Genomic DNA, 55,389 nt, shown 5'->3' on the forward strand with positions numbered 1-55,389 from the left:
CGCGAGTGTCGTTGGCCTTACTTATCTTTACGGGCAAAACTATCCAAAGGGACAAAAAAGCGAAACCTCTACGAGAAGGAGTCCTCCATGAGTGCTAGATTGGTCCTTCTGCTTGCTGCCGTTGGTCTCGTGCCAATTGCGTTATCGTATGGTCTGATGCCAGGCAGTTCGATCCCAGTTTTGCTGGGCTTCCCGGTAGAAGGAACGAATCAGACGCATGTCTTCCGAGCGATTATGGGTCTTTATCTGGCAAACGCTTTGTTTTGGTTGGCAGCCGCTTCAAAACCAGAATTACAACGCCCCGCGCTGTGGGTTCTTTTTTTGTTTATGTCAGGACTGGCCGTTGGACGCATACTAAGCATCCTTATCGATGGAGTTCCGAACGGGATACTTCTCTTTTATCTTGCAGCCGAGATAGCTTTTGCAGCTCTGGCGGCGGTTTCTCTTAAAAAAGTACGGTGAAATAGGAAGTAGTAAAATGGTGAGGTTTGGCTTTGTTTTCTCGATGATTGCAACTCTATCAGTTTCGACATCCGCTTTTGCACAATCTTCATCTGCCCAGACTGCGGTGGACGAAAACTTCTTAGGGATTGAGACTGCCGTTGCCGAAGCGGGAGCTACTCCAATCGCATCGATAGATCACGCGCGCCTGGCCAAAGCCGAAGGCGTAGAAATGCCAGCATCTCGCGTACTCATTTTCTCTGTTCCAGAGATAAACACGCCCATTCTGAAAGGGAACGTGCGAGCAGGACTGGACCTTCCTTTTCGCGTACTTTCCTTCGCTCAGGATGGTGGCCCACAGATCTCTTACACAGACTCGCAATTTCTCAAAGTCCGGCATGGACTCACGGACGCTTCTTCGTTGCGTGCGTTTCAGAGCAAGATGCTCGAAGTTCTAAACGACTTGGAAGCAACACCAGCGCCGACCAACGGGTTGTTTGCCGACTACGGGATCATCGAGCTGCGATCTCAGCTCAGCGTACCAGAGGCAGTCGAACGTCTCAGGACAGCCGTGATGGGGCAGGACGATACTGTCTGGTTTGGAGAAATCGATTTTGCGACCGAAGCTTCCCAACTGGGGGTGGCGCTACCGGATACGGTTCTCTTGCTGTTCGGCGGACCAGCACCCGGTGGCGTGGCAATGGCGGGCTTTCCAGCAATTGGTTTGGATGCCTTTTGCCAAAAACTACTGGTTTATGCGAATGAAGAGGGCGGCTCCGTAGTGATTTTCAATGACATCGCTGCCTTGGCGGAGTTGCACTACGGTTCTTCAGCCGAACCTCATCACGGATTGAACAAACGGCTGACCGAGACATTTCGCAAGGCAATTGAGTAGCCGCTGTTAGGAAAACGCAAAAAACTTTTGCCGATTGGCCATCTTTTCGTCGTCCGCTTTGGGTTGATTTCAGCGGTTCTCAACGCAACAGGCCTACCACGCTTTGGGCCGTTCGTTAGACTTTGCAAAGGCCGCTTTCTGCGCATCGCAGACCTTCGCGAGAATCCAAGGTTCCTTAGGGAGGCCCTTTGCGGCATTGAGCAATGCAAAGGGCCATAACCGCGACGACTAAGCCATAAACTGATTGAATTCGTCGCTAATGCAGACAAACGCGCAGCGCAAAACTATGGGCGAACTACGTAAACTTATGGGGTGCGCGAAGTGTTATGCGCAAACCTACAACCGTCTAGAAGTCCAAATTTTCCACGCTCAGCGCATTTTGCTGGATGAACTCGCGTCGCGGTTCAACCACGTCTCCCATCAGCTTGGTGAACAGGTCATCCGCTTCGACCATATCATCCACGCGCACTTGCAACAGGGTCCGCGCATCCGGGTCGAGTGTGGTCTCCCACAGCTGATCTGGGTTCATTTCTCCTAGCCCCTTGTAGCGTTGCAGTGACAGACCCTTTTCACCCTCTTCCAGAATGGCGCGCAGCAGATCAAGCGGGCCGTGTATGGACTGCATGCGGTCGCGGCGAACCAATGTTGCAGGGGTGTTGTAGATCTCTTGCAGGCTCTGCGTGAAGCTGCCGGTTTTGCGCGCCTCGCCCGAGCGCAGCATCGGGCCGTCCAGCGTACGAACCTCTTCAACACCGCGCAGGATACGGGCCAGTCGGATGCCGTGGTCCTGCGTAATCCGTCCTTGCCAACCGCGCTCGTATTCCAGCGCGATCAGGTCGAGACGGGCGGCAACCTTGTCGGCTACGCCTTGCAGATCGGCATCCACCGCGCCTGGAACAAAGGCACCTGCAACGGCGGCCTGCTCCAGAATGTGGCGTGGGTAGTGGGTTGGGAAGGCGTCCAGAACACGTTTCAGTTGACGCGCTTCGTCGACGACGCGGGTCAGGTCCTGACCGATGATTTCCTCGCCCGAGCCCAGTTTCAGCACGGCCCCTTCGACGCCCTGATTGATCAGGTAGTCATCCAGCGCGGCTTGGTCTTTGAGGTAAACCTCTGATTTACCGCGCGAAACCTTATAGAGTGGCGGCTGTGCGATATAGAGGTATCCACCTTCGATCAGTTCCGGCATCTGCCGGTAGAAGAAAGTCAGCAATAGAGTTCGGATATGCGCGCCGTCCACGTCGGCATCGGTCATGATGACGATCTTGTGGTAGCGCAGTTTCTCGATGTTGAACTCATCGCGGCCAATGCCGGTGCCCAGCGCCATCACCAAGTTACCGATTTCCTGGCTCGACAGCATCCGGTCAAATCGCGCCCGTTCGACGTTCAGGATCTTACCACGCAGGGGTAGTACGGCCTGAGTCAGCCGGTCCCGACCCGTCTGGGCGGAACCACCGGCCGAGTCACCCTCGACGAGGAAGACTTCGGTCTTGGACGGGTCTTTCTCGGAACAGTCTTTCAGCTTACCGGCCAAATAGTTTACATCCATCGCCGTCTTGCGGCGGGTCAGCTCACGCGCCTTGCGAGCGGCCTCACGGGCCAGCGCGGCCTCGATGATCTTGCCTACGATGCCTTTGGCCTCATTCGGGTTTTCCTCGAACCACTCGGCCAGCTTTTCGTTCATCAGACCTTCGACTGCAGGGCGGACTTCGGACGAGACCAGCTTGTCCTTGGTCTGGGATGAAAATTTCGGGTCCGGCACTTTGACCGACAGAACGCAAGTCAGACCTTCACGCGCGTCATCGCCGGTAAAGCTGACCTTTTCCTTCTTCGCGATCCCGCTGGATTGCGCATAGTTGTTGATGGTCCGGGTCAATGCACCCCGGAAACCGGCCACGTGTGTACCACCATCCCGCTGCGGGATGTTGTTGGTGAAGGGCAGAACCGTCTCGTGATAGCTGTCATTCCACCACATCGCGATTTCGACACCGATGTCGTCCCGCTCGCCCTTAATATAGATTGGTTCGGGCATCGCCGGAGACTTGGACCGGTCGAGGTATTTCACGAACTCCTTGACGCCGCCTTCATAGAACAGCTCGGTCTCAAGTCGTTCAGCGGGGCGTTCGTCGATCAGGATGATCCGCACACCCGAATTCAGGAAAGCCAGCTCACGCAGACGCTTTTCCAGCGTCTCGAACGAGTATTCGAGGTTCGAAAACGTGTCGGTCGACGCAAGGAACCTGACTTCGGTCCCGGTGCGATCACCGCAGTCGCCTACGACTTTCAGATGCTCCGCCGTCTCACCGCCTTCAAAGCGCGCCACATGTTCTTTACCCGAACGCCAGATGCGCAGTTCCAGCCAATCCGACAGCGCGTTCACCACGGACACGCCCACGCCGTGTAGACCACCGGACACTTTGTACGAGTTGCTGTCAAACTTACCGCCGGCGTGCAGCTGAGTCATGATGACCTCGGCCGCCGAGACCCCCTCTTCGGGGTGGATATCCACCGGAATCCCGCGTCCGTTGTCACTGACCGAGACGCTGGAATCGGCGTGAATTTTGACGGTCACATGGTCCGCATGTCCGGCCAGAGCCTCATCAATTCCGTTGTCCACGACCTCATACACCATGTGGTGCAGGCCCGAGCCATCGTCTGTATCCCCGATATACATACCGGGGCGCTTGCGAACTGCCTCTAACCCTTTGAGAACTTTGATGGAATCTGCACCATATTCCTGGGGTGCCTGTGCGTCTTCGGACATGCCGTGAGTACCTATATTATTTTGGTAACTTATACGTTTTCTGGGGGGGAATGTCACGCGCTGCCCCAACATTTTGTGTCAGAGAGGCATGTTTTTGGTCCTTTCGGCAGCGGGCTGCCGAAACCTTACAAACGGTCGATATCTGCGGCGATATCTGCAGCTATCTCGTGGGCGTCGACATCGCTGCGTTCTGCCGACAAACGCAGCCCCAAAAGGTCGGATTGGTACCGTGTCGCCAGCCTGTTCGGATCGTGGTCCGGACCGATATCCCCTGCCTCCTGGGCTTGACGGAAAAGATCCGCAAAACACGCCTTCATCTCGGCCATATGCCCACCTGCCTGTTCAGCCAAGTCGTGGTCCTTGGCCTGCAATTCGGCATAGGTTTTGGCCAGCATGCAGGATTTGGCCGGTGCTCCGCTGGCCTCAATCACCAATCGCGGCTGTGTCTTCAAGGCCTCCAGCGGACCCAGTCGATCCGCCAAGGCGCGCAGCCGCGCAACGCCTTCTTGCGCGTAACGCTCTAGCGCCAAGCCATACAGTGCATCCTTGGATCCAAACGCGGCGTAGAAACTGCCGGGCTTCAGCTTCAGCTCGCGTTCCAGGTCTTTCAACGACGTCCCCGCCCAGCCTTGGCGCCAGAAGATATCCCTAGCCCGGGCGATCAGGGCGTCACGGTCATATTCAGGTCTGCGTGGCATCATCTTCACCAATTCTTGAACGATTGCTCAAATATATACTTGAGCGACCGCTCAAGAAAGACTATTTCTGCCCTATCGCGCCAGAAAAGGAGTTTTCACATGGCCAACTTCCCGTCTCATGACCTCGATTCCGCGCCCGAAGGGTCCAAACCGCTGCTGGAAAAGTCGCAAGCCGCTTTTGGCCGCCTGCCCGGCCTGCACAAGGTAATGGCCGAAAGCCCCCAGCATCTGGAAGGGTATCAGGTATTGCACGGCCTGTTCATGCAGACCGATTTCGACAATGACGAGAAAACCGTTGTCTGGCAGACCATCAACGTCGAAAACGAATGCCACTACTGCGTTCCCGCACACACCGGCATCGCCAAGATGATGAAGGTCTCGGACGAGATTACCGAGGCACTGCGCAACGAAACCCCGCTGCCGTCGGCCAAGCTTGAGGCCCTGCGCACCTTTACCCTGCAAGTGATGGAAACCCGCGGCAACCCGACCGAAGAACAACTGCAAGCCTTCTTTGACGCTGGCTATTCGCACCGCGCAGTTCTGGATGTGGTGTTGGGTCTGGCCCAGAAGACCATGTCGAACTACGTCAACCACATGGCCAAAACGCCGGTCGACGAAGTGATGCGCGGCTTCCTTTGGGAGCGTAAGGTCAACGAACCTGCCTAAACGACCACCGAGCCCTCATCGCCTTCTGTCACGATCAGCGTTTGGGCACGGTCCCCCAATTCCGCAAACAGCTCAGGCCCGGTGCCCGTCATCCAGGCCTGAGCGCCCAGCGCGCAGATTTCGTCATAGAGCGCAGCGCGCCGACCCGCGTCCAGATGCGCGGCCACCTCATCCAACAAAACGATCGGCGGCGCACCGACCATCCCTGCCAGCGCCCGTGCATTCGACAGAATCAGAGAAACCAACAGGGCTTTCTGCTCACCTGTCGAACAGTCCTTGGCCGGAACGCCTTTGGCCGCAAAAACACCGTACAGATCTGACCGATGCGGCCCCACCAATGTGCGTCCCGCCGCCAGATCGCGGAAGCGGCTTTCATTCAAAGCCTCGCGCAGATCCTCCGCACTTGCAGGCATCGCGCCTTCGGTTTGAATCAACTCTAACTCAGCGGAAGGGAACGCGGTTTCTGCCTGATCTTGCGCCGCACGGAGATGGTCTAGCGCCGCAAGCCGCGCCGCATGGATACGATACCCGGTCTCAGCCATCTGCCCCTCGAGCGCGGCATACCAATGGGCATCGCGCACCTGTTCCTTCAACAGACGATTCCGCTCGCGCATGGATTTTTCGTAAGTCAGGGACGCCTCGGCGTGGGTCGGGTCAAAACTCAGCGCGATCCGGTCCAGAAACCGCCGCCGCCCTTCTGCCCCTTCGATCCACAGACGATCCATCGAGGGGATCAGCCAAACTACGCGGGCCAGCTTGCCCAGATCGATCTGGCTAGAGGCTTTGCCGTCAATCCGCACTTGCCGCGCAGCGCCGCCTTCGGACCAGGTTTCGATCTCGTAGTTTTGGCCCTGCACCTGTAGCAGACCGGACAGCTTCCAGCCCAGCGCCTCTGGCCGCCGCGTCATCTCGGCCGCACTGGCGCGGCGCATCCCACGACCAGGGGAAAACAATGACACCGCTTCCAGGATGTTGGTCTTGCCCGCCCCGTTCGGCCCATGAATCGCAACCGGCCGACCGTCCAGAGACAGCCGCGCCAACTTGTGAGACCGAAAATGCGAGACCGTAAGCTCGGTCAGGGCCAAGGTCATGACCCCTCCGTTTTGTTAAGGATCACCCCGCAGGGTCGATCAGACGCGCATCGGCATGACAACATAGACCGCGCTTTGGTCATTGCCTTCGCGCATCAGGGTCGGATCGCCTGCCGAGTTGAACAGGAACACAGCGTTCTCACGATCTACTTGGCTGGCGATCTCAAGCAGGTATTTTGCGTTGAACCCGATTTCAAGCCGCTCGTCCCCGTAGGCCACAGCCAGCTCTTCTTCGGCGGCACCGCTGTCGGGCGCGTTCACCGAAAGAACCAGTTTGTCTGCATCCAGTTGCAGTTTAACCGCACGCGAACGCTCCGAGGATACGGTCGCCACACGGTCGACAGCCTGCGCAAACTCGGCCGCGTCCACTTCTAGCTGGCGCGTGTTGCCCTGCGGAATCACGCGGGTGTAGTCCGGGAAGGTTCCGTCGATCACTTTTGAGGTCAGAGTAATGTCAGGCGTCGCAAAGCGAACCTTGGTTTCGCTGACCGAAACGGCGATATCCATCTCGTCATCGTCCAGCAGCTTGCGCAGCTCGCCCACGGTTTTGCGCGGTACGATCACGCCCGGCATGTCGGCTGCCCCATCCGGCAGATCCGCGTCGATCCGCGCCAGTCGGTGACCATCAGTTGCCACGCAGCGCAACACCTTGCCGCCCTCGGCCCCGTCAGCCACATGCATATAAACACCGTTCAGGTAGTACCGCGTCTCTTCGGTCGAGATCGCAAATTTCGATTTATCAAACAACCGACGCAGCAACGCAGCAGACGCCGTAAAGTTCGATTGGTATTCCGAGGACGCCATCACCGGGAAATCTTCTTTCGGCAGCGTCGCCAGCGAGAAATTCGACCGGCCGGCCTCGACCGTCAGACGGCCCGCGGCGCTGTCAGCGGTCAAGGTGACCAACGCGCCATCGGGCAGTTTGCGCACAATTTCATGCAGGGTGGTCGCCGCAACCGTCGTCGCACCGGCCTTTTCAACCTGCGCGGGCGCTTTGTCGACAACCTCGATATCCAGATCGGTTGCCCGGAACATGGCCTGGTCGCCTTCGGCCTCGATCAAGACATTGGCAAGTATGGGAATGGTGTTGCGACGTTCGACAACAGATTGGGCCTGGGAAACGGCCTTGAGAAGGGTGCCGCGTTCGATGCTGATCTTCATACCCTCAATTCCTCTGACTTGCGTGCCGAAATGGGCGGGACTGGCACGTTAGCGGTTCCGCCCTGAGGCACAAGGATTTTTTACGGATTTCTCGGTTGGATTGCCCAATGCGTCAAGGGGCGCGTGGCCCGGCGGGCACAGTTCCTGTTCAACCGTGGATTATAGCGCACAAGAAAACGCCCCGGGCGTGAGGGTCCGGGGCGTTTCCTGAGTTATGGTAACAGACCTCAGGCTTCCAAGGCGCGGCGCAGCATTTCGACGTCTTCGGCGATCTGGCCGTCTGTCGTTTTCAGCTCTTCGATGCGCTTGACGCCATGCATGACCGTGGTGTGGTCACGTCCGCCAAACCGGCGGCCAATCTCGGGCAGGGACCGACTGGTCAGTTGCTTGCACAGATACATCGCCACCTGACGCGGGCGGGCATAAGACCGCAGACGCTTGGGGCCAATGATGTCGCTGAGGCGGATGTTGTAATAGTCCGAGACCTTGCGCTGAATTTCTTCGACGGTGATCTTGCGCTCGGATGCGCGCAGCACGTCGGCCAGACAATCCTGCGTCAGCTCCATGTCGATCTCGCGACCAACCAGAGAGGCAAAAGCGAACAAACGAGTCAGAGCGCCTTCCAGCACACGGACGTTGGTCGAGATACGATGGGCGAGAAATTCCAGAACGCCATCGGCGATGGTCAGGTCAGGATAGGTCGAGCTATATTGCTGAACCTTGTTCTGCAGGATGCCCAGACGCAGTTCATAGTCGGTCGGGTGCAGGTCGACGACCAGACCACATTGCAGGCGCGACTTTACCCGATCTTCCAGATCCTTGATCTCACCGGGCGCGCGGTCGGCGGAAATGATGATCTGCTTGTTCTGATCTACCAGAGCATTGAACGTGTGGAAGAACTCTTCCTGGGTTGAATCTTTGCCTGCGATGAACTGCACGTCATCCACCATCAGCACGTCGACCGAACGGAACAGATGTTTAAAGTCCATCATCCGACGTTCGCGCAGGGCCTGTACGAAACGGTACATGAACTGCTCCGCCGAAAGGTACAGCACGTTCAGCTCGGGACGCTTGGTTTTCAGTTCCCAGGCGATGGCATGCATCAGGTGTGTTTTACCAAGACCCACACCACCATACAGGACCAACGGATTGAACGTCACCGGACCGCCTTCCGAAACCCGGCGCGCGGCGGCATGGGCCAGTTCGTTTGGTTTGCCGACAACAAAGCTGTCAAAGGTGAAACGGGAATCCAGCGGCGCGGCCTGCAGCGATTCCAGAGCATCATTCCCAGCCTCAACCTGTGGCGCAGCGGGTGTTTCCGTTACAACAGCCGGTTCGGCCTGCGCCTCGACTGTTGGGCGGGCCGGTGAGTTTGCAGCCACGCGAAAAGCCAGCCGCTGAACAGATTCCCCTGCGGTGTTCATCTCATACAAGATGAGATCCGCAAAGTTCTGGCTTACATAGTTGCCCATGAAATTGGTGGGAACGGAGAACACTGCTACGCCGTCCTGCAACTCTTGGAATTCAAGAGGCTCAATCCAGGTGGTGTAGTTGTTCTTTCCGATCGCCTTGAGCAACTTGTTACGTAGTAGTCCCCATTTCTCTTGTGTCATTAAGCGCCTCACGCATCCCATTCTTTATTGGCCTGTCGGCCTTATTACTAAGTTCCGGTCGCCCGGTTTGAGCAATCGCACGCATAGGGATACCCATCGCCAAACCCCAAAAGTTTGGCGGGTGTTGTTCAGAAAGTCCGCACTACCCAGTTCGCCAGCGTTCCACCACAGAAACGCCCTGAAACAGGGTTGCGCATCGCAATCTCATTTTCGACAGGGCTTTGTTCCTTGGTCCCCCAAGGCCCACAGCAGATCAGCAAACAAGTTGCCAACATTCGTTCCGGACCATCCTGATGCCCGTCAGTTAGGTCGCTGGAACAGCCTGTCCCCCCAAGCGAGTGAATCGCTGACTTAGTGGTAACAAGAGGCCAAGGCGTCCGGCAACGAAACTCTGATGTTGACTCGGGTCTTTGGCCGAAAGAATCTCTCAGATTTGTGAAGGCGCGGCATTCCGGCAACAGCAAAAAAAAAGCGCCACTATTTGTGACGCTTTTTAAACAATCAGAAGCGCAATAGTTGACCCGGGGTCAACCTTAGGGCTTAGCCCAGCGCTTTGACGCGCGCCGACAGGCGCGACATTTTACGCGATGCGGTGTTCTTGTGGAACACGCCTTTGGTTACGCCGCGCATCAGTTCAGGCTGAGCTGCGCGCAGAGCTGCGGTTGCAGCGTCTTTGTCACCGGATGCGATCGCTTCTTCCACTTTACGCAGGTAGGTGCGGATGCGCGAACGACGTGCTTTGTTGATTGCGAAACGCTTCTCGTTCTGACGAGCGCGTTTTTTTGCTTGGGGCGAATTTGCCATCTGTGTCTCTGACCTTTGGTTCGGTACGTTATCAAGGGTTGCGCGCCACGGATTAACCGCACCGGATCAGAAATCACGAGTGTGAGTCGGGCCAAGCGGGCCGCACGCGCATGTATAGCGGCGCTTACTATCCAAGTTGTCCCGGTTTGCCAAGCCGATTCTTTCAATGCGCATGGCAGGTATGAAAAAGGCGGGCCAAGACCCGCCTGTTCAACCCGGTTAAGGTACCGCTTACTTGTCGCGGAACTGTGCGGCGCGCTTTTCGAGGAACGCAGCCATACCCTCTTTTTGATCTTCGGTCGCGAACATCGAGTGGAAGACGCGACGTTCAAACAACATCCCCTCGCTCAACGGCAACTCATAGCTGCGGTTCACGGCCTCTTTTGCCGCCATCGTGCTCAACTGAGATTTTTCAGCGATCTTCTGGGCCGCGCCCATCGTCTCTTCCATCAGTTTCTTGGCGGGAACAACGCGGCTGACAAGGCCCGAGCGCTCGGCTTCTTCAGCGTCCATGAAACGACCCGTCAGGTTCATGTCCATGGATTTGGACTTACCGACAAACCGCGTCAGACGCTGGCTGCCGCCCAATCCCGCAATCACACCAAGGTTGATCTCGGGCTGTCCGAACTTGGCGGTATCGGCGGCGATGATGAAGTCGCACAGCATCGCCAACTCGCATCCACCGCCCAGCGCATAGCCCGCAACGGCCGCGATGATCGGTTTGCGGATCGCGCAGACACGGTCGTTCAAGGCACCAAAGAGGTTTGAGCTGTACACATCAACAAAGCTCATCTCGGACATCTCCTTGATGTCCGCACCAGCCGCAAAGGCCTTTTCCGATCCTGTGATGACGATGCAGCGCACCTTGTCATTGGTATCCGCGTCTTCCAACGCGGTGCACAATTCCTGGGCCAGCTGTGAATTCAGCGCATTCAGCGCGTCGGGTCTGTCGAGCTTGATAAGTGCGACGTGGTCTTCGATTTCGACGATGATCGTCTCAAAAGCCATGAGGTGTAAGCTTCCGGTTGTTCCGTTCAGGTACGATTCCTTATCACGCGCATTCGCTGGATCAAGTTATCTTTGGCATTGCGCGCAATAGAAGGATGAACGACCGGACTGGGTGATTCTTTTGATCTGCGCGCCGCATCCTTCCGTCCGGCACGGTTCGCCCTCACGCCCGTATACATCAAAACTGTGCTGAAAATATCCAAGTTCTCCATCGGCTTGGCGGAAATCGCGCAGCGAGGAACCGCCAGCTTCGATGGCGTCTTGCAGCACCTGACGGATGATCGGAACCAACGCCGCAACCCGCGACGCAGAAATCTGCCCGGCTTTGCGACGTGGCGACACGCCCGCGCGATAAAGCGCCTCGCAGACGTAAATGTTGCCCAATCCGGCAACGATTCCCTGATCCAGTAATGCGGATTTGACCGGAGTGTTCTTGCCGCGAAACGCATCAATCAGATGTTGTTCGTGAAAGTCATTGCCCAATGGTTCCGGTCCCAAAACCGAAAGCAGTTTATGGGCGTCCGCAGCGGCCGTTTGCAAAAGGTCCATCGCACCAAAACGACGCGGATCATTGAAGGTTACGCGCGCACCGTTGGCCATGTGAAAGACCACATGGTCGTGTTTTTCAGGCATGGGATGGTCATGCACAAATTGCCCCAACGGGTCACCGGACACCGTCATCCGGCCTGACATACCAAGATGAATCAGCAAGGTCTCACCACTACTGAGATCCGCCAAGATGTATTTTGACCGCCGCCGCAACCGATCAACGCGCTGCCCGGTCAGCCGTTCGGCCATTCGGTCGGGAAAAGGCCATCGCAGATCGGGGCGGTTCACGTCGGCACGCTCGATCACCACACCTTCCATCGCCGGGGACAAGCCGCGTCTTACTGTCTCGACCTCTGGCAATTCGGGCATTACAGGGCTCCTAATTCAAAGGGCCGCATTGTGCCCCGGTTCCAGAGCCCTATAACAGAGGCGAAATTCGACAAACGGCAAGGCAAATGTCCGACAACAGCGACAAGACCACACATTTCGGGTTTGAAACCGTCCCCGAGGCTGAAAAGGCCGGGCGCGTTCAAGGCGTATTCAACTCGGTCGCCTCGAAATACGACGTGATGAATGATGTCATGTCGATGGGCATCCACCGGGTCTGGAAAGATGCGATGATGGACTGGCTGGCACCGCGCCCCGGTCAGGGCTTGCTGGATGTGGCAGGTGGTACCGGAGACATCTCGTTCCGGTTCCTCAAACGCGCGGGCTATGGCCATGCCACAGTACTGGACCTGACCGAGCCGATGCTGATCGAGGGTCGCCAGCGCGCCGAAGCAGATCAAATGTCGGACAGCCTGAACTGGGTTGTGGGCGATGCGATGTCGCTGCCTTTCGACGACAACAGTTTTGATGTCTACACCATTTCATTCGGCATCCGGAACGTAACACGCCCGCAAGAGGCCTTGAATGAGGCATTCCGTGTGCTGAAACCCGGCGGCCGCCTGATGGTGCTGGAATTCAGTCAGCTACCCAATGAGGGGCTGCAGAAACTCTATGACCTCTACAGCTTCAACGTCATCCCGCGCATGGGTAAGCTGATCGCCAATGATTACGACAGCTATCAGTACCTTGTGGAATCGATCCGCAAATTTCCCGATCAGGACACCTTTCTGGATATGGTCCGCGCCGCCGGTTTTGAAAACGCGAAATACCGAAACCTGAGCATGGGCATCGCCGCGCTGCATTCCGGCTGGAAGATCTGATGCGCGGTCCACACAACATCATTCGCCTGATCCGGACAGGCGCCACGCTCGAACGCACGGGCGCGATGAACGTTGTGCTGGACGCGTTCGAAGCTCCGCGTGCCCTGCGCATTGTCGCCCATGCTTTGGGCAAACCGTTCCAATGGCTGGGCTACAAAGGCGACCCCGCCATGCCGCCTGCAACCCGAGCCCTGACGGCTCTGGGCCCGGCATACATCAAGTTCGGTCAGGTATTGTCGACCCGCCCCGATGTGGTCGGAAACGAGCTGGCCGCTCAACTGCGCGTATTGCAGGACAAGCTGCCACCGTTTCCCAAAGCCGAAGCCATGGCGGAGGTCGAGAAAGAACTTGGCCAGCCGGTTTCCGAGATCTTCAGCGAATTCAGCGAACCCATCGCCGCAGCGTCAATTGCGCAGGTCCACAAGGCCAAGCTGGTCAGCACGGGCGAAGATGTTGCAGTCAAAGTGCTGCGCCCCGGAATTGAACGCGCATTCCGCAAGGATGTTGATGCATTCTATTTCGCTGCCCGGATCGTTCAGCTCTGCGCCCCGGGCGCGCGCCGCTTGCGCCCTATGGAAGTGATCGAACATTTCGATGGCGTCGTACGCGGCGAACTCGACCTTCGCCTGGAAAGCGCCGCTGCATCTGAATACGCAGCCAACACGAAAAACGACTCCGGTTTCTGGTTGCCACCCGTGGTTTGGTCCCTGTCGGCCCGCCGCGTTATGACGCTCAGCTGGGCGGATGGCATTCCTTTGGGCGACAATGCGGCGCTGGACGCAGCAGGGCACAATCGCCGCGATCTGGCGGAACGCGTCTTGCGCTTGTTCCTGCTGCACGCTCTGCGCGATGGCTATTTCCATGCCGATATGCACCAGGGCAACCTGAAGGTCGCCGCAAACGGTGACATCATCGCCTATGACTACGGTATCATGGGCCATATCGACGAATACACCCGTCGCGTTTACGCCGAAATTCTTTTCGGCTTCATCCGCCGTGATTATAAACGCGTGGCCGAGGTGCATTTCGAGGCCGGATACGTCCCCGCCAATCAGGACGTCGACGAATTCGCCCGCGCCCTGCGTGCAGTTGGCGAGCCCATTTTCGGCATGGACGCCACCCACATTTCGATGGGCCGCCTGCTGAATTACCTGTTCGAAGTGACCGAACGGTTCGGCATGGAAACCCGTACGGAACTGATCCTTCTGCAACGCACAATGGTTGTGGTGGAAGGCGTGGCACGCTCACTCGACCCGCACATGAATATTTGGGAGGTCGCCCGACCTGTCGTCGAGGACTACATCAAGCAATCCATCGGTCCCCGCGCCGCCCTACGAGATTTTGGCAAGACCGCGATGGTTCTGGCGCGCTTTGGTCCGCGTCTTCCCAACTTGGTCGAAAACGCTCTGATCGCACAAACGCAAAAAGGCGTCTCGCAGAACAAAGGCCTTTCTTCAGCCATCCTTCCCGCAACGATCGGAGCCGCCGCCGGTGCGGCGATCGTCCTGATCCTTACCTCTTTCAGCTAGAATCAACCCGCCTGCTTCATCTGGCCAAGAATACCTTCGGGGGGAGTCGCGCCTTGGCGCGATGGGGGGCAGACAGCCCCCCTGCGACCTATCAGATCAAAGCCGCTCGAAGGCAATGGCGATACCCTGCCCGCCGCCAATGCACATTGTGACCAGTGCTTTTGACCCGCCAGTGCGCTCAAGCTCATAAAGCGCCTTCAGGGTAATGATCGCGCCGGTTGCACCCACCGGATGCCCCAGAGCGATAGCGCCTCCATTCGGGTTCACCTTAGCCGCATCCAGACCCAATTCCTTGTTCACCGCCAAAGCCTGAGACGCAAAGGCCTCGTTGCTTTCAATCACGTCAAAGTCGTCAACGGACAAGCCGGTGCGGGCCATCAGGTTCTGCACAGCCGGAACCGGCCCGATCCCCATCACCTCGGGGCGTACGCCCGCATGGCCATATCCCAGAATCCGTGCCTTGGGCTTCAGACCGGCCTTTTCAGCAGCGTCCGCCGTAGCCAAAACCATCGCAGCCGCACCATCATTGATACCCGACGCATTGCCCGCGGTCACACGACCCTCTTTCTGGAACGCCGGGCGCAACCCTGCCAGCGCCTCGGCCGATGTCTGCTTGGGGTGCTCATCGACCATGAAGTCAACCATGTCGCGTTTGACTTTCACCTGCACGGGCGCGATCTGGCTTTCGAAATAGCCCGCCCCGATGGCCGCAGCAGCACGGTTCTGGCTGGTCAATGCAAAGTCATCCATCTGCTCACGCGTGATCTGATGCTCGTCCGCAACGTTTTCAGCCGTCACCCCCATATGGCCGGTGCCGAAGGGGCAGTTGAGCGCGCCCAACATCATATCGAGCGACTTTACGTCCCCCATTTTCGCCCCCCAGCGCGCCTGAGGAACTATGTACGGGCTGCGCGACATGCTTTCGGCACCCCCAGCGACGGCAAATTCTGCATCACCCAGCATCAGAGACTGAACCGCCGACACAATCGCCTGCGCGCCGGACCCACACAGACGGTTCACGTTCATTGCCGGTGTTTCGTTCGGAATGCCCGCCTGTTTCGCGGCAGCACGCGACAGGTACATGTCGCGTGGTTCGGTATTGATGACGTGGCCGAAAACCACATTGCCGATCTGAGCGGCCTCAACACCGGACCTCTCCATCGCCGCTTCGGTCACGACAGTTGCAAGATCAATCGGTGCAGTTGAGGCCAGCGCCCCGCCAAAAGTACCAATCGCGGTGCGGGCACCATCAAGAATCACGATGTCTTTCATGTCTCTACTCCTCTGGGATTTGGCGGAACTATGCATCTGCGGCATCAAGCTGTCCCATGGAACGTACCGTCACAAGCAGAATTGACATCCTAAGCCCAAACGCGCATGAGATTCCGTCATGACGGACAATTCAGACGATATCCTGACACGCCTGCCCGCCCGCCTGAAAGAGGCGCGCCGGGCCAAAGGCCTGTCGCTGGAAGCCGTAGCGAACCTAAGCGGCGTTTCACGATCCATGGTCAGCCAGATCGAACGCGGCGAAAGCAGCCCAACGATCTCGACCCTTTGGAACCTGACCCGCGCGCTGCAGGTGGATTTCGCTGGCCTGCTGGAGGATGCAAACAGCGCAGATCAGATTGAGGTCCTCCGAAACTCCGAAGTGCCCAGCATCGACAACATGGGCCAAAACTGCCGAATACGCATTCTGTCTCCGCCCGAAGAGGCGGGCGGGCATGAGGTCTATGACATTCAGTTCGACAAAGGTGGCGCCCTGAACAGCCAACCCCATGCGCGTGGCGCGCGCGAGCAACTGACCGTCCTTGAGGGCGCTGTGCGTGTCACGTCGGGATCTGCTGTCAGCAATCTGAAACAAGGCGATACCGCGCGCTATGCGGCAGATATTGCCCATTCGATTGCCGCGGACGGACCTGCGCGTGTCTTTCTTATCGTTAAGAACGCCTGAATCTGGCGGATTTCCGCCTTCACGGATTTTTTTCCGCAATTATGTCATTCCCCTATTTGGGAAATGCGTCCGTTATGTTAGACACGCGACTCAGATGAAGGAGATCGCCATGGCAGATGCATTCCTGTCCCACATTTCGGACACCCTCGCGCAGATCGAAGCTGAAGGGCTTTATAAACGCGAACGAATGATCACCTCGCCTCAGGGCGGTGAGATCATGGTGGGCGACAAAAAGGTCATCAACCTGTGCGCCAACAACTATCTCGGTCTGGCCGACCACCCTGCGCTGATCGACGCTGCCAAGGGTGCAATGGAGCCCAAAGGGTTCGGCATGGCCTCGGTCCGGTTCATCTGCGGGACGCAGGACATCCATCGTGAGCTTGAACAGCGTCTGGCAAAGTTCCTGAACAAGGACGACGCAATCCTGTTCGCCGCCTGTTTCGATGCCAATGGTGGGCTGTTTGAGCCTTTGTTAGGGCCTGAAGACGCCATTATCTCGGACAGTCTGAACCACGCTTCGATCATCGATGGCGTCCGTCTGTGCAAGGCCAAGCGCTATCGCTATCTGAACAATGACATGAACGACCTTGAAGCCTGGCTGAAACAGGCGCGCGAGGACGGGGCGCGGCATATCATGATCGCCACCGATGGCGTGTTCTCGATGGACGGCTATCTGGCCAACCTGCCGAAGATTCGCGAATTGGCTGACAAATACGATGCCATCGTCATGGTCGATGATTGCCATGCCACTGGCTTTATGGGGCCGAACGGTGCGGGCACGCCGGATCACTTCGGCGTCGACGTGGATATTCTGACGGGAACTTTGGGCAAGGCACTTGGGGGGGCAATCGGCGGTTACATCGCCGGGCCGCAGCCAGTGATCGACCTGCTACGGCAGCGGGCGCGGCCCTATCTGTTCTCAAACTCGCTGCCGCCCTCCATCGTCGCCGCCGGTTTGGAAGCGATCCGTCTTGTCGAAGAAGGCGACATTCTGCGCGCCCAACTGTTTGGCAACGCGAAATACTGGCGCGCTGGGCTGGAAAAGCTGGGTTTTGACCTGCTGCCCGGCGAGCACCCGATCATCCCCGTGATGCTGGAAGAAGCGCAGTTGGCGCAGGACATGGCCGCGCGCCTGTTTGACGAAGGCGTCTATGTCTCGGGCTTCTTCTTTCCGGTCGTCCCGCGCGGCCAAGCACGGATCAGAACGCAGATGAATACGGCTCTGACAAAGGATGAATTGGACCGTGCCCTGGCTGCCTTTGGTAAGGTCGGCAAAGAGTTGGGAGTGATTTCATGATCCTACCCTCGGTGGTCCACGCGATTGGAAATACACCTCTTGTCGACCTGTCGCGCATTTGCCAGCGACTGGATCTGGATGGCCGCATTCTGGCCAAGCTGGATTACCTGCTGCCGGGGTTCTCGAAAAAGGACCGCGCCGCAAGGTCGATTGTCGAACTGGCGCGCGCAGAAGGCACCCTGTTGCCGGGACAGACGGTTGTCGAACTGACCTCGGGCAATATGGGCACTGGACTGGCGATTGTTTGCGGTATTATGGGGCATCCTTTTGTGGCAGTGATGAGCGCCGGAAACTCGGTCGAACGGGCGCGGATGATGCGTGCACTTGGGGCCGAAGTCGTCATTGTCCCACAGGCCGAAGGCAGCAAACGCGGTGAGGTTTCGGGCCCGGATCTGGCTTTGGTGGACGAGGCCGCTCAACGCATTACAACCGACCGAAAAGCTTTTCGGGCCGATCAATTCGGCCATTCCGGCAACCCCCAATCCCATGCCACGGGCACTGGTCCGGAATTCTGGGAGCAATCCGGTGGCACAATCACCGCTTTTTGCGATTTTGCAGGTTCCGGCGGCACCCTGGCCGGGGCCGCTGCCTTTCTCACCCCGCACGGTGTGCGCTGTTATGCCGTGGAACCCGAAGGCGCGCGGGCCATCGCTGGCGAAGCCATCACCAATCCCGATCACCCGATTCAGGGCGGGGGTTATGCGATGGGCGATCTGGTTCATCTGAACGGCACATCTCTGGCCGGGCACCTGGCGGTTTCGGGAGACGCGGCGCGGGAAGGGGCGCGGATGCTGGCCCGAACCGAAGGCATTTTCGCAGGCTACTCGGCAGGCGCAAACCTTGCGGGGGCGATAGAACTGTTGCGCGGCCCGGAAAAGGGCGGCTGCGTAGCGATTGTGATGTGTGACAGTGGGCTGAAGTACCTGTCGACCGATTTGTGGGAGTGATCAAATGCGACCCAACACCATGAAAGCGCTTGAGAAATCCAAGCCCGAAGAAGGTCTGTGGATGGTTCAGGCCCCCGTACCAGAGATCGGCCCGGAAGAGGTTCTGATCCGTATCAACAAGACCGGCATCTGTGGAACCGACATCCATATCTGGAACTGGGATGAATGGGCCGCACACACGGTCCCGGTGCCAATGATTACCGGCCACGAATTCGCTGGTGAGATCGTTGAAATCGGGCGCAACGTTACTGGTCTTGAGATCGGTCAGCGCTGCTCGGGCGAAGGGCATCTGATCACAAACGACAGCCGCCAAAGCCGCGCAGGCAAGTTCCATCTGGACCCCGGCACACGGGGGATCGGGGTGAATGAGCAAGGGGCGTTTGCACAATACCTGAAACTGCCCGCATTCAATGTCGTTCCCCTGCCGGATGATGTACCCGATGAAATCGGCGCCATCCTCGATCCCCTGGGCAACGCAGTTCACACCGCGCTGAGTTTCGACTTGCTGGGCGAAGATGTTCTGATCACCGGCGCGGGCCCCATCGGGATCATGGCAGCCGCCGTGGCCCGCCATGCGGGGGCGCGGCATGTAGTGATCACCGATATCAATCCCGACCGCTTGAAACTGGCCGAGCATGTCGTGCCAACTGTGCGCGCTGTGGATGTCAGCAAGGAAGACTTGCAGGACGTCATTACCGAACTTGGCATGCAGCAGGGCTTTGACGTTGGGCTGGAAATGTCAGGCTCCCAAACCGCGCTGGATCAGATGGTCGAGGCGCTGGTGATGGGCGGCAAGATCGCCCTGCTGGGTATCCCGCCCGGAAAGTCTCCGGTCGACTGGTCCCGCATCGTCTTCAAGGCCGTTACCATTAAGGGGGTCTACGGGCGCGAGATGTTCGAGACCTGGTACAAGATGATCGCCATGTTGCAGAATGGTCTGGACGTCAGCCGCGTGATCACGCATCGGTTCAACGTCGACGACTTTGCCCAAGGGTTTGAGGCCATGAAATCCGGCCAATCGGGGAAGGTGGTCCTCGACTGGACTTAACGCTCTGGAACTGCGCAGAGTTAGACCCTAAACAGGGGTGACTCAGGCGTTTGGAGGAGCAAATGGGCGACAAGGATCACCGCTATCTTGAGCGCGGAATCGAGGACACTCTGGTCACCGATTTCGCGGAAACCCATCGCAAAAGCTATGGCGACTTTCTGCAGCTCAAGACATTGCTGAACCTGCAAAAAACCTTTCAGGAACCCGCGCAACCCGATGAGATGCTTTTCATCATCATCCATCAGGTCAGCGAGCTGTGGCTGAAACTGATGCATCACCAGCTTGTCGAGGTGCGGCGTTTCTTGCAGCAGGATGATTTTGGTCCGGCGATGAAGAACCTCGACCGGGTCAAGGCGATCCAACGGCAGTTGATCACCGCTTGGGAGACGCTGCTGACCATGACCCCCGCCGACTACATGACGTTCCGGCAGGCGCTTGGCAGTTCGTCGGGATTCCAAAGCTACGGTTACCGCCGGATCGAGTTCATTCTTGGCAACAAGGACGCTTCGACCCTCAAGGTACACGCCCACGATCCCGAAGTAACAGAGATGCTGAACGCCGCGCTCACCAAACCCTCGCTCTATGACGAGGTCCTGCATATGCTGGCCCGCCAGGGCTTCGATGTGCCGGAGGACCTGCTGAACCGGGACTATGCGCAGCCCTATTCAGGTGATCCGCGCATTGTCAAAATCTGGGTGCAGGTGTTCCGCGATACGGGGCGATACTGGGACCTCTACGCGCTGGCGGAAAAGCTGATGGATGTGGAGTCACTGTTCCAGCGTTGGCGGTTCGATCATGTCACCGCTGTTGAACGGGTGATTGGGAACCAACCCGGCACCGGAGGATCCAGCGGAGTGTCCTTCCTGCGCAAGGCCTTGGATTTGAGGTTCTTCCATGATCTCTACGATGTGCGCACCGAGTTGATGTATACCGAGCAGGAGTAGACGATGCTGTACCGGGGATTCACTCAGGAAGAGTTAGAGCGGGAGTATTCTCCCAGCTCGATGATCGGGGGCGACCTGACGCCATACCTGGACAGCTACGCCGCGCTCAGCGCGCAGCATCGATCGCAGATGGAGGTTATCGGGAACGTCTCGTACGGCGAGCCAACGGCGCAGGTATTGGATTTCTTTCCTGCAAAAGGCACCGGCGCACCGCTGCATGTTTTTATTCACGGCGGCTATTGGCAGGCTCTAAGTCAGCGGGAATCAGCAATGATGGCCCCGGCGTTGGTTCAGGCCGAGCAGTCCTTTGCGACCCTCAATTACACGCTGGCTCCCGATGCACGGATTGGCGACATGATCGCGGAATGTCGCGACGCTTTGCTGTGGTTGGCCGCCAACGCGCCTGATCTGGGATTTGATCCGTCCCGAGTCACCCTGTCGGGGCACAGCGCCGGAGCACATCTGGCGGCAATGGTCATGGCGACCTCGGCCGATGCATTGGCCCGCTCTGGCTTACGCGTCCGCGATGTGATTCTGATCAGCGGCGTCTATGATCTGGAACCGATCAGCCTGACCTCGGTCAACGACCCATTGCAACTGACGCCAGTGGAGGTTCACGACCTGTCCCCGATCCTGCACTTACCCACCCCTGGCCCGCGCTATCACGTGACAGTGGCTGAACGGGACACACCCGAATTCATCCGCCAAAGCCGGGACTATGCGGAGTTGCTGCGCAAGGGCGGGCATTCTGTGAGCTTTGATCTACAAAAGGGCGTGCACCATTTCGACATCATTATGCATCGGGGCACTTTTCTGCCCACGTCGCAGTGATCGCCGACCCAGCTCCTTCGCTCTAGGTTAAATGATGACCTAAACGGCCACGGCCCTTGTCACGACGGACGGGATTGGAACTTCCCAAATCGGCCCAGATCCGTGTTTTTTAAGCACCTGATCCACCACAGATTTTCGGATTGCAGAGGCATTTTCTTCTGGTTGCGGGCGCAACAGAGCACCTCCGCGCGCGGTGCCTTCGCGGAAAAAATCATAGGGCGCACCCGGATCTTCCACGCGCCACATTGAGGCGACCGTGACGCAAGAGCAATCCTGAAACCCGGCAGAGGACAGGACCGGAAAGGACAACGCAGGGTCTGCGTAGTCGTTAGCCCCAGGTCCGGGCGGCAACGTGATGTCAGGGTGGCCATGTGCTTCAATTGAACCAAAGACGTACCCGAGCGCCGTTTCTACCTCGGGTCCACACCAGACTGAGAAAGCCAGTTTTCCCCCGGGGCGCAAAACGCGACGGGCCTCTTTGAACACCGCCGGCGGGTTCGGAACGTGCGGAATTCCGAATCCGATGGTCACGGTGTCAAACTTTTCGTCATCGAAATCCAGATCCATCACGTCGCCTTCGACGAATCGCGCCTTGGGCACTGCATCCCGCGCCATTTCAAGCATCGCTGGCGAGAAATCGACACCGGTCACGTTCGCCCCGGCATGGACCAGTCCAGCTGTCACATTGCCATGACCACAGCAGAGGTCGAGCGCATTGGTGCCCGGTCCGGGTGCGACTGCCTCGATAAGATGGGGAACCACCATGTTGGCGGCCCGGGCGAACGCCCGAGCGTAGGATTGCGCAACTTGCTCATCCGACCACTCGCGCTTTTCAAGCGCCGCGAAAGTGTTGGCATCCGCCATCCGCTGTCCTTTCCGGGACCATTTGCAAGCTTACCACATTTCCCGGCCATTCGTGCCCCTAGCGAACAAGGCGCCGCCCTTCGGTTCGACAACTTGATTGTTTCAAGGATTCGGACCGACAGGACATGCAGGCATCCAACAAAAAAGCGGCCCCGAAGAGCCGCTTTTTTCTGTTTCAATGCTATACCACATCAGTCCAAGGTACGCGTAACCTCTTCGCGCTCGAAGATTTCGATCACGTCGCCTGCGCGGATGTCGTCGTAGTTTTCGAACGCCATACCGCATTCCTGACCCGACTGAACTTCGGCGACTTCGTCCTTGAAGCGCTTCAGCGTCTTCAGTGTGCCTTCGTGGATCACAACGTTGTCGCGCAGCAGGCGCACGCCAGCCGAACGACGGGCCACGCCTTCGGTGACCAGACAGCCAGCAACCTTGCCGACGCCTGTGACCTTAAACACTTCGCGGATCTCGGCGTAACCGATGAACTTCTCGCGGATCTCGGCGCTCAGCAGGCCGGATGCGGCAGCCTTCACGTCATCCACGAGGTCATAGATCACCGAGTAATACCGGATCTCGACGCCCTTCTGGTTCGCAGTGTTCCGTGCCGATGCGTTTGCACGGACGTTAAAGCCCATGACCGGCGCGCCAGACGCCTCGGCCAGACCGATATCCGTTTCGGTAATCGCACCCACGCCCGAATGCAGAACGCGCACGCGCACTTCGTCGTTACCGATTTTTTCCATCGCTTGAACGATAGCTTCGGCAGAACCCTGTACGTCGGCTTTGACGAGGATCGGCAGCTCGGCCACGTTCTCGTCTTCCTTGGCCTTCTGCATAAGTTGCTCAAGGGTGGTCGCGGCACCAGCGGCGGCGCGTTTGTCCTTGGCGGCTTGCTCTCGGTATTCAGCAATCTCGCGCGCCTGCGCTTCGGTCTCGGTCACGTTCAGAACGTCACCGGCCTCGGGCGTGCCGTTGAGACCCAGAACCTCGACCGGAACCGAGGGGCCAGCTTCCTTGACGCGTTCACCCTTGTCGTTGATCAGCGCACGGACCTTACCGTACTGCTCACCCACAACAAAGATGTCGCCTTGGTGCAGAGTACCGTTCTGAACCAGAACGGTTGCCACAGGACCACGACCCACATCCAACTGTGCCTCGATCACGGCACCTTGGGCGGCGCGGTTCGGGTTGGCTTTCAGTTCCAGAATCTCGGCCTGCAGCGCGATGGCTTCCAGCAACTCGTCCAGACCCTGACCGGTGATAGCGGACACTTCGACGTCCTGAACCTCACCCGACATTTTCTCGACGATGACTTCATGCTGCAGCAGATCGGTGCGGACCTTGTCCGGGTTTGCATCGGGCTTGTCGACCTTGTTGATCGCCACGATCATCGGCACTTCGGCCGCTTTCGCGTGATTGATCGCCTCGATCGTCTGCGGCATCACTGCGTCATCCGCCGCAACAACCAAAACAACGATATCCGTCACCTGAGCGCCGCGCGAACGCATCGAGGTAAAGGCCGCGTGACCCGGTGTATCCAGGAAGGTCAGCGTCGTGCCGCCGTCGGTTTTCACCTGATAGGCGCCGATATGCTGGGTGATGCCACCGGCCTCACCTGCCACAACGCGCGCGTCGCGGATCGCATCCAGCAACGAGGTTTTACCGTGGTCAACGTGACCCATGATGGTAATGACCGGCGGACGCGGCTGAAGGTCCTCGTCCTTGTCTTCGACCTCTTTGATGACGTCTTCCACGTCCGAATCAGACACACGGGTGACCTTGTGGCCAAACTCTTCGATGATCAGTTCGGCAGTGTCAGCGTCGATGGTCTGGTTCTGCGTAACCATCATGCCCATCTGCATCAGCGATTTGACAACGTCAGCCACACGCTCGGCCATACGGTTGGCCAGCTCCGAAACCATGATCGCCTCGGGCAACTGAACGTCGCGGATCACCTTTTCCCGCTCAACGGTACCGCCCATAGCTTTCTGACGCGCACGCTCCTGCTTACGCTTCATCGCGGCCATGGAACGCTGGCGGTTGCCTTCGCCACCGGTCGCCTGACCCAGAGTCAGCTTGCCCGAGCGGCGGTTGTCGTCGCGTCCTTTGCCACGGCCACGCTGTTCGCGTTCGCGATCCTGCTTGCGCGGGCTTGCCGCAGGCGCAGGCTTGCTGGCCGGGCTGCGGGCAGCTTTGGGTTCTTCGGGGGCCGGGGCGGCGGCAGCGCGTTTGGCGGCTTCTTCCGCCTCTTTGCGCTTGCGCTCTTCCTCTTCGGCCTTGGCGCGGGCGCGCTCTTCGGCCTCACGCTGTTCACGTTCCTTGGCCTCTTGCTCCGCACGGCGGCGGGCGCGCTCTTCTTCACGCGCCTTTTCAGCGGCTTCGCGGGCGGCGGCCTCTTCGACCTCGCGGGCCTTGGCGGCCTGCAGCGCCTTCATCCGACGTGCCATTTCCGCGTCAGAGATACCCGCAGGACGACGCGACGGATCACCCGATGGCGTTGCTCCGCCACCCGGTTTACCGGCACCCGGCTTGGGGACCACCACGCGTTTGCGTTTGGTTTCCACCACGACATTCTTGGTGCGTCCGTGGCTGAAACTCTGTTTCACATTTCCGGGGCGTGCCCCGCCACGAAGACCCAATGTCTTTTTGCCGTCATTATCGCTCATAAAGCTTCTTACCCTTCCGAGCGGCCCCTGCCGCCGTCATCCTTTTCGCGCAAGCCACGCAGGCGCTGCGCTTCCTCTACAACACGTTTGGCGAGTCCGCCAGAGGCGAGCGCCGCATGAATCACCGTTTGGCGCCCAAATGCCTGCCCTAACTCGTCCGCAGTGAGCCAACCGATGTATTTTCCGAAGTGCGGCGTGCTCAGTTTCGACTTGCCGCGCCCCGATCCATCAACGGCCTGAATCAGCACCTGGGCCTCTTCCCGGTCCAACCACGTCTTGACCTTTTCATATCCGGCAACCGCGTCGCCGGACTTGCGCGCAAGGCTCAGCAACTCGATCACACGACGGGTGACCTGACGTTCCACTTCGTCCGTCAGGTCCTCGGGCACACTCACCTGCGCCTTGAAGCCACGCGCAAACAGCTTTTTGCCCACGGCCTTGTCCAAAGCAGCACGATCCGCCGCCACGTAGACGCCCCGCCCCGGCAATTTTGCCGCGACATCCGGATAGACCTGACCGTCCGGCCCCGTCACAAAGCGGATCAGCCCAAACTTCGGCTGCACCTCACCCGTGGCGATGCACTTACGCTCAGGTCCCTCGGACCGATCCTTATGGACGCCACCGCGACTCATGCGCGTACCCCGAGGCCCGCGATCAGGCCTCGGCCTCCTCGTCGGCAGTTTCGCCGTCTACATCTTCTTCGGCCTGTTCCAGCTCGGCCGGATCAACCCAGCCCAGCATGATGCGGGCTGTCATGACCAGATCCTGCGCTTCTTCCAGCGAGACACCAAAGGGTTCCAGAACGCCGTCATCCTTGATTCGCTGGCCGTCGACCGTGGTCCAGCCACCGGCCAGTTCCCAGTCCGCGCAGGTGGCGAAGTCTTCCAGTGTTTTCACGTCATCCTTGGCCAGTGCCTCAACCATCTGGGGTGTCAGGCCTTCGAATTCAATAAGGCTGTCCTCGGCACCCAGTGCGCGGGCGCTGTCCAGCGCGGCTTTGGCCTGTGCTTCCAGGAATTCGCGGGCGCGGGTCTGCAGTTCCTGCGCGGTGCCTTCGTCGACACCGTCGATGACCAGCAGTTCGTCGATCTCGACATAGGCAACCTCTTCGAGGTTGGTGAAGCCTTCGGAGACCAGCAGTTGCGCAAAGAACTCGTCCAGATCCAGGCTGTCCATGAACAGCTGGGTGCGGGCTTCGAATTCTTTCTGACGACGCGCCGATTCTTCGGCTTCGGTCATGATGTCGATGTCCAGGTTGGTCAGCTGGCTGGCCAGACGCACGTTCTGGCCGCGGCGACCGATTGCCAACGAGAGCTGCTCCTCCGGCACCACAACTTCGATCTTGCCGGCCTCTTCGTCCAGAACCACCTTGGAAACCTCGGCAGGCTGCAGAGCGTTCACCAGGAAAGTCGGCTGATCTTCGTTCCATGGGATGATGTCGATCTTTTCACCCTGAAGTTCGTTCACAACCGCCTGCACGCGGCTGCCGCGCATACCAACGCAGGCACCGACGGGATCAATCGAACCGTCATAGGAAATCACGGCGATCTTGGCGCGCGAACCGGGGTCACGGGCCACGGCCTTGACCTCGATGATGCCGTCATAAATTTCCGGCACTTCCATCTTGAACAGCTCAGCCATGAATTCCGGCGCGGTGCGCGACAGGAAGATCTGGTGGCCACGCACTTCACGGCGGACTTCCTTGATATAGGCCCGCACACGGTCATTCGGGCGATAGCTTTCGCGGCCGATCTTGTCGTTGCGGCGCAGAACAGCCTCGGCACCGCCCAGATCGACGATGACATTGCCAAACTCTTCGCGTTTGACCGCACCGTTGATGATGGTGCCTGCGCGATCCTTGAACTCTTCGTACTGACGGTCACGTTCCGCTTCGCGCACCTTCTGAAGGATCACCTGCTTGGCGGACTGAGCGGCAATACGGCCCATTTCAACCGGCGGGACTTCTTCCACGAAGACATCACCGACCTCGGGGTTTTCCATATACTGTTTGGCCTGCTCGACGGTGAACTCGGCCTGATAGTTCTCAAGCTCGTCATCCTCGACAACGGTGCGCACGCGGGTAAAGGTCGCCTTGCCGGTCTTTCGGTCGATGCTGACACGAATGTCCATTTCCGCGCCGTAACGGCTCTTGGCGGCGCGGGCGAGCGATTCCTCCATCGCTTCGACAACCAGACCGGGGTCGATCATCTTTTCGCGGGCCACGGCCTCGGCGGTCTGCAGCAGCTCCAGCTGGTTGGCTGAGGTGATTGCCATCAGTTAGTCTCCTCTTCGGACCCTTCGGTCTCAATCTCGTCGAAAGCGTTTTCGTTCAGAGCACCGGCGTCTTTGCGCTGGCGCAGCATTTCCTTGATCAAGTCATCAGTCAGGACCAGCTTGGCGTCGCTCAGCCAATCGAATTGCAGACCGATGGTAATGGTCTCACCCCCCTCGGGGATGTTGATCAGAACCTCGTCCCCCTCGATCCCGGCCAACTCGCCCTTAAAGCGGCGGCGACCATCGATCAGCTCGGCGGTTTCGATCTTGGCCTCATACCCTTCGAACGTCTCAAAATCCTTGAGACGGGTCAGAGGGCGGTCGATACCGGGGCTGGATACCTCAAGCGTGTAGGCATCGAGGATCGGATCCTCAACGTCCAGCGTGGCGCTGACGGCGTTGGAAATCTCGGCGCAGTCGTCCACTTCGATGCCGCCATCAGGCTTGTCAGCCATGATCTGCAGCGTGGTCTGCTTGCCGCTCATCAAACGGATGCGGACAAGCTCATACCCCAGATCTTCGATCACGGGGGTGATGATCTCGGCCAGTCGCCGGTCGATGGCAGCTTTGGCTATCAGGTCGTTTGTCATTCGGGTCTCTACCCTTCAATCGGGCACAAAAAAACGGGCGCGCGGCCCGTCGATCTTTTCCGGTGGTGCCCCGGACCTAAGCCCGACACGCCGCTGTTAGGGGCGATATAGCCGTGCACATACAAGAATGCAAGCCCACAGAGCCCGAACAGCCGATCTGAGTTTCAATCCGAGAGAATCCACTCACCGTCCGCACAGATATAGGGGCCGACGCGATCACCATCCTCATAGACCTGACCATCAAACAGGCATTGCCTGCCTTGGGCCATGGCGGCGCTGAACAGGGTAAGGTTCAGCAATGATACAACAGCAAGCAAAACAAGAAACATCTTCATTCAAATCTCCTAATCCGCCGATGACGCAAAAAGGGCAGGCTGTGTGTTGCGCGGGTAGATAATCACCGACAAGGTGCCTCGGCCCTGAAACTGTTCGGCATCAGCCAGTCGCGGCGGAAAAAGCTGATCAAAGGCTGCACGGTTCAGCCCCAGCTTCATCTGCGAGCCCGACAAGGTCTCAAACGGCGTGCGCGCGGCGCAGGAATGGAACATCGCGTTCTGCTGCACCGTGAACTGGCGCATGATGTTGGACGAACCGCCAACGGGCTTGATCAGTACTGTAATCCCCTGTTTCAGAAAGCTGTCCGGGCAGGTGAACACCATAGGCGTGTTGGTTTCGTTGGTGTCATGCAGCAACTCACCTTCGGCTTTTATCTCATGCTTGAACGGGCTGAACACGGTCTCTTGATCAATGAAGTTTGTATACAGCGTCGCAAAAAGCTGACTGTCGCCCAGCGGTTCGGACTTTATCCCCTCGTAAAGATCCGCGATGGCCTGCCACATACGCGAGTCTGCACCGCGCAAAGTTCCCGGCAACGAAAACGGACCTTCCAAATCGTAAAGCACATCGCGCAGTTGGACCGACAGGCTATGATCCTTTTCCAGCCCCCGAATCCTATCCGCCAGCGCCGAATCGTTCAGTGCGTAGTACCCATGAGACTGCAGGGTCCGCGTCAAAGCCCGCATATCCGAGATTTTCCGCGCCTTTGTTTCGGGGCTGTCATCGTCAGACGGCTTCACCGCCTCAAACCCGTTGTCCAGCAACTGTGTCAGCGACTGCCCCTCTCGGGCGTCCAGCTCTATGGTCCCGTTTTTGCTGACTTTTACCGTCACGTCCTTTCCTGTCTTCAGGGCGGACACAGCGACATAGCCCAGAACGGCGGACAAAACGATTATTGTTATACTCTTTAGACCTTCGACCTTCATGGGACTTCTCCCATTTGCGAAACAATCAAGCTAATGCAGCGCATACAATAGCAAAATTTTGCATAAAGTAGAAGTCAGGCGAGTTTGAAGGGGTTAGATCAACCACCACCGTTCGGCGAGCCTGCCGTCATCTAAAGGACGATTGGTTCCGACCTGGCGCGGCATGCCAACATGCCCGGCAACGGCCAGCGCCATGTCATTTTCACTTGGGAAAAAGCGCAACCCGCGTTGAGCACTCAGCCCCTCGGCCTGCGGCAGTGCCGCTATATCCACATAGCCATCGCGCAATGCCTCGGCCCGGACCTGAGCGTCAGGGATCACGATGATCTCGAGCGTGTCAGCCCATCCTGCCAATCCGTTCTTGTAATGCCCCGCAACGCGACGCCCCAGAAAATGCCGGTCATCTTCAGCCCGCTCCACGCGATAGCATCCGGTTCCATTCGCCGCGTGCAGAGGCGTCACGCCTTGCCCATCGCGCGTGATGACAAACCTGCTGTCGGCCAGCAAAAAAGGAAGGCCCGGGTTGGCCTCGGCCAGTTCAAGACGAACCTGCGCATCAGACAGGGCTTCGACTTGCCCGACCTCTGCCAAAACGGCCACCACGTCTTGCACATCCAGTGCGGACCCATCGTGAAACTGAACCGCCTCACGCAGATCAAAACTCCATACCTTGGCTTGCGCGTCTGTCTGCCAGGCAGTTGCCAGCTCTCCGCGCAGGGTGCCGTCGGGCGCGATCTCGGTCAGCGTGTCAAACACGGCACCACGGGCGACTTGTTCAAGGCTGTCATCGCGAGGCACCGCCAGACGCAGCGTTCCCCCAACCTTTGGCGTGTCGGCCAATGATGCGCCCGTCGCCGCAAGCAAAGCAGCAGCGGCACCAGAGGCGAACAGGGCGCGGCGGTCAATCCGGGTCATGATGCCCCCTCCGCCACGCGGTCCATGATGCGCACAAGCTCGGCGCTGATACCGGGCTCTGACAGGGCGTGCCCGGCCTGCCGTACCATCTTCAGCTCAGCATTGGGCCAAAGCTGTGCAAGGTTCCAAGCGGCCTGAGGCGGGCAGATCATGTCATACCGCCCCTGCACGATATGGCCGGGTATATGCGCAATCCGGTCCATCTGATCCAAAATCTGGCCGTCCCGCTCTAGAAACGCGTTGTTGATGAAATAGTGATTCTCTAGCCGCGCAAATGCTCTCGCATATTCTCCGGGGCTTTCCCCTGTGGTCCCCTGCGAGTGGATTGAGGCCAGCGCGTTTTCCCAACTGGACCAGGCCCGGGCATACAGAATCTCGGTCGCGCGATCACCCGAGAACAGACGTTTGTTGTAAGCGCTGATGGTATCCTTCAGTTCGCTTTCCGAAAGCAGTGCCGTGAACTTGGCCCATTGCTCGGGCCAGAACTTGCCGGCACCACCGCCATAGAACCAATCCAGCTCGGACTGCGTGGCAAGAAACACGCCGCGCAGCACCAACCGGTTTACCCGGTCGGGATGGGACTGCGCATAGACCAGCGCAAGCGTCGCCCCCCAGCTGCCGCCAAAGACAATCCAGTCGTCGATATCCAGCAAGGTCCTCAGCCGTTCGATATCGGCCACCAGATGCCATGTGGTGTTATCCGTGACCGAGGCATGAGGCCGCGATCGCCCGCACCCACGCTGATCAAACAGAATCACCCGATAGACGTTCGGATCAAAATAGCGCCGCATCGCGGGGCTGCAGCCGCCTCCCGGGCCGCCATGCAGGACCACCACAGGCACACCGTTCGGATTGCCGCATTGCTCCATATAGATGCGATGGCCTTCGCCCACATCCACCATGCGCTGATCGAACGGGTCGATCGGCGGGTACAGATATTGAACTGCGCGCTTTTGGTCCGGGTACTTGTCCATTATGGCCCTATATAGTCCTTAAGCGTAAAAGAGCATACGGAGACAGGAATGCAAGCGCATCCGAACACGGTTGACCCTTCCGAGATCGCAAAATTCGAAGCGATGGCCGCAGAATGGTGGGACCCGCATGGAAAATTCAAACCGCTGCACATGCTCAACCCCTGTCGGCTGGACTATATCACACAGCAGATCGCGGGTGAATTTGACCGTGATATGACGTCGGGGAAACCGTTCGAGGGCCTGCGCCTGCTGGATATCGGCTGCGGCGGCGGGCTGCTGAGCGAACCGATGGCCCGTTTGGGGGCCGAGGTCGTGGGCGCGGACGCCGCCGCAGGCAACCTGCCCGTCGCCCGCATCCATGCCGAGCAATCGGGGCTTGAGATCGACTATCGCCACACCACCGCCGAGGACATGGCCGCCGCGGGCGAACAATTCGATGTGGTGCTGAACATGGAGGTGGTCGAACACGTAGCCGATCCGCTCTCCTACCTGACCGCCACGCAGCAACTGCTGAAACCCGGCGGGCTGGAGATTTGTTCAACCATCAACCGCAACCCGAAATCTTATGCGATGGCGATTTTCGGGGCCGAGGTCGTCATGCGCTGGCTACCGCGCGGCACGCATGAATGGAACAAGTTCATCACGCCTGACGAACTGTTCGAGCTGCTGCGCCAGGCCGGGCTGGAGCCGGTGGACCGCAAGGGTTTCGTGTTCAACCCGATCCTATGGAGCTGGTCGATCTCGGACCGTGATTTGAGCGTGAACTATGTGACGGCGAGTGTGAAACCGGGGTAGGATGGGTAGTCTTACCCGTCAACCTGGCCTAGAGATTGAATCAGGTACCTTTACAGCGATCGATAAATTTTTCGTCCAAATAAGTTCCTTTGATGAAGTTTGACCCACCCAAAAGCACGCCGAAGCCACGCGAGAGTCTCGGTTCGATTCTGGCCTTTGCTTTTGTGATGTTTTGGCTGTTTGGGATGCTAGTTGCAGCACCGGTTCTAGCGTGTCGCTCTGATCGCCTTGAAGGAAAGACTAAGCTGGGTTTTTGTAACGCCGCTCTGATAAGCAGCATCGGGTTTCGTCTAACGCCTGTGGGCCAAGCTCGAGGGTCATTGATGCACCTTGAACGCGGTATCGCACTTTCACAATTGGGCCGCGACGAACAAGCGCGAACAGCTTTCGAACGGGCCCTTCAGTATTCGCGTGCAGTCCCACAGAATTGGGAGCGAAGGCTTGTAGAAAGAATGAGCACGCTTGAAGATAACAGCGCTGTGGGTCTTTGGGAGTCGCTCGTCTCGACTTCCAAATAGTCGCGCTCTTTATTCTCCCTCAAGCTGCAACCGCAAATCCCGCAGCACTGGCAGCGTACTCCGCACCCGCTCCAGTCCCAACTCACCGACGACACGGTTAATCAGCGGCTCAATCGAGGAAATCGCCTGATCGCGCGCGCGGCGACCGGCAGGGCTGATGGCGATCATCTTGCGGCGGGCGTCGTCCCAGTCGGGGCGGATGTGGATGTATCCGGCCCATTCCAACTTGGCCAAGGTGTTCGTCATCGCGCCTCGGGTCACGTGGAAGGTGCTGGCAAGCTGTGCCGGGGAACGCTCGCCCCCGACAAAAACCAGATGGTTCAGAACCGAGAAATGAGAAATCTCCATGCCCTTGGGCAACACCCGGCTGAGCCGGTTGCGCAATAGTTGATCGGCGGTCAGGATCTCGCTGAACAGCGTGACCGCAAGGGCATTGTGTTCGTCCGTCATGTGTCCGGTTCTGGGTCAGGGCCCTCGGAAAGGCCTCACGTGGGTCAGGGAAGGCACGCGGCGGCGCGCCTCTGTCACAGAACTATCATCCAAATCGAAAAAGTGAATGCCCGGATCGGTCCTTGCGTCGATGACGACCTCTCCCCACGGGGCGATCACCATGCTGTGGCCGTGGGTATGGCGCGTCTTGCCGCGGGTTTTGGGGTGCTCGCCGGTTTGGGCCGGGGCGACGACCCAGCAGCCGGTCTCAATCGCGCGGGCGCGCAGCAGCGATTCCCAATGGGCGGCCCCCGTCACCGGCGAAAACGCGGCTGGAACCGTCAGGATGCGCGCACCCGCCTGCGCCAGCGCCGCATAGAGATGCGGAAAGCGGATATCGTAGCAGACGGTCATGCCGACCTTGCCGAAGTCGGTGTCTGCAATAACAGCCCTGTCACCAGGGCGGTAATTCTTAGATTCGCGGAAGGTTTCGGTCTCGGTCACCTGCACGTCGAACATGTGGATCTTGTCGTACCGCCTCACTATCTGCCCATGCGGGTCGATCATGTAGGAGCGGTTCGCAAAACGACCATCCGCGTCATGGGTTTTGATCGCCAAAGACCCGATCAGCAGCCAGACACCCAGAGCGGCGGCCTGATCGCACAGGCCAGCCAGCGTCTGGTCGTCTTCTTCATGCTGCAGAACGTCTCGCTGGCGTGTAGTGCTGGTGGACACGCAATTCGTCACCTCGGGCGTCAGAACGAACTGCGCGCCCTGCCCCCCAGCCTCGGACATCATGGCGCGGACCATGTCCAGATTTTCGGCCGGGTCGTCCGACGAGGTGATCTGCAGCAGCGCGGTTTTCATCAGGCCGCGAGCAGACCGTCCAGCTTGCCCTGACGCTCCAGCTCATACAGGTCGTCACAGCCGCCTACATGCTGCGTGCCGATAAAGATTTGCGGGACGGTTCGTTTGCCGCCGGCGCGTTTGATCATCTCGGGTTTGCGCTTGGGATGCATCAGCACGTCGACTTCTTTGAACTCGACGCCTTTCTGCTTCAGCAGTCTTTTCGCCGCGTGACAAAAGCCGCAGAGCGGTGAGGTGTAGATTTCTACCGGTTTCATATTCCGTACCTTCGCGTTTCGCATAATCTTGGGCGAATTAGGCATCCTTGGCAACGCGCGCCAGTACCAACACGAAAATATGATTTGCCCCGGATGCAAGGCAGACACGCGCACAGGCCGCCAGCGTTGCACCCGAAGTCATGACGTCATCCACCAACAAGACGTCGCGGCCCTGCATACGGTTCACCCGCTTTGGATGGGCGGAGATCGCGTTTTCAAGCGTTTCGGCCCGTTGAGCCGCAGTTTTGCCATCCAATACCGGGGTCCGTACCCGCCGCAACAGAAGGTCCGGGCACACTTCCAGCCCAGCCTCTTTGCCGAGGTACTGCGCCAACAAAGCGGATTGATTGTATCGGCGTTTCAACAGCCGGGTCCAATGCAGCGGTACAGGTGCAACCAGCATGTCTGGGTGAAACAGCTCTCGCCCGGCCTGCGCCATCCACCGCGCGGCAGGACGCGCCAGTTCGGGGCGATCACCGTGTTTCAGAGCCAGCACAAGTGCCCGCGCCTTGCCTTGGTACATCAGCGCCGCACGTCCATCATGCCACGGGCGAGCGGTTTTCATACAGTCATCGCACTCAATCCGGTGCCCGTCTGCAATACCCGGCAAGGGCACCCCGCAGCTTTCGCATACCGTTCCGCCGATGAACGGCGTTTCGCGCCAGCAGGTGCCACACAGGCCGAAATCCGTCTCGGTCAGTTCACCGCATCCCATGCAACGGGGGGGATAGATCAGCGCGACAGCGGTTTGAATTCGCTGCCACATGCGATAATTGCGCCCTATGAAGCTGCCTGACTCCACCGCACCCTCTTTGTTTGATCGCCGCATTCTGGCCCTGCATCGCGCCCGCGCACAGGACGAGGCGCTGTTTCTGCACCGTGCTGCCGTGGACGAGGTGCAGGATCGGCTGTCGATGGTTAACAAAAGCTTTACGGCCCCAGCGATCGTCACGCCCTTTGCGCATATCTGGCAGGATGTGTTGCCCGAGGCACGACTGATCCCGGATGAGGACGTCTTGGACCTGACCCCAGGCGCGCAGGATCTGGTGATCCACGCCATGTCCCTGCATTGGGCTAACGACCCGGTCGGGCAGCTCATCCAATGCCATCGCGCGCTGCGCCCGGATGGATTGTTGTTGGTTGTATGCTTGGGCGGCGAAACCCTGCACGAACTGCGTGCCGCCTTGGGACAGGCCGAGATCGAAGTGACCGGAGGACTTAGCCCCCGCGTTGCCCCGATGGCGGAACTGCGCGATCTGGGCGGCCTCCTTCAACGTACGGGGCTGGCGCTGCCTGTGGCAGACTCAGCGCGTCTGACGGCCGAATACCGCGACCTGCCGCATCTGATGCACGATCTGCGCGCCATGGGCGAGTCCAACTGCCTGACCGGTCGCGTCGCACATGTGACACGGCGGCAGGTCTTTGCTCGCGCGCAGCAAATTTACGCCGAGAGTTTCGCAACAGATAGCCACCGCCTCGCAGCGACCTTCGAGCTGATTTGCCTGACGGGCTGGTCGCCGGACGAAAGCCAGCAAAAACCATTGCGCCCCGGCTCGGCCAAGACGCGTCTTGCCGACGCGTTGGGGACAAAAGAAGGCAAACTGCCCGATTGACGACTGAACAAATCCGGTTATCTCAGGCCGGTACAGAATAACCGCAGGAAGTTCGAAATGTTTGACGCCACCCGCCCATCGCATGCACCCGCCGACCACCCGAAGGTCAAAATGGGCCGTGTCGGCATCCTGTTGGCTAATCTGGGGACGCCGGACGACTATTCGTATTGGCCGATGCGGCGCTATCTGAACGAATTTCTGTCAGATCAGCGGGTGATCGACTACCCGAAATGGAAATGGCAGCCGATCCTGCAAGGGATCATCCTGACCAAACGCCCGTTCAGCTCGGGTGAGGCGTACAAGTCGATCTGGAACCACGAAAAGGGCGAAAGCCCGCTGATGACGATAACCAAGGATCAAACCGCCAAGATGCGCGATGCGATGCACGCACGCTATGGCGACAAAGTGATGGTCGATTTCTGTATGCGCTACGGCAACCCGTCGACCAAATCCAAAGTGCACGAAATGGTAGCCGCAGGGTGCAATCGCATCCTGTTCTTCCCGCTATATCCGCAATACGCAGGCGCAACGACCGCCACTGCGAACGATCAGTTCTTCCGGGCGCTGATGGAGGAGGCGTGGCAACCCGCCGCGCGCACCGTTCCGGCCTATTTCGATGAACCCGCCTATATCGACGCCCTGGCTGGGTCGGTGGAACAGGCATATGCGGCGATGGAAACCAAACCGGATATTCTGGTCTGTTCCTATCACGGCATGCCGGACCGCTATTTGCAGCAGGGCGACCCGTATCACTGCCAATGTGCAAAGACGACCCGTCTACTGAAAGAGCGGCTTGGCTGGGCAGATGACCAGCTTGTTTCGACCTTCCAGTCGCGTTTCGGGCCTGAGGAATGGCTGAAACCCTATACAGTGGACCACGTGGCGGAACTGGCCCGGCAGGGAAAGAAGAACATCGCCGTGATCGCTCCGGCGTTTTCCGCCGACTGCATCGAGACGCTGGAAGAGATCAACGAAGAGATCAAGGAAAGCTTTGAAGAGGCCGGTGGCGAGACCTTTACCTACATCCCCTGCCTCAACGACGATGATTCGCATATTGCGGCATTGGGCAAGGTGATCGAAGACAACCTGAAGGGCTGGCTGGGCTGATCGGCCCCGTCAGTCGGACCCGATACAGCAGACGTGAAAAAAGGCGGTGGATTGCTCCACCGCCTTTTCTCTAGATAACGCTCGTCAAATTAGCTTGCTGCAACAGCTGCGGCAACAACGACCAGCAGGACCAGCGGCAGGATGATGCCCTGCGACGAACCCTGTGTTTCTTCAACAACAACCGGTGCTTCAACAACCGGCTCTTCCAGGTTGCCAGCATAAGCGGTCGAAGCAGCAGCAGTCAGTGCAGCGGCGAGAACGAGTTTCTTCATATTAACCTCCAGAATTTGCACGGTTCCATATAGCGAAACCGCACACTCAAGACTTACCTCGTGTTTTTTTCTAATCAGCTATCCGGCTGGAATGCAATTGGAACTTGCGCCGCAAGCGGGTTCGCGCGCGAAAATGTCGTCAAATAAGCAACACTTGCGTGCCGACCTTCGCCATTGAGAACAGTTCCGCGATATCCTCGTTGAACAAGCCAATGCACCCGTTCGACGACCGACGCCCGATTTTGCGCGTATCATGGGTACCGTGGATGCGGTAGTACTTCCAGCTCAGATATAATGCATGCGTTCCCAATGGGTTATCCGGGCCAGGCGGGATATAGTCCGGCCATTCCGGATTCCGTTTTTTCATCGAAGGCGTCGGCGACCAGCTTGGGCCTTCGACTTTGCGGATAACACTGGTCCGGCCGCGCCGGGTCAATTCCTCGGTCAATGGCACCGATGACGGGTACAGTTTGTATACAGATTGATCATCTGACCAATAATGCAGCGCCCGCGAGACTGTATCGACCAGAATGGCACCGTTTCTGGTGTTTGAGAAATAGGGCTGCCAATCCAGGGCACGGAAGCCCGAGATGTTACGACGCACCTCAGGTTCTGGCTCGGGTGCGGGGCGCAACGGGTCTCCGGGTATGTACTGCGCAATCGCCGGCGATGCCAACAACGCAGAGGCACCGGCCAGAAATCCGCGACGACTGGAAGAAAGAACAGGTTTTTTGACCATCGCAAACGGTCCTTTGCTAAAGCTGTCGTGAAAATTTCACGTATTTTATTGCCAGAATGCGTCAATCGCAAATCAAACCGGCAGAATCATGCGAGAATCGGCCATTGCAGGTTTGCCCAAGGCCGCATGGCGCGCTATGCCGTATGTCGACACAATAATCAGGTCGATCATGACGCGTATTCTTACTCTACTGTTCCTTTGCTTTGTTGCGCTGGCTGCATGTACCCCGAGCAGCACCCCGACATATGGGTCGGATGGCCGCCCGCTGCCGACGGTCTACAAGATCCGAGGCAACCCGGAAAAGCTGCAATTCCGTATGCTGGATTCGGTGAATGCGCTGCGCCAGGCGCAGGGACTTCAATCTGTTCAACTGAATTCTCAACTGAATGCCGCTGCGGCCACGCACTCCAAGGACATGGCGCGGCAAAACAGACCCTGGCACTTTGGCTCGGACGGATCGTCTCCGATCGATCGCGCACGTCGTGTAGGCTATTATGGAACCTTCCTGGGTGAGGCGATTTCCGAAACCTACGAAACCGAAACCGAAACACTGGCGGCCTGGATGCAAGAGCCAGGTCCCCGTGCCGTGATCATGGACCCGAAAGCCACCCAGATGGGATTTGCCTGGCATCAGGAAAACGGTGGCAAGATCTGGTGGACGCTTGAAATGGGGTCTGGCGGATAACCCGCTCCCTAAAACGAAAAAAGCCCCCGAAATTCGGGGGCTTTTTTTTGACTAAGGTTGTTACGCAGCCTGCATGGACTGCGCTTCGGTCAAAATCGCGTAAAGCTTGACCGGATCAGGATTGGCCCGCAGCTTGGTGCAAACAGAAGTATCGCGCAGCGTACGGGACACCAATGCCAAGGCCTTAAGGTGATCGACACCGGCCTCTTCCGGTGCAAACAGCGCAAAGGCGATATCAACGGGCTGCCGGTCCACCGAACCAAAATCAATCGGTTTCTCGAGCATGACAAACACGCCCGCGACGGCTTCCAGATCTTCGAGCCGGGCGTGCGGCAGTGCAACGCCATGGCCAACGCCAGTCGGACCCAAGCTTTCACGTTCCAAAAGGGAATCGACGATAGTTTGCGCGTCCAGACCCAGAGTACCGGCAGCGACATCGCCAATTTCCTGAAACAGCCGCTTCTTGCTGGAAGCGGCTGACAATACACGTACTGCTTCGGGCTTTAGAATGCTCGAAAGCTCCATGATCATGCTCCACGGCGAACCCCCTGCCAATCGTAGGGGCCCGCCTTGCTAATCTTGCCTGTTACGGATCGATCCAGCCGATATTTCCGTCATCCCGACGGTACACGACATTCAATCCGTCCTTGTTCTCATTTCGGAACACCAGCACCGGGGCACCAGCAAGTTCCATCTGCATGACGGCTTCACCAACACTCAGCGATGGGATCTTGGTTTCCATCTCAGCCACGATCATGGGCTGCAGAGATTCGGGTTCGTCAGCCGTCTCCGATTCGTCAGAGGCGAGGATATATGACGACGCCCCGAAGAGTTCAACAGGCTCAGAACGATCCTTGTGGTGGTCCTTCAGGCGGCGCTTGTAGCGGCGCAGTTGTGTTTCCATCTTGTCGCAGCATCCCTCAAACGCCGCATAAATTTCGGTCGCGTGTGCCTTGGCCTGAGCCGTCAGGCCAGTGGAAAGATGTACTGTGGTTTCGCATACATATTCATGCGCTGAACGGGAAAAGACGACGTTGGCGTCCGTAGGACGTTGGGCATATTTCCCCACGACCTCGCCCAGTTCGGTCTGCACGTGGGTCTGCAGGGCCGCACCGATGTCGATCTGTTTTCCGCTGATTTGGTAACGCATGTGATCTCCTTCACAATTCACACCCATTTCTGACGTCACGTAACGCGACGCACTTGTTTTTATCGGGTGGGGGACATCGACAATTCCCGCGGTAACCGCACCGGTTCCCCTTCAAGGAAGGGGCGTCGTGATCCAGACGGAAACCGAAGAACTGCCATGTCCCAATTGAGGCAAGAGACGGCGGAAGAGTCAATCAAAACAGGCGTGTATATACGTGATTTCCGCCATGCGCAGGGCGCAATTCCGCTTATCCTTATGAAATACGGAAGTTTTCGCCCAGATAGACGCGGCGAACGTTTTCGTTTTCGACGACTTCGTCGGGCGTGCCGGACATCAGAACCTGACCATCATGCAGGATGTAAGCCCGGTCAACGATTTCCAGCGTTTCACGCACGTTGTGGTCGGTGATCAGCACGCCGATGCCACGTTTCTTGAGGTCCGCGACCAAGTGGCGGATATCGCCGACGCTGATCGGGTCAACGCCTGCAAAGGGTTCATCCAAAAGCAGATATTTCGGGTCAGCCGCCAGACAGCGCGCAATCTCGACCCGCCGACGCTCCCCGCCTGACAGGGCCAAAGCCGGTGCCCGGCGCAAATGTTCAATCGAGAAGTCAGACAACAGTTCTTCCAACCGCTCTTTACGACGATGGGCGTGTTTGACGGTTATGTCCAGAACGGCGGCGATATTGTCCTCGACGCTCATACCCCGAAAAATCGACATCTCCTGGGGCAGATAGCCAATTCCCAAACGTGCGCGACGATACATGGGCAACGTCGTTACGTTCTGCCCATCAATTGTAACGATGCCGGCCTCGGGGAACACCAGACCTGCAACCGAGTAGAAGGTCGTGGTTTTGCCCGAGCCGTTTGGACCCAGCAACGCCACCACCTCGGATCGGTCCAGCGTCATCGACACGTCACGGATCACCGTCTTTTTGCGGTACGATTTGCGTAGTTTTTCGATTTTCAGACCGGAAGCACCTTCAGCCACCGTCAATTCAGGCTTGGCCATCAGTTGGCCCCCTGCTGCAGGATGGTCTTTACGTTCCCGGTCATCGTCGCCAGCCCGGTGTTCAGGTTCGCGTTCATCTGATCACCGCTGATTGTGCTGGGACCCTGCAGCAGCAGGACATTGCCCTTCATGACGATCTGACCAGAATCGATTGTGTATTCCGCCCAGTCGCCTTCGGCTGCATCCGGCGGGCTGACCAAGACGACGTCTTCGGTCGCTTCCATCCGTTCGATACCCGAACGCTCTTCGTTGTAGATCACAAGCACGCGCTCAGCCGTCAGGCGCATTTCGCCCTGAATGACGATCACATTGCCCAGAAACTCGGCCGAGCCGTCTTCCTGATTTACGTTCAACCTTTCCGACGTCACCTCGACCGGCAGGCTGGGGTCGGCCTGGGGCGAACCAAATGCAACTTGCGCTTCCTGCGCTGCCGCAGAGATCGCACCGGTTACCAGAGCACAGCTTACAAGGGCTAAACGAAAATAGAACACAGGTTATCTTTCTGCTTTTTGAGGCTCATACACCAACTTCACGCCGTCTGTAAAAATAATATGGACCGGCCCGTCTTTTTTTTCCGTTCCAAATGTCATGCGGCCAGCGGTGAAATCGCCGATAATTCCAGTTCCATCGACCTGACCGGGCGTGTCCCCACGAATTTCGTCCAGCGCAGTGTTCAACAGATCGGTCGTAACAACGATTCCGTCCGTTGTTGTGATCACGACGTCGCCCACAAACGTCGCTGTGTTCTTATCCGGGCGGATCATGCCAGAGTTTGAATCCAGCGTGATCACACCGCCACTCAACAAACCCAAACGACCGCGGAATTCTGCGGCCGTGGGCGCTTCGCCTTCGGTCCCCTGAGTGGCTCGGGTGGCTTCGATCTGAACGTCTTCGCCTTTACGGGTTGTGCCGCGATAATCGGGCTGGGTCACGACCTGCTCGGCCAAGCGTTCGTCGATATCCTGTTGCGAGAAAGGCACGCTCACGTTGGTCTGGATACTGCGCGACAGCAGGAAGACAGTCGACAGCATTCCGATGGCCACCAACGGCAGCGCCACCTTGAGGAATTGGACCATGCGAGAGTGTCCGTCCACCGGGCCGCCCTCCGCTTAACCCAGCCCGACGCGCAGGCAGTCGTGGATGTGCAACAACCCTTCGGCGGGTCCTTGCGTGTCCGGATCGACAACAAACAACGAGGTGATCTTGCGGTCATTCATGATCGCCACGGCCTCCTCCGCCATCGCGTTGGGCGCAATGGTCATCGGGTTGGTGGTCATCACTTCTTCGGTGGTCTTGTCCAGCAGCCCGTCCATGTTGCGACGCAGGTCGCCATCGGTCACGATTCCGACCAGGCGACCTTCTGTGTCGGTGACCCCGACAACGCCAAAGCTCTTTTGGCTCATGACCAACAGCGCCTCGCCCATCGGGGTTCCTGCTGGCACCAGCGGCAGATCGGAATGCATCAGATCGCGCACCGTAGACAGCTGCGCACCCAGCTTGCCACCAGGGTGGTAAGCGCGGAAATCCTCGGGTTTGAAATCGCGATACTTCATCAGCGCAATCGCCAGCGCATCACCCATCGCCAGGGTCAGCGTGGTCGAAATCGACGGCACCATACCAAAACCACAAGCCTCACCCATGGATGGAATCAGCAAATGCACGTCTGCCTGTTTCATCAGCGTGCTTTCCGGCTTGCTGGACAGGCCGATCAGCGGAATTCCGAACCGGCGCGTAAAGGCCAGCAGATTGACCAATTCCGGAGCCTCGCCCGAGTTTGAAATAGCCAATACAACATCGCCTTTGGACACCATGCCCAGATCGCCATGGCTGGCCTCGGCCGGGTGTACGAAATAGGCGGGCGTTCCGGTGCTGGCCAGCGTGGCAGCAATCTTGTGGCCAATATGGCCCGACTTGCCGATACCACTGACAATGATGCGACCCGGAGCCTGCAGGATCAGCTGCACGGCTTCGGCGAAACGCTCATCCAGGCTGTCGGCCAGAACGTCCAGCGCGCGGGCTTCGTCGGTGACGACCTGTCGCGCGGTTCTCAGGAATGCTTCGGTATCGGTCATGAGTGCGCAAAGATATCCGTTTCGGGCCAGCCTGCGAGGTCGAGTTTCGCACGCATCGGCAAGAAGTCAAAACAGGCCTGCGCCATTTCGGTGCGGCCTTCGCGGGCCAAACGCCCGTCCAGCGCGTCGCGCAGCTGGTGCAGGTACAGAACATCCGAGGCCGCATAGTCCAGCTGCGCGTCTGTGAGGGTCTCAGCGCCCCAATCGCTCATCTGCTGCTGTTTTGAGATATCGACGCCGATCAGTTCCTGACACAGGTTCTTCAGGCCATGGCGGTCGGTATAGGTGCGGACCAGACGGCTGGCGATCTTAGTGCAATAGACCGGTGCGGCCAGCGCCCCAAACGTGTGGTACATTGCGGCAATGTCGAAACGGCCAAAGTGGAACAGCTTTAGCACATCGGGGTTTTCCAGCATCGCACACAGGTTCGGTGCCTCGGTCTGGCCTTTTTCGACCTGAACGATATGGCTGTGCCCGTCGCCGCCCGACATTTGGATCACACACAGCCGATCCCGATGCGGGTTCAGACCCATGGTTTCACAGTCGATGGCCACAACGGGGCCCATATCCAACCCGTCCGGCAGGTCGTTTTTGTAGAGATGGTTTGCCACGAGGCTTGTCCTTTGTCCGGTATTGTCCCCGAGATAGGAGGTTTGGGCCCTAAACTCAACGCCATCCATATCTATGCGGCAGTGACCTGCAGGCCGCATTGACTGTATCCATATGGGGGGGATAGGGTTATTCAATGACCCAACACACACACGAATCCCACCCTCAGATCTACGCTCGCCTCAAACGCGCACATGGCCACTTGGCCAAAGTCATAGACATGCTTAACGATCAGGCCCCTTGTACAGATATCGCGCAGCAGCTTTTTGCGGTGGAAAAAGCGATCACCAACGCAAAACGCGCCTTGATCCACGATCACATCGACCACTGCCTGTCCCCTGCCAATGGGGCCAAAGAAACAGACGTCGACGACTTCAAGGCCATAACAAAGTATCTTTGAAAGATGCTGAGCGTCCTTGGAAACCGCGTCTATCGCCATTTGCTTGCCGCACAAGTTGTTGCGCTTGCCGGGACCGGTCTGGCGACGGTTGCATTGGGTCTGCTTGCCTTTGACCTCGCAGGAGAGGCCGCGGGCATGGTTTTGGGAACCGCCCTGACCATCAAGATGGCCGCCTATGTGACCGTCGCCCCACTGGCCGCGGCCTTTGCCGAACGGTTGGATCGACGCAAAATGCTGGTTGTTCTGGACACTGTACGCGCAGCCGTGGCGGTCTGTCTGCCGTTTGTAACCGAGATTTGGCAGATCTACGTTCTGATCTTTGTACTGCAATCAGCCTCGGCCGGTTTCACTCCAGCGTTTCAGGCCACAATCCCGGACGTACTGACCGATGAGCAAGACTATACCAAGGCCCTGTCGCTGTCTCGGCTGGCCTATGACCTGGAAAGCCTGCTCAGCCCTGCTTTGGCTGCGGCGCTCTTGTTGGTCATGAGCTTTGACAGCCTGTTTTGGGGCACAAGCTTTGGGTTCTTGGCCTCGGCGCTTTTGGTGGTGTCAGTCGCCCTGCCCTCACCCAAACCAACGAAACGCCGAGGGATCTATGACCGTACAACTCGGGGCATTCGGATATATCTGAACACAGCACGTCTGCGTGGGTTGCTGACCCTGACCTGGAGCGCCGCGGCGCTCAGCGCGATGGTCATTGTGAACACCGTCGTCATCGTCCGCGCCAACCTTGGCCTGCCTGACAGTGCGGTGGGCATCGCGTTGGCAGGATTCGGTGGCGGGTCCATGCTGGCGGCCTTTGCCCTGCCTTCCCTTCTTGACAGGTTCGGGGACCGCAGCGTCATGCTGGCCGGAGCGGCAATCGGGACGGTCACGATGGCGATTTCGGCAGCGCTGTTTGCTGCGCTTGCGATGCCGCTATGGGGGCTGACCGCGCTGTGGGCCGTCGTCGGCTTTGGATACTCGTCTACCTTGACCCCTTCGGGCCGGTTGCTGACGCGTACGGCCAAACCAGAGGACAGACCGGCCGTTTTTGCGGCACAATTCACGCTGTCTCATGCCTGCTGGCTGGTGCTGTATCCGCTGGCGGGATGGCTTATGACCACCAAGGGAACCGAACAGGCGTTGTTGTGGATGTCTCTTGCTGCGCTTTTGGGTTTGTGTGCCGCGCCATTAATCTGGCCGCGCGGCAAGCACGAAACCGCACCTGGCGAACGTATTGACAAAGCTTGAGTATCCCGGTGGCTTTGCACTAAACCTTGGCCTCATGGATCAACTCGACCGCAGCATTATCTCGGCTTTACAGCACAACGCACGTGAATCCACCACCAAGATCGCGGCGAAGCTGGGTGTGGCCCGGACCACCGTGCATGAGCGTATCCAGCGGATGGAAGAGCGTGGGGTGATCGCCGGATACTCGGTGGTGCTGACCGCCCCCGAAGATGCCCCACGCGTTCAGGTCGTCGTATTGCTGGAAGTTCAGCAAAAAGAGACCACGCGGATCATCAAGCGGCTTGAGGCCTACCCGGAGGTTAAACTCTGCCTGTCGATCAACGGCGAGTTCGATCTGCTGCTGTCCGCCGAGGCCCCCCGGATCGAGGATCTGGATATTCTGGTCGACGAACTGGCTAAGATACCCGGTGTTTTGCGCACCAATACCAGCGTCGTCTTCGGTCGTCGGATTGACCGAATCTGAATGCCCAATAACCCTCTGTAAACCTTGGCGCGGCTAGCTTGGCCCGGACTGATCAGAATCCCGGACCGGCAGAATGCCCAATCGAACGATCTTAGGACTGGCCCTGGTGGCGCTGTTTGACGCGCCACAGGGTTTCGCCATGTCCGACACCCGCGTCGCCCAAATCTGCGACGCCGCCGCCCAGCGCGCAGCCCGGTCCGAAGGCGTGCCGCTGGACATTATGCGTGCGATAACACGCCTGGAAACCGGTCGCGCGCTGGACGGCACGCTGCACCCGTGGCCCTGGACGATCAATGTCGAAGGAAAAGGCTTTTGGTTCCCGTCCGAGTCGGAGGCAAAGTCCTATCTGTTCAACATCTTCAAAGCAGGCAAGCGCAGCTTTGACGTCGGATGTTTCCAGATCAACTATCGCTGGCATGGCAAAGCGTTCCGGTCGATCGACGCCATGTTTGACCCTGATGAAAATGCCACCTATGCGGCGCGTTTCCTGAAAGATCTTCATGCCGAGCTGGGCTCGTGGTCCGCAGCTGCCGGGGCCTATCATTCACGCACACCTGAATTGGCCAACGCCTATATTGGGCGCTTTCAGACCATTCTGGCACAGTTGGACGGGTCGACCGCGACCGAGCTTGCCGCGCGCGATCCCTTTACCGGTGCCGCCAGCCCGCTGATCCCGCTTCAGGCCCCAACCGACCATGGCGCGATGGGCTCTTTGGTGCCGGTGGCCGGAGCCGCCACCGCTTTCATCCAGTTCAACTAGGAGCCCCCGAGTGCCCAAGATCGACGCTCGTTCCCTGTTCTCTCCTACCGTTCTGCTGGCGCTGGCGCTGATGATGGTCATCGTGATGATGATCCTGCCGATGCCCGCCTGGGTTCTGGATGTGGGCTTGTCCGCCTCATTCGCGCTGGCGATCCTGATTTTTACCCTGACGCTGTTCATCGAACGGCCGCTGGATTTTTCGTCCTTTCCGACGATCCTGCTGGCCTCGCTGATGCTGCGGCTATCATTGAATGTCTCCTCGACTAAACTAATCATCGGACAGGGACATACCGGCCCAACGCCGCTGGGGACGTCATCGAAGGCTTTGCGAATTTCGTTATGGGCGGCAGTATCTTCCTGGGGTTCGTGGTCTTTGGCGTGTTGCTGATCGTGAACTTCATGGTCATCACCAAAGGTGCCGCACGCATGGCCGAAGTTGGCGCGCGCTTTGCGCTAGACGGGATGCCCGGCAAGCAGCTGGCCATCGACAGCGACATGTCCGCCGGGGCCATCGACCACCAGCAGGCCAAGGAACGCCGCGAACGCGAGCAGCAAGAGACCACGTTTTTCGGCTCGCTCGACGGGGCGTCGAAATTCGTCAAAGGCGACGCGGTTGCAGGGTTGCTGATCACTCTGCTGAACCTTGTGATGGGCCTTATTATGGGCGTGATCGTGCACGGAATGCCTGTCTCTTCCGCGTTTGAGACCTATGCCATTCTGACCGTGGGCGACGGGCTGGTCTCACAGATTCCCGCCGTGATCATCTCAATCGCCTCTGCGCTGCTGCTGGCCAGGGGCGGCACGCAGGGCGCGACCGACAGTGCGATTTTCTCGCAGTTGGGACGGCACCCGGCGGCGCTGGGTACGGTTGCTGTGTTGGTGGTGCTGTTTGCCTTGGTGCCGTCTGCCTTATTTGCCCTTTATCCTTGGGGCGGGTGTGCTGGGGTATGCCGCTTGTTCGGTTCAGCGCAAACAAAGGGCAGAGGCCAAGGCCTGTGTTGTGGTCGATCAGCGCTCGGGCACCATTGTCATGGGGCAAGAGGTTCGGATTTCCCGCGTGGCAGTGTCGCAAGGCAATCTGTCACTTACGGTCGAAGGGGCTCCGATTGCTGTGCAACCTAACCCGTTTGCACGTGGCGAGACCGTTGTCGTGCCAAGGACCATCGCCGGAATAGAGGAAGAGGAAGGCACCGGACTGGCCGAAATACCCGAAGCAACAACCCTGTCCGAAGTCGTCGCCGGTCTGAACGCATTGGGAGTGTCGCCGCGTGATATGATCGATATTCTCAAAACGATCAAAGCTGCAGGTGCCCTACACGCCGAATTTGTCGTTCGCTAAGAAAATCTGGGGCCAAGCGGCCCCAGATTTGATTACTTCGACTTCCAGCTGTTCAGCCATCTCTTGAACTTGCCGCCTTGTTCTTCAATGGCATCCCCGGCAGCGTACAGGCCATCTTCCATATTCTCGATCACGGGGTCGACCCGTGCTTCACGAAACCGACGCCAGCGGACCCATAGGGCCCAAACGATCGCGAAGAAAACGGTCAGGAAGATAATGTTGAACCACGGGATGATCCGCACATCCGGGTTGTCGACCGCCCAGATTTTCACCGCATTTGGGAAAATCGACAGGAACTCACTGCGCCAACCATAGTGGCGCACAACCACCCAACGAGGTGCTTCGGTCGTTGATTTTAAATCCGCTGCTTCGGCCTGCAAATTCGAGGAGTTAAGTTTGAAATAGGGCGGCCAGCCCCAGCCGGTGTCTTCATTGCGATAGACCATGACTTTGCCATTGGTTTTACGTGTCTGGATAAAAAACACGTCGCGGTTTGGTGTTGTCGCATCACTGCCGACATCATGAACCGACCAGAAGATGCTATTTTCCCCGGGGTCGATCCGTTTTTCATAGGTATCCGAGATCCGCACCACATCGTGCTGCGGCAAGGTGTAGTTCAACACCGCCGCAATCGTGCCCCAGAACAGAATGATAAAGCCCCATTTGATGTAACGCATCTGCGAAACCCTCACATGAAATTCGAAACGTAAATCAGGATCGCGATCAGACCCAGCGGTACGACGTAGATCCCAAGGATCAGTTTTCGGCGAAACGATCCATCGTATTTCTGCAGACCGCGCTGGACAAACGCGTCCCGATCGCCGGTAAGACCCTTTTTCTCCCAATGCGCGATCAGCTTACCCCGCCTCACCCAGCGGGAATAAATCGACACGCCCACATACAGGATCGTAAGGAAAATCAGCAAAGGGATCAAAAAGCGCAGCGCGACAAACATTCAACTTCTCCCAACGGCACCCCAGGGACCGACCCTTACGATGACCTCATTGCTGACCCGGTCGCTGCCGCTCATGTCCGGTTCATGGCCGAACAGCGCGGCCCGAGCACCCGCTTTGTCCACCTGATACTCGCGCGCAAGATAGTCGGCAACATAAGCTTTTTTAGCTTCCGGCCAGGTTGCGTAGGTCCGGTAGAACAGTTCCTTGTGGCAAATGAACATCTGGCGTGGGTCCAGCGGCGCCATTTCGGCCAGCAGCATGTTAACCAGATCTCTGTTCGGTGTGTCGGTCGCCCGCAAGGTGTAGAAGTAAGCCGGATGATCCGAGGTGATGCGCGGCCATGGTCCGCCATCCTTTGCCCAGCGCAGCAATTGCGTAAGGCCGTGATAGGCCTCGGGCAGGCGGTCGGCATGGTTGCGCGCCAACCGGCGCATATCGCTGCGATCCAGCCCCGCCATATCCACGCCCGCATCCGCAGCAGCGGAAACCGTCAGAAAATCCATCTTCTGTTGCAGGATCGCGCTCGAGTCCACGCCCCGCGCTTCGATGATCGTTTCGACAAGGTTGTTCAGCCCAAGAAACTTGGCGATCTGATTGCGCTGTGCCTTTTGAAAGACGTGTTTCAGCGGAAGATCGTCTGGCACGTCTTCCATACAAATGGCGGCCGGGTGATCCAGATCCGGGAACAGATAGAGCCCACCGAAATGCGCGGTCCAAAAGTTGCGCTGCTCGAACGCGGTATGGCGCAAGCGGACAGGGTTACGGGTGACGTCACCGGTTTCCCTGGCCGTTTCGATCATCTTGGCGATCAGCACATCGTCGAACCAGGCGTCTTCTTCGGTTTTGAACTGTTCGACCATGCCCGCGAGTTGCTCGGCCTTGCGTAGGGTTCCGCCAGCGGTATCAGCCTCAATCTCGATCTTGCGCAGGTTCAGCAGATCGCGCGGGGTGGTGAGTTTGAAGACTGAGTTCACCAGCTCTCCGGCCACCGCGTCGGTGGCGGTCAGGGCAAACAGTTGCGCCTCGTTCATCTCGATGAATTCGCGCAGGATATCGCGCGAGGTCGAGAATTTGACGTTCAGCAACGGCGCGCGTTTCTGTTCGGTCGTTAGCAGAATGAACTGCCGGTTGACCCCGTTGGGGTTGAGGTAGAGCGGGTCGTCCAGCTCAATCCCCACCTCCGGCGAATAGCCCGAGATATCGACATGGAAATCCATCAGCGCCGTGCTCTTGCCCGCCAGATGCTGCAACGCGCGGTTATACCGCTCGACCAGAGCCGGGCTGGAGATGTGGACGAGGTTGCCGAACATCAGGCCTTTTTCGATGAGGCGGATCATTCGGACCACCTATGCGATGCCTGCAAATTGATGCCATTTATCAAACCTGCCCAATAGGGCGCGGACAAAACCAGCCCTCCTAACAACAGTACTGAAGAATCCAACCTTTGGTCCAAATTCAAAATCTCGAAATGGCGGCAACACGCCGCCACGGCTACACCGAAGTAAGCAGCTACTGCAGCAAAAAGAGTGAGAGTCCACCAGAAGAAGAACCGCAGCCACATGAAGCTACCCAAAGGAACCGGCAAGCTGAACCGGAACGCCCAGAGGACAAACTTGATTCCAGCATAGGCCAGAAGAGCACAGGTTATCAGAAAGACGATATCAAGCACCCAAGTACTCCCTACAAACTAATCGAGTGTGTTGAACTCAATTTAATCTCCTGCCGAACCTACCAACAACCACGACAGCCAACGCGAACAACGGCAACGCAAAAGACCGCGCCGTGATCTGCAGATTGAACCCGAAGTAAGACATCACGCTGCCTTCAAACAGGATCAGAGATTCTTCCCACGAGGTGCCTTCGAACCCGCTGCCCGCATTGATCCCGAACTGGCAGATAAACAATAGCACCGCTACCCCCAGAAAGCCGATCACGCCCCATCGCAAAGGCATTGTGAAACCCAAAACAAGAGCAAGTCCTGCAATTGCTACAACCAGCGTCACCCCTTCCCCTCCAGATACCGCCGCTTGGCCTCTTCCATCCGGCCCATTTCGCGCACCGCGTTCTCGATGGCGACCTCGTCGCTCTTGTCGGCATAGCGGAATTCGCTGTCGGCGTAGCGATTGATCTCTTGCATCACCATCTCGACCGTGATCGGCTGGCGCAGGTCTTCGATCATGGCCTTCTTGGTGTCGTAGTCGCGGAACAGGAACAGGTCGGGGTTTTCCATCCATTCGTCGGGCAGTTCGAAATCCATCGCGCGGACTTTGACCGCGTCGGTGATGTTCTTGATCGCGCGGCCGGTGAATCGCTCATCGGCGGCTTGGATCGCCTTGAGGTAGGTGCCTAGCTTAGCGATCGTGTCCATCTGGCCGATATCGCCGGACACCCGGTCATAGACCTGCAGCAAGGCATCCTCATGCGGGCGGGAGTGGCTTTCGAAGCTGGCGGCGACGGCCTTTTTGATTTCTTGCGCGGCATAGGCGTCGTGCTCGCCCAGCGGGATGTCGTGGTTGCGGCCCATCAGCAGGTGCAGGATGTCGATGTAGTCCTCGCGCGTCTGCGGCCCGTCCACCAGGAACCGCGCGCCCGCCCGCTGGCGCAGGGCGTCGTCCACGTTCTCGGGGTAGTTCGAGAACATGCCAAAGGTGCAGTTGCCGCGCACAACGGTGTTGGCTCCCGCAAAGCTCTCCATCAGCACGGCGGTGATTTCCAACTGCCCGGCCGAGGACTGCCGGTCACCGCGTTTGCCCGCCAGCTGGTCGATGTCGTCGATGGTGCCGAACCCGATGACCGAGGGGTCGATGATCGTGTTGATAAACGCCTTGGCGTTCTGGCCGGATTTGCCCTGATAGCTGTCGATATTGTCGGTGCTCAGGTTCTGATAGCGGAACGGATAGCCCGCGTTCTGGCAATATTCGTTGATCAGCCCGGCCATCATCTGGATCAGGGTGGTCTTGCCGGTACCCGGTTTGCCGTCACTCATGAAGGTGAAGATGAACCCGCCGAGTTCCGCAAAGGGGTTCAGGCGGCGGTCGAAATCATAGGCCATCAGCATCTTGGCCAACTTCATCGCCTGATACTTGGCGATATGGTTGCCGACCACCTCGTTCGGCTTCTTGAACGTCATGGTCAGGGTGGTGGATTTGGCCTTGGTCGCAGGCTCGAAGCCGCGGATCGTCAGGTCATCCGCCTCGATATGCCAAGCGGTGTTTTGGAATGGCGCGAGGTGACCTGCGGACTGCGCGCGCAAGACGGCTTTCTCCATCAACTGCTCGGCATAGGCGCTGGTGGCCGCAATCAGGTGGGCATCGTCGGGGGCGTGTTTTGCCAGGGTCTGGTCCAGCTCCCACAATGCGCCATGCAGGGCAAGTTGGCCATTGTCGGTCAGAACCTCCTCGATTTCACCCAGATCGACGGTGGTTTCGCCCAGATGCGAAGACATCAGGTAAGCCAGCGCATTGCCGAATGTGTGCAGCGTGATGAGCGCCTCGGCGGTCAGCAACTCCGAGAACTCGGTCTTACGAGCAACCGGTAGGTCACCCGCCAAATTCGCGCGTTTCAGATCGGCCAATGGCGTTTGTTCCGCATAGGTTTCGGCCACAGCCAGAGAAACTGTGATGGCCCGCCGAATGGCTTGCTGTGTGGTGGCCTGCGGCGGTGAGACCAGCGCATCACCATCATCCGACGCTTCGATTCGCTCAACCAGATGCACCCCATCCGCGCGCACGGTGCGCCGTGTCACCAACCCCGGCGTCGTGGACCGAAACCTGCGCCCTGTGGACACACCCGAGGACCGTTCAACTGGGGTCTCAACGGCTTTCGCAATCCGCGGCGCGTGTTCAAATCCAGTCAGCAAGGCGGTCGCCGCCGGATAGTGCTTGCGAATATCGTCTTCGCGCAATTCCATCTGATCTGACGTCAAACTCATCTCAAAATCGCCTTTGCTGTATTCAATATCTCAAGACCTGTCCGGCCTTGCTGACCACGAACTTGCGCACGTCTGCAAATCCGGGTGGGTTGCGTTCGGCAAGCACCTGAAAGGGTCTCTGTGGCAGGATGATCGACCGCTGCGTCCGTGTCGCGCCGGTCTCGGCCCCCTGCCCACCGAAAGGATCGAGGGCGAATACCTCACGCTCGACGGTGGAAAACCATCCTGCGCGTTCTTCGATTACCTGTTCGCTTTCCAGTTCTTCCGTGGTCCAGGCCAAAGCCCAGTCCTGGCCTTGCGGAGACTGCGCGTCCTCCAGCACTTGTCGCAGCGGTCCAGATTGCTCGGTATAAGCCGAGGAATACATCGGCCCCACATGAATGCGGCGCAGGTGTTTGGGGTGCAGGTCGTCGAAATCCTGATCGAAGCCTTTGGCGATGGTCACCAGTTTCAGCCCGCCCAAAGACTGCGCCATCAGATGGGCCTGCACCTCGGGCCAGCGGCGCTGGTCCTTGGGCAGGGCCGTCTTGCCGCCGTCCTCCAACTGTATCAGATAGATGACCGGCAGGTTGATCTGGCTGTCATAAACCGCCCAGTGGATCATGAAATTGCGCCGTTCCCCCTCATTTCCGATCCAGTGGCATTCGGGATCGTTGCGGGCCCAGAACAGCTGACCTTTCAGCAATTCCTCGTAATAGAGCCTTTGGGACAGTGCGAATTGCAGTTTGGTGGGGATTTCCTGATCGCCAATGATTGCCCGCACCATGTCGGTTTTCAGATCATCCTCCGAGGGCATGTTCGCCAGATGCACCTGCGCCTGCTGCGCGTCATTGGCCATGGTCAGCAACTCGGCCGCCACCGGGAACCCGCTGTCACGTTTGTCCATGGCGAGGCTGCCAAAGAACCGCCCTGTGTCGTGCCCGACTAGCAGGTACTTCATGCTGAGCGCGCGGAAGGTGTAGAGCAGCCCCGAGAGGTAACGCGACACGATCCGCACTTCTTGTTTGCTGATCGCACCCTCGGCCTCCATCGTCGCAGCCACGCGGAGGAGGTGAACAGTGATCACCTCAAACTTGCGGAAATAGCGGCGCGAGGCGAAGGTGTCGGTCAGGCCAACATGGTCTTGGGTTGGGTTAGTCTCCATTAGTCTCCACCATCTCCGTCCCCATCCGCGTCTCCCGAGTGATACCCATCAGTGTCGTTGTGGAACGCGATTTCGGCCGAAACCGGGTCTTCCTTTTTGTAAACAAAATAAACCAAGTGCCCGACCCCAGCGAACACTGCTATCCCAATAGCCGGAGCCCAAAGGGACTCTGTGATCCAATAGAAAATTACGCCAAGACCAATAGCGAACCAGCGCAGGATCATCGCATTCTCGACCCAAGCGGGAAGCTGAATGTCCCTGCGCGTGAGACCCGATGAATAACGGTTATTGGTCTGTTTAGTCACAATTGTGACCCTCAAGAACCCCCGTACATATTCTTATCATGCTTCTCGACAATCGAGGCGAACCTGCGGGCAAAGCGTTCGTCTGCCTTGGCCTTTTTTTCAAGCACGTCGCGGGCAAAGACCATGTGGTCCTCATGCGCCTCGAGCATGTCGGCCATTTTCTGATTGGTCGCGGTGCCGATTGCGGCCATAGCGGTTTGGGCCTCTTGGTCGGTCTGCACACCGATCTCGTTGATGCGGTGGGCCACGTCCTGCTGCTGCGCGGTTTTCAGCGATTTGGTCAGGGCGTCATACAGCACCACGCGCTGTTGCGTGTCTGTCTGTAACTTGTTGATCAGCACCATCTGAGTCGCCGCCTGGTTCTGCAGTGAATCGACCCAAGTCTTACCCTTTTCGATATAGCGCTCGAGCGTTTGAGATTTGGCCAGCTTGACCTGCTCCTCCTGAACCTTGGCGTTGTATTGCTTGTTCAGCTCAGCCAGTTCGGTTTCCAGCTGGGTGCGCGCAGCGGCGTCCTGTTCGACGCTGATCTTGTTCTCCAAGGTGATGATCGTCGGGTCCATGCCCTGGATCTCGGCACGTAAGGCTTCCAGTTCAGCCACGGTCGCCTCGCGGTCGTCCAGCGTACCAGTCAGGTTGTCCTCGACCTTCACGCGCTGTTCTTCCAGAACAGACAACTGCCCTTCCAGCAGCTTCACGATCACGTCAGACTTGGCGATCAGGTCCTGCAGTTTGTCGTCGATATTGGCCGTGCGCATCCGCTCTTGCCGCATCGACTCGGATTTGGCCTTGGCGAAGATGCCCACAAACGACTCCCACCCGGTTTTCGAGCGCATCTCGTCGAAATCCTTGGAAAACGCGTTGGTGACGTCGTCCAAACCCATGATCAGCTCGGCGATATTGGCATTCATCACCTCAGTGTGGGCGTGCACATCCTCAAGCGTGGCGTTTTCGATGTCGATATCCGCCTCGGCGGTTCCAATCTTGGCGCGCGCGGCCTCGATCCGGGATGTCAGCCCTTCGATCTGCGACTGGCTTTCGCGCACTTTTGCTTGGGTTTCCTGAATCAACGCGTCAAACTGCTGGTTCGACATCTGTCCTATCCCTTTTTTACTTATGCACCCAATAAGATAGGGAATGTTACGATGATTTACATCCCCTTGGGCATCAAATACAGAAAGACTTTGGCAAACTCCGCCCAAAAAAGATAGGCGGCTTGACACTTACGCGGCAGATCGCGTGAATGCGCGCGGTAGGCAAAAAAACGTCACGTTTACCATACGAAAACTGGATTGATTTGACCGCACGGGTGGACATAGACAATCCGGAGGGCACCTGTTTGAGTGCTAACAAATTATTACTGCCGGAGGCTGACCCATGCTGGACGCGACAACCGACCTGAAATCAATCCTGAAAAACCCCGATCTGCTGGTGACCAAAGCCTATATCGGCGGTCAGTGGGTTGACGGGGACAATGGCACTTTTGCCGTAACCAACCCGGCGCGTGGTGACGTTGTCGCCGAAGTCGCGGACCTCAGCCGCGCTCAGGTCGCAGGTGCAATCGCGCAGGCCGAAGCGGCGCAAAAAGAATGGGCCAAGCTGACCGGCAAGGAGCGGGCTGTAATCCTGCGTCGCTGGTATGACCTGATGATGGAAAACGCCGAAGATCTGGGCAAAATCCTGACGGCCGAGCAAGGCAAGCCTCTTGCCGAAGCGGTCGGAGAGATCGGTTATGGC

Annotated in this window: 60 protein-coding genes and 2 pseudogenes (1 of these 62 only partly in view); 22 read left to right on the forward strand and 40 right to left on the reverse strand. The window is 58.2% G+C overall.

Annotated elements, in window-relative coordinates; genetic code table 11:
* The coding region (locus tag GOV53_RS19480; RefSeq protein ID WP_254439346.1) for a DUF4345 domain-containing protein at positions 1-462 on the forward strand (462 nt) is incomplete at its 5' end.
* 16 nt (positions 463-478) lie between these two features.
* Positions 479-1,336 (forward strand): DUF302 domain-containing protein, encoded by an 858-nt coding sequence (locus GOV53_RS19485; RefSeq protein ID WP_170469677.1) that lies wholly within the window; start codon positions 479-481, stop codon positions 1,334-1,336.
* Between the two features lie 346 nt (positions 1,337-1,682).
* On the opposite strand, the gene gyrB is transcribed toward GOV53_RS19485, so the two are convergent.
* Positions 1,683-4,100, reverse strand: coding sequence for a DNA topoisomerase (ATP-hydrolyzing) subunit B (gyrB, locus tag GOV53_RS19490; protein WP_170469680.1), 2,418 nt, complete (start codon positions 4,098-4,100; stop codon positions 1,683-1,685).
* Between the two features lie 125 nt (positions 4,101-4,225).
* A complete protein-coding gene (locus GOV53_RS19495; protein ID WP_170469683.1) occupies positions 4,226-4,798 on the reverse strand; it encodes a TetR/AcrR family transcriptional regulator in 573 nt (190 codons plus the stop codon).
* Between the two features lie 99 nt (positions 4,799-4,897).
* On the opposite strand from GOV53_RS19495, the gene GOV53_RS19500 reads away from it, so the two are divergent.
* Complete coding sequence (locus GOV53_RS19500) at positions 4,898-5,464, forward strand: carboxymuconolactone decarboxylase family protein (RefSeq protein ID WP_170469686.1); 567 nt, start codon at positions 4,898-4,900, stop codon at positions 5,462-5,464.
* Here GOV53_RS19500 and recF read toward each other — a convergent pair.
* From recF to mutM, 6 genes are all read right to left on the reverse strand, one after another.
* Entirely contained in the window at positions 5,461-6,555 is a 1,095-nt protein-coding gene (gene recF, locus GOV53_RS19505) for a DNA replication/repair protein RecF (RefSeq protein WP_170469689.1), read from the reverse strand. The two genes, GOV53_RS19500 and recF, sit on opposite strands and share 4 nt — an antisense overlap.
* A 39-nt stretch (positions 6,556-6,594) precedes the next feature.
* Entirely contained in the window at positions 6,595-7,716 is a 1,122-nt protein-coding gene (dnaN, locus tag GOV53_RS19510) for a DNA polymerase III subunit beta (RefSeq protein WP_170428371.1), read from the reverse strand.
* Between the two features lie 227 nt (positions 7,717-7,943).
* Positions 7,944-9,329 (reverse strand): chromosomal replication initiator protein DnaA, encoded by a 1,386-nt coding sequence (dnaA, locus tag GOV53_RS19515; protein WP_170469692.1) that lies wholly within the window; start codon positions 9,327-9,329, stop codon positions 7,944-7,946.
* A gap of 540 nt (positions 9,330-9,869) precedes the next feature.
* Positions 9,870-10,133, reverse strand: coding sequence for a 30S ribosomal protein S20 (rpsT, locus tag GOV53_RS19520; protein ID WP_170351928.1), 264 nt, complete (start codon positions 10,131-10,133; stop codon positions 9,870-9,872).
* A 231-nt stretch (positions 10,134-10,364) separates the two neighbouring features.
* Positions 10,365-11,141, reverse strand: coding sequence for an enoyl-CoA hydratase (locus GOV53_RS19525; RefSeq protein ID WP_170469695.1), 777 nt, complete (start codon positions 11,139-11,141; stop codon positions 10,365-10,367).
* Between the two features lie 66 nt (positions 11,142-11,207).
* Positions 11,208-12,059, reverse strand: coding sequence for a bifunctional DNA-formamidopyrimidine glycosylase/DNA-(apurinic or apyrimidinic site) lyase (gene mutM / locus GOV53_RS19530; RefSeq protein ID WP_170469699.1), 852 nt, complete (start codon positions 12,057-12,059; stop codon positions 11,208-11,210).
* An 86-nt stretch (positions 12,060-12,145) separates the two neighbouring features.
* On the opposite strand from mutM, the gene ubiE reads away from it, so the two are divergent.
* The gene (ubiE, locus tag GOV53_RS19535) at positions 12,146-12,898 is read left to right on the forward strand and encodes a bifunctional demethylmenaquinone methyltransferase/2-methoxy-6-polyprenyl-1,4-benzoquinol methylase UbiE (protein WP_170469702.1); all 753 of its coding nucleotides are present in this window, start codon (positions 12,146-12,148) and stop codon (positions 12,896-12,898) included.
* Positions 12,898-14,427, forward strand: a complete 1,530-nt coding sequence (gene ubiB, locus GOV53_RS19540) for a 2-polyprenylphenol 6-hydroxylase (RefSeq protein ID WP_170469705.1) — start codon at positions 12,898-12,900, stop codon at positions 14,425-14,427. Before ubiE ends, ubiB begins: the two co-directional genes overlap by 1 nt.
* Before the next feature lie 96 nt (positions 14,428-14,523).
* Here the strand turns inward: ubiB and GOV53_RS19545 are convergent, their stop codons facing one another.
* Positions 14,524-15,699, reverse strand: coding sequence for an acetyl-CoA C-acyltransferase family protein (locus GOV53_RS19545; protein WP_170469707.1), 1,176 nt, complete (start codon positions 15,697-15,699; stop codon positions 14,524-14,526).
* Between the two features lie 118 nt (positions 15,700-15,817).
* On the opposite strand from GOV53_RS19545, the gene GOV53_RS19550 reads away from it, so the two are divergent.
* From GOV53_RS19550 to GOV53_RS19575, 6 genes are all read left to right on the forward strand, one after another.
* Positions 15,818-16,381 (forward strand): helix-turn-helix domain-containing protein, encoded by a 564-nt coding sequence (locus GOV53_RS19550; protein ID WP_170469710.1) that lies wholly within the window; start codon positions 15,818-15,820, stop codon positions 16,379-16,381.
* Positions 16,382-16,490: 109 nt separating this feature from the next.
* Positions 16,491-17,678, forward strand: a complete 1,188-nt coding sequence (locus GOV53_RS19555) for a glycine C-acetyltransferase (RefSeq protein WP_170469713.1) — start codon at positions 16,491-16,493, stop codon at positions 17,676-17,678.
* A complete protein-coding gene (locus GOV53_RS19560; RefSeq protein ID WP_170469716.1) occupies positions 17,675-18,625 on the forward strand; it encodes a PLP-dependent cysteine synthase family protein in 951 nt (316 codons plus the stop codon). The genes GOV53_RS19555 and GOV53_RS19560 overlap by 4 nt, the downstream gene beginning before the upstream one ends.
* Before the next feature lie 19 nt (positions 18,626-18,644).
* Complete coding sequence (gene tdh, locus GOV53_RS19565) at positions 18,645-19,673, forward strand: L-threonine 3-dehydrogenase (protein ID WP_170469927.1); 1,029 nt, start codon at positions 18,645-18,647, stop codon at positions 19,671-19,673.
* A gap of 62 nt (positions 19,674-19,735) precedes the next feature.
* Entirely contained in the window at positions 19,736-20,617 is an 882-nt protein-coding gene (locus GOV53_RS19570) for a tryptophan 2,3-dioxygenase (RefSeq protein WP_170469718.1), read from the forward strand.
* Positions 20,618-20,620: 3 nt separating this feature from the next.
* Complete coding sequence (locus tag GOV53_RS19575) at positions 20,621-21,448, forward strand: alpha/beta hydrolase (protein ID WP_170469721.1); 828 nt, start codon at positions 20,621-20,623, stop codon at positions 21,446-21,448.
* A 39-nt stretch (positions 21,449-21,487) separates the two neighbouring features.
* On the opposite strand, the gene GOV53_RS19580 is transcribed toward GOV53_RS19575, so the two are convergent.
* From GOV53_RS19580 to pip, 9 genes are all read right to left on the reverse strand, one after another.
* Positions 21,488-22,312: a class I SAM-dependent methyltransferase gene (locus tag GOV53_RS19580; RefSeq protein ID WP_170469724.1), complete on the reverse strand. Its 825-nt coding sequence runs from the start codon at positions 22,310-22,312 to the stop codon at positions 21,488-21,490.
* Between the two features lie 191 nt (positions 22,313-22,503).
* Positions 22,504-24,978 carry a translation initiation factor IF-2 gene (gene infB / locus GOV53_RS19585; RefSeq protein WP_170469727.1) on the reverse strand — a complete coding sequence of 825 codons (2,475 nt, stop codon included), beginning with the start codon at positions 24,976-24,978 and terminating at the stop codon, positions 22,504-22,506.
* Positions 24,979-24,986: 8 nt separating this feature from the next.
* Positions 24,987-25,610 (reverse strand): RNA-binding protein, encoded by a 624-nt coding sequence (locus GOV53_RS19590; RefSeq protein ID WP_170469730.1) that lies wholly within the window; start codon positions 25,608-25,610, stop codon positions 24,987-24,989.
* A 22-nt stretch (positions 25,611-25,632) separates the two neighbouring features.
* Positions 25,633-27,252 carry a transcription termination factor NusA gene (nusA, locus tag GOV53_RS19595; protein ID WP_170469734.1) on the reverse strand — a complete coding sequence of 540 codons (1,620 nt, stop codon included), beginning with the start codon at positions 27,250-27,252 and terminating at the stop codon, positions 25,633-25,635.
* Complete coding sequence (gene rimP / locus GOV53_RS19600) at positions 27,252-27,842, reverse strand: ribosome maturation factor RimP (protein ID WP_170469736.1); 591 nt, start codon at positions 27,840-27,842, stop codon at positions 27,252-27,254. Before rimP ends, nusA begins: the two co-directional genes overlap by 1 nt.
* A 164-nt stretch (positions 27,843-28,006) precedes the next feature.
* The gene (locus GOV53_RS19605) at positions 28,007-28,177 is read right to left on the reverse strand and encodes a hypothetical protein (RefSeq protein WP_170428414.1); all 171 of its coding nucleotides are present in this window, start codon (positions 28,175-28,177) and stop codon (positions 28,007-28,009) included.
* Positions 28,178-28,186: 9 nt separating this feature from the next.
* Positions 28,187-29,104, reverse strand: a complete 918-nt coding sequence (locus GOV53_RS19610) for a hypothetical protein (protein ID WP_170469739.1) — start codon at positions 29,102-29,104, stop codon at positions 28,187-28,189.
* Between the two features lie 93 nt (positions 29,105-29,197).
* Positions 29,198-30,019 carry an ABC transporter substrate-binding protein gene (locus GOV53_RS19615; protein ID WP_170469742.1) on the reverse strand — a complete coding sequence of 274 codons (822 nt, stop codon included), beginning with the start codon at positions 30,017-30,019 and terminating at the stop codon, positions 29,198-29,200.
* Entirely contained in the window at positions 30,016-30,993 is a 978-nt protein-coding gene (pip, locus tag GOV53_RS19620; protein ID WP_170469744.1) for a prolyl aminopeptidase, read from the reverse strand. Before pip ends, GOV53_RS19615 begins: the two co-directional genes overlap by 4 nt.
* 48 nt (positions 30,994-31,041) lie before the next feature.
* On the opposite strand from pip, the gene ubiG reads away from it, so the two are divergent.
* Positions 31,042-31,788, forward strand: coding sequence for a bifunctional 2-polyprenyl-6-hydroxyphenol methylase/3-demethylubiquinol 3-O-methyltransferase UbiG (gene ubiG, locus GOV53_RS19625; protein ID WP_170469747.1), 747 nt, complete (start codon positions 31,042-31,044; stop codon positions 31,786-31,788).
* A 527-nt stretch (positions 31,789-32,315) separates the two neighbouring features.
* Here ubiG and GOV53_RS19630 read toward each other — a convergent pair.
* Genes GOV53_RS19630 through GOV53_RS19645 form a run of 4 tightly spaced genes read right to left on the reverse strand, consistent with a single transcriptional unit; the run spans position 32,316 to position 34,625 of the window.
* Positions 32,316-32,756, reverse strand: a complete 441-nt coding sequence (locus GOV53_RS19630; protein WP_170469750.1) for a MarR family winged helix-turn-helix transcriptional regulator — start codon at positions 32,754-32,756, stop codon at positions 32,316-32,318.
* A 15-nt stretch (positions 32,757-32,771) separates the two neighbouring features.
* On the reverse strand, positions 32,772-33,602 hold the full coding sequence (locus GOV53_RS19635) for a carbon-nitrogen hydrolase family protein (protein ID WP_170469753.1): 831 nt from the start codon (positions 33,600-33,602) through the stop codon (positions 32,772-32,774).
* Positions 33,602-33,859, reverse strand: coding sequence for a glutaredoxin 3 (gene grxC / locus GOV53_RS19640; RefSeq protein WP_170428435.1), 258 nt, complete (start codon positions 33,857-33,859; stop codon positions 33,602-33,604). The genes GOV53_RS19635 and grxC overlap by 1 nt, the downstream gene beginning before the upstream one ends.
* A gap of 37 nt (positions 33,860-33,896) precedes the next feature.
* Entirely contained in the window at positions 33,897-34,625 is a 729-nt protein-coding gene (locus GOV53_RS19645; RefSeq protein WP_170469756.1) for a ComF family protein, read from the reverse strand.
* A 16-nt stretch (positions 34,626-34,641) separates the two neighbouring features.
* Between GOV53_RS19645 and GOV53_RS19650 the strand changes: the two genes are divergently transcribed.
* A complete protein-coding gene (locus GOV53_RS19650; RefSeq protein ID WP_170469758.1) occupies positions 34,642-35,472 on the forward strand; it encodes a methyltransferase domain-containing protein in 831 nt (276 codons plus the stop codon).
* Between the two features lie 57 nt (positions 35,473-35,529).
* Positions 35,530-36,579, forward strand: a complete 1,050-nt coding sequence (gene hemH, locus GOV53_RS19655) for a ferrochelatase (RefSeq protein WP_170469761.1) — start codon at positions 35,530-35,532, stop codon at positions 36,577-36,579.
* An 89-nt stretch (positions 36,580-36,668) separates the two neighbouring features.
* On the opposite strand, the gene GOV53_RS19660 is transcribed toward hemH, so the two are convergent.
* Entirely contained in the window at positions 36,669-36,851 is a 183-nt protein-coding gene (locus tag GOV53_RS19660; RefSeq protein WP_108861641.1) for a hypothetical protein, read from the reverse strand.
* Positions 36,852-36,990: 139 nt separating this feature from the next.
* The gene (locus GOV53_RS19665; RefSeq protein WP_170428447.1) at positions 36,991-37,590 is read right to left on the reverse strand and encodes a L,D-transpeptidase; all 600 of its coding nucleotides are present in this window, start codon (positions 37,588-37,590) and stop codon (positions 36,991-36,993) included.
* A 169-nt stretch (positions 37,591-37,759) separates the two neighbouring features.
* On the opposite strand from GOV53_RS19665, the gene GOV53_RS19670 reads away from it, so the two are divergent.
* Positions 37,760-38,275 carry a CAP domain-containing protein gene (locus GOV53_RS19670; protein ID WP_170428450.1) on the forward strand — a complete coding sequence of 172 codons (516 nt, stop codon included), beginning with the start codon at positions 37,760-37,762 and terminating at the stop codon, positions 38,273-38,275.
* Positions 38,276-38,335: 60 nt separating this feature from the next.
* On the opposite strand, the gene GOV53_RS19675 is transcribed toward GOV53_RS19670, so the two are convergent.
* The 7 genes from GOV53_RS19675 to GOV53_RS19705 all read right to left on the reverse strand — a co-directional run bounded on the left by GOV53_RS19675 (position 38,336) and on the right by GOV53_RS19705 (position 43,120).
* Positions 38,336-38,800 carry a PTS sugar transporter subunit IIA gene (locus tag GOV53_RS19675; RefSeq protein ID WP_170428453.1) on the reverse strand — a complete coding sequence of 155 codons (465 nt, stop codon included), beginning with the start codon at positions 38,798-38,800 and terminating at the stop codon, positions 38,336-38,338.
* 61 nt (positions 38,801-38,861) lie between these two features.
* The gene (gene hpf, locus GOV53_RS19680) at positions 38,862-39,425 is read right to left on the reverse strand and encodes a ribosome hibernation-promoting factor, HPF/YfiA family (protein ID WP_170428456.1); all 564 of its coding nucleotides are present in this window, start codon (positions 39,423-39,425) and stop codon (positions 38,862-38,864) included.
* 253 nt (positions 39,426-39,678) lie between these two features.
* Positions 39,679-40,437, reverse strand: a complete 759-nt coding sequence (gene lptB, locus GOV53_RS19685; RefSeq protein ID WP_170469764.1) for an LPS export ABC transporter ATP-binding protein — start codon at positions 40,435-40,437, stop codon at positions 39,679-39,681.
* On the reverse strand, positions 40,437-40,928 hold the full coding sequence (locus GOV53_RS19690; RefSeq protein WP_170428462.1) for an LptA/OstA family protein: 492 nt from the start codon (positions 40,926-40,928) through the stop codon (positions 40,437-40,439). Before GOV53_RS19690 ends, lptB begins: the two co-directional genes overlap by 1 nt.
* A 3-nt stretch (positions 40,929-40,931) precedes the next feature.
* A complete protein-coding gene (gene lptC, locus GOV53_RS19695) occupies positions 40,932-41,513 on the reverse strand; it encodes an LPS export ABC transporter periplasmic protein LptC (RefSeq protein ID WP_174823513.1) in 582 nt (193 codons plus the stop codon).
* 33 nt (positions 41,514-41,546) lie between these two features.
* Positions 41,547-42,509 (reverse strand): KpsF/GutQ family sugar-phosphate isomerase, encoded by a 963-nt coding sequence (locus GOV53_RS19700; protein WP_170428468.1) that lies wholly within the window; start codon positions 42,507-42,509, stop codon positions 41,547-41,549.
* A complete protein-coding gene (locus GOV53_RS19705) occupies positions 42,506-43,120 on the reverse strand; it encodes a ribonuclease D (protein ID WP_170469768.1) in 615 nt (204 codons plus the stop codon). The genes GOV53_RS19700 and GOV53_RS19705 overlap by 4 nt, the downstream gene beginning before the upstream one ends.
* Before the next feature lie 134 nt (positions 43,121-43,254).
* On the opposite strand from GOV53_RS19705, the gene GOV53_RS19710 reads away from it, so the two are divergent.
* The 6 genes and pseudogenes from GOV53_RS19710 to GOV53_RS19735 all read left to right on the forward strand — a co-directional run.
* A complete protein-coding gene (locus GOV53_RS19710) occupies positions 43,255-43,518 on the forward strand; it encodes a metal-sensing transcriptional repressor (protein ID WP_170469781.1) in 264 nt (87 codons plus the stop codon).
* Positions 43,519-43,521: 3 nt separating this feature from the next.
* Positions 43,522-44,754 (forward strand): MFS transporter, encoded by a 1,233-nt coding sequence (locus GOV53_RS19715; RefSeq protein WP_170469784.1) that lies wholly within the window; start codon positions 43,522-43,524, stop codon positions 44,752-44,754.
* Positions 44,741-45,217, forward strand: a complete 477-nt coding sequence (locus GOV53_RS19720; protein WP_254439347.1) for an Lrp/AsnC family transcriptional regulator — start codon at positions 44,741-44,743, stop codon at positions 45,215-45,217. Before GOV53_RS19715 ends, GOV53_RS19720 begins: the two co-directional genes overlap by 14 nt.
* A gap of 73 nt (positions 45,218-45,290) precedes the next feature.
* On the forward strand, positions 45,291-45,977 hold the full coding sequence (locus tag GOV53_RS19725) for a transglycosylase SLT domain-containing protein (protein ID WP_170469787.1): 687 nt from the start codon (positions 45,291-45,293) through the stop codon (positions 45,975-45,977).
* A 70-nt stretch (positions 45,978-46,047) separates the two neighbouring features.
* Positions 46,048-46,968, forward strand: a pseudogene (locus tag GOV53_RS19730) (FHIPEP family type III secretion protein); the annotation flags it as partial.
* Positions 46,960-47,316: pseudogene (locus GOV53_RS19735) on the forward strand (flagellar basal body P-ring protein FlgI); the annotation flags it as partial. The pseudogenes GOV53_RS19730 and GOV53_RS19735, both read left to right, overlap by 9 nt.
* A 32-nt stretch (positions 47,317-47,348) precedes the next feature.
* Here the strand turns inward: GOV53_RS19735 and GOV53_RS19740 are convergent.
* The 9 genes from GOV53_RS19740 to GOV53_RS19780 are packed head-to-tail and all read right to left on the reverse strand — an operon-like array spanning position 47,349 to position 54,746.
* Positions 47,349-47,993, reverse strand: coding sequence for a DUF1523 family protein (locus GOV53_RS19740; RefSeq protein ID WP_170428533.1), 645 nt, complete (start codon positions 47,991-47,993; stop codon positions 47,349-47,351).
* 11 nt (positions 47,994-48,004) lie between these two features.
* A complete protein-coding gene (locus tag GOV53_RS19745) occupies positions 48,005-48,271 on the reverse strand; it encodes a hypothetical protein (protein WP_170428537.1) in 267 nt (88 codons plus the stop codon).
* A complete protein-coding gene (locus GOV53_RS19750; RefSeq protein WP_170469790.1) occupies positions 48,272-49,609 on the reverse strand; it encodes a DUF6638 family protein in 1,338 nt (445 codons plus the stop codon). It lies immediately after the preceding gene.
* The gene (locus tag GOV53_RS19755) at positions 49,606-49,941 is read right to left on the reverse strand and encodes a hypothetical protein (RefSeq protein WP_170469792.1); all 336 of its coding nucleotides are present in this window, start codon (positions 49,939-49,941) and stop codon (positions 49,606-49,608) included. The genes GOV53_RS19750 and GOV53_RS19755 overlap by 4 nt, the downstream gene beginning before the upstream one ends.
* 37 nt (positions 49,942-49,978) lie before the next feature.
* Positions 49,979-50,275 (reverse strand): hypothetical protein, encoded by a 297-nt coding sequence (locus GOV53_RS19760; protein ID WP_170469794.1) that lies wholly within the window; start codon positions 50,273-50,275, stop codon positions 49,979-49,981.
* Positions 50,272-52,203, reverse strand: a complete 1,932-nt coding sequence (locus GOV53_RS19765) for an AAA family ATPase (RefSeq protein ID WP_170469797.1) — start codon at positions 52,201-52,203, stop codon at positions 50,272-50,274. Before GOV53_RS19765 ends, GOV53_RS19760 begins: the two co-directional genes overlap by 4 nt.
* A gap of 22 nt (positions 52,204-52,225) precedes the next feature.
* Positions 52,226-53,347 carry a hypothetical protein gene (locus tag GOV53_RS19770; RefSeq protein ID WP_170469800.1) on the reverse strand — a complete coding sequence of 374 codons (1,122 nt, stop codon included), beginning with the start codon at positions 53,345-53,347 and terminating at the stop codon, positions 52,226-52,228.
* Positions 53,347-53,652: a hypothetical protein gene (locus tag GOV53_RS19775; RefSeq protein WP_170428553.1), complete on the reverse strand. Its 306-nt coding sequence runs from the start codon at positions 53,650-53,652 to the stop codon at positions 53,347-53,349. The genes GOV53_RS19770 and GOV53_RS19775 overlap by 1 nt, the downstream gene beginning before the upstream one ends.
* A gap of 11 nt (positions 53,653-53,663) precedes the next feature.
* Positions 53,664-54,746 (reverse strand): hypothetical protein, encoded by a 1,083-nt coding sequence (locus GOV53_RS19780; RefSeq protein ID WP_170469802.1) that lies wholly within the window; start codon positions 54,744-54,746, stop codon positions 53,664-53,666.
* A gap of 283 nt (positions 54,747-55,029) precedes the next feature.
* Here GOV53_RS19780 and GOV53_RS19785 point away from each other — a divergent pair, with 283 nt between their 5' ends.
* Positions 55,030-55,389, forward strand: partial view of an NAD-dependent succinate-semialdehyde dehydrogenase gene (locus tag GOV53_RS19785; RefSeq protein ID WP_170469805.1) — the beginning only. Its footprint extends 1,116 nt past the window's final position; the window shows 360 of its 1,476 coding nt (coding positions 1-360); the start codon lies at positions 55,030-55,032; its stop codon lies beyond the right edge, outside the window.

Origin of the sequence: Ruegeria arenilitoris (genome assembly GCF_013035315.1) — a bacterium.
GTDB lineage: Bacteria > Pseudomonadota > Alphaproteobacteria > Rhodobacterales > Rhodobacteraceae > Ruegeria > Ruegeria arenilitoris_D.

Bases quoted from the DNA above. Each gene is read 5' to 3' on its own strand.
- GOV53_RS19485 (WP_170469677.1), top strand. From the start codon at position 479: ATGGTGAGGTTTGGCTTTGTTTTCTCGATGATTGCAACTCTATCAGTT.
- gyrB (WP_170469680.1), bottom strand. From the start codon at position 4,100: ATGTCCGAAGACGCACAGGCACCCCAGGAATATGGTGCAGATTCCATC.
- GOV53_RS19495 (WP_170469683.1), bottom strand. From the start codon at position 4,798: ATGCCACGCAGACCTGAATATGACCGTGACGCCCTGATCGCCCGGGCT.
- GOV53_RS19500 (WP_170469686.1), top strand. From the start codon at position 4,898: ATGGCCAACTTCCCGTCTCATGACCTCGATTCCGCGCCCGAAGGGTCC.
- recF (WP_170469689.1), bottom strand. From the start codon at position 6,555: ATGACCTTGGCCCTGACCGAGCTTACGGTCTCGCATTTTCGGTCTCAC.
- dnaN (WP_170428371.1), bottom strand. From the start codon at position 7,716: ATGAAGATCAGCATCGAACGCGGCACCCTTCTCAAGGCCGTTTCCCAG.
- dnaA (WP_170469692.1), bottom strand. From the start codon at position 9,329: ATGACACAAGAGAAATGGGGACTACTACGTAACAAGTTGCTCAAGGCG.
- rpsT (WP_170351928.1), bottom strand. From the start codon at position 10,133: ATGGCAAATTCGCCCCAAGCAAAAAAACGCGCTCGTCAGAACGAGAAG.
- GOV53_RS19525 (WP_170469695.1), bottom strand. From the start codon at position 11,141: ATGGCTTTTGAGACGATCATCGTCGAAATCGAAGACCACGTCGCACTT.
- mutM (WP_170469699.1), bottom strand. From the start codon at position 12,059: ATGCCCGAATTGCCAGAGGTCGAGACAGTAAGACGCGGCTTGTCCCCG.
- ubiE (WP_170469702.1), top strand. From the start codon at position 12,146: ATGTCCGACAACAGCGACAAGACCACACATTTCGGGTTTGAAACCGTC.
- ubiB (WP_170469705.1), top strand. From the start codon at position 12,898: ATGCGCGGTCCACACAACATCATTCGCCTGATCCGGACAGGCGCCACG.
- GOV53_RS19545 (WP_170469707.1), bottom strand. From the start codon at position 15,699: ATGAAAGACATCGTGATTCTTGATGGTGCCCGCACCGCGATTGGTACT.
- GOV53_RS19550 (WP_170469710.1), top strand. From the start codon at position 15,818: ATGACGGACAATTCAGACGATATCCTGACACGCCTGCCCGCCCGCCTG.
- GOV53_RS19555 (WP_170469713.1), top strand. From the start codon at position 16,491: ATGGCAGATGCATTCCTGTCCCACATTTCGGACACCCTCGCGCAGATC.
- GOV53_RS19560 (WP_170469716.1), top strand. From the start codon at position 17,675: ATGATCCTACCCTCGGTGGTCCACGCGATTGGAAATACACCTCTTGTC.
- tdh (WP_170469927.1), top strand. From the start codon at position 18,645: ATGAAAGCGCTTGAGAAATCCAAGCCCGAAGAAGGTCTGTGGATGGTT.
- GOV53_RS19570 (WP_170469718.1), top strand. From the start codon at position 19,736: ATGGGCGACAAGGATCACCGCTATCTTGAGCGCGGAATCGAGGACACT.
- GOV53_RS19575 (WP_170469721.1), top strand. From the start codon at position 20,621: ATGCTGTACCGGGGATTCACTCAGGAAGAGTTAGAGCGGGAGTATTCT.
- GOV53_RS19580 (WP_170469724.1), bottom strand. From the start codon at position 22,312: ATGGCGGATGCCAACACTTTCGCGGCGCTTGAAAAGCGCGAGTGGTCG.
- infB (WP_170469727.1), bottom strand. From the start codon at position 24,978: ATGAGCGATAATGACGGCAAAAAGACATTGGGTCTTCGTGGCGGGGCA.
- GOV53_RS19590 (WP_170469730.1), bottom strand. From the start codon at position 25,610: ATGAGTCGCGGTGGCGTCCATAAGGATCGGTCCGAGGGACCTGAGCGT.
- nusA (WP_170469734.1), bottom strand. From the start codon at position 27,252: ATGGCAATCACCTCAGCCAACCAGCTGGAGCTGCTGCAGACCGCCGAG.
- rimP (WP_170469736.1), bottom strand. From the start codon at position 27,842: ATGACAAACGACCTGATAGCCAAAGCTGCCATCGACCGGCGACTGGCC.
- GOV53_RS19605 (WP_170428414.1), bottom strand. From the start codon at position 28,177: ATGAAGATGTTTCTTGTTTTGCTTGCTGTTGTATCATTGCTGAACCTT.
- GOV53_RS19610 (WP_170469739.1), bottom strand. From the start codon at position 29,104: ATGAAGGTCGAAGGTCTAAAGAGTATAACAATAATCGTTTTGTCCGCC.
- GOV53_RS19615 (WP_170469742.1), bottom strand. From the start codon at position 30,019: ATGACCCGGATTGACCGCCGCGCCCTGTTCGCCTCTGGTGCCGCTGCT.
- pip (WP_170469744.1), bottom strand. From the start codon at position 30,993: ATGGACAAGTACCCGGACCAAAAGCGCGCAGTTCAATATCTGTACCCG.
- ubiG (WP_170469747.1), top strand. From the start codon at position 31,042: ATGCAAGCGCATCCGAACACGGTTGACCCTTCCGAGATCGCAAAATTC.
- GOV53_RS19630 (WP_170469750.1), bottom strand. From the start codon at position 32,756: ATGACGGACGAACACAATGCCCTTGCGGTCACGCTGTTCAGCGAGATC.
- GOV53_RS19635 (WP_170469753.1), bottom strand. From the start codon at position 33,602: ATGAAAACCGCGCTGCTGCAGATCACCTCGTCGGACGACCCGGCCGAA.
- grxC (WP_170428435.1), bottom strand. From the start codon at position 33,859: ATGAAACCGGTAGAAATCTACACCTCACCGCTCTGCGGCTTTTGTCAC.
- GOV53_RS19645 (WP_170469756.1), bottom strand. From the start codon at position 34,625: ATGTGGCAGCGAATTCAAACCGCTGTCGCGCTGATCTATCCCCCCCGT.
- GOV53_RS19650 (WP_170469758.1), top strand. From the start codon at position 34,642: ATGAAGCTGCCTGACTCCACCGCACCCTCTTTGTTTGATCGCCGCATT.
- hemH (WP_170469761.1), top strand. From the start codon at position 35,530: ATGTTTGACGCCACCCGCCCATCGCATGCACCCGCCGACCACCCGAAG.
- GOV53_RS19660 (WP_108861641.1), bottom strand. From the start codon at position 36,851: ATGAAGAAACTCGTTCTCGCCGCTGCACTGACTGCTGCTGCTTCGACC.
- GOV53_RS19665 (WP_170428447.1), bottom strand. From the start codon at position 37,590: ATGGTCAAAAAACCTGTTCTTTCTTCCAGTCGTCGCGGATTTCTGGCC.
- GOV53_RS19670 (WP_170428450.1), top strand. From the start codon at position 37,760: ATGACGCGTATTCTTACTCTACTGTTCCTTTGCTTTGTTGCGCTGGCT.
- GOV53_RS19675 (WP_170428453.1), bottom strand. From the start codon at position 38,800: ATGGAGCTTTCGAGCATTCTAAAGCCCGAAGCAGTACGTGTATTGTCA.
- hpf (WP_170428456.1), bottom strand. From the start codon at position 39,425: ATGCGTTACCAAATCAGCGGAAAACAGATCGACATCGGTGCGGCCCTG.
- lptB (WP_170469764.1), bottom strand. From the start codon at position 40,437: ATGGCCAAGCCTGAATTGACGGTGGCTGAAGGTGCTTCCGGTCTGAAA.
- lptC (WP_174823513.1), bottom strand. From the start codon at position 41,513: ATGGTCCAATTCCTCAAGGTGGCGCTGCCGTTGGTGGCCATCGGAATG.
- GOV53_RS19700 (WP_170428468.1), bottom strand. From the start codon at position 42,509: ATGACCGATACCGAAGCATTCCTGAGAACCGCGCGACAGGTCGTCACC.
- GOV53_RS19710 (WP_170469781.1), top strand. From the start codon at position 43,255: ATGACCCAACACACACACGAATCCCACCCTCAGATCTACGCTCGCCTC.
- GOV53_RS19715 (WP_170469784.1), top strand. From the start codon at position 43,522: ATGCTGAGCGTCCTTGGAAACCGCGTCTATCGCCATTTGCTTGCCGCA.
- GOV53_RS19725 (WP_170469787.1), top strand. From the start codon at position 45,291: ATGCCCAATCGAACGATCTTAGGACTGGCCCTGGTGGCGCTGTTTGAC.
- GOV53_RS19740 (WP_170428533.1), bottom strand. From the start codon at position 47,993: ATGCGTTACATCAAATGGGGCTTTATCATTCTGTTCTGGGGCACGATT.
- GOV53_RS19745 (WP_170428537.1), bottom strand. From the start codon at position 48,271: ATGTTTGTCGCGCTGCGCTTTTTGATCCCTTTGCTGATTTTCCTTACG.
- GOV53_RS19750 (WP_170469790.1), bottom strand. From the start codon at position 49,609: ATGATCCGCCTCATCGAAAAAGGCCTGATGTTCGGCAACCTCGTCCAC.
- GOV53_RS19765 (WP_170469797.1), bottom strand. From the start codon at position 52,203: ATGAGTTTGACGTCAGATCAGATGGAATTGCGCGAAGACGATATTCGC.
- GOV53_RS19770 (WP_170469800.1), bottom strand. From the start codon at position 53,347: ATGGAGACTAACCCAACCCAAGACCATGTTGGCCTGACCGACACCTTC.
- GOV53_RS19780 (WP_170469802.1), bottom strand. From the start codon at position 54,746: ATGTCGAACCAGCAGTTTGACGCGTTGATTCAGGAAACCCAAGCAAAA.